The sequence below is a fragment of the Chitinophaga filiformis genome, assembly GCF_021646545.1.
Taxonomy (GTDB): Bacteria; Bacteroidota; Bacteroidia; order Chitinophagales; family Chitinophagaceae; genus Chitinophaga; species Chitinophaga filiformis_A.
This window is the reverse complement of sequence record NZ_JAKIRP010000003.1, coordinates 57,672-115,342: the sequence shown is the minus strand read 5'-3', so window position 1 is coordinate 115,342 and position 57,671 is coordinate 57,672. Positions and strand designations below refer to the sequence as shown.

Here is a 57,671-nt window from a genome sequence, read left to right as displayed (position 1 = left end):
CGGCAAACCGGTAGAATCCTGTTCGGCCTGTTCCTGGGCTGATGCTGTCAGGGTCATGCCGACACATACAATAAATGCGGTAAGGTAATTTCCGATGTTCATGTGTTAGTTTTTTTGGGATACTCCCGGGTTCACCTGATAATGCGGGGAATATAGGGCCCGGTTATCTTTGCAGTAACTTCTATGAGTATACATAGGTAGACTGTGGGAAAGGGGCATGGTTTAAAAGGAGGGGGCGAGCAGACCGGAGAAATAATAAATTCAGCTTTGTTTTTATGTGGAGATTATTGATTATTAATTGTTTGAATATGTTTATCAACCATTGCTAATACAGATGATGAAATTACCACTTTGTTGTATATATGTAATATTTTGACGTTAATCCCTAATGTTTTTAGGTTTTAATTGAAATTTTTTCCTAATTTGGTGCCGTCATTCTGGTTTGATAATTACAAAAAACCGGCGTATGATATACCTTAGACCACAACTGAATATACTGTTAAACCGCCTTTATTCTTATCACCTATTGTTTAGTTACAACCCGTAGCTACATGTTTAAACCGCAACTAGCATACTGTTAGCGTTACGAAGTCTGGTCGTATGCCAGTGTTCGTAATTGATTGAAATATTATTAAACACTGCTTGTTTGCGGGGGACTTTATCGCTTACCGTCATCGATTCACTGCAAAAATTTAGTGTTCAATATATAAATTTGGATCTGAAAACGTTTTCAGAACAATAATCTTATACTTTCGCATAAAGTAGAAAGATTATACAACAGCTTAAGATATATCAGAATGAGCAAATTGTTACGTGCAAAGGAAGCCTCATTGGCCAGAGTTTACACTACCAAGGAAAAAGGGATCTACCCTTATTTTAGACCGATCTCTTCTTCTCAGGACACTGAAGTTGATATTGACGGTAAGAAAGTGTTAATGTTCGGATCAAACTCCTACCTGGGACTGACGAATCATCCCAAGGTAAAAGAGGCGGCCAAACGTGCCATTGACAAATATGGTACAGGTTGTGCAGGATCCAGGTTCCTGAATGGTACCCTTGATCTTCACCTCGAGTTGGAGCGTCGTCTGGCGGAGTATGTAGGCAAAGAAGCCGCCCTGTGTTTTAGTACGGGGTTCCTGGCTAACCAGGGTGCATTATCGAGCCTGACCGGCCGTAATGATTATATCATTCTGGACGAACTGGATCATGCTTCCATTATTGATGGCAGCCGTCTGTCCTTTTCGAAAGTTATCAAGTACCGCCACAACAACATGGAGGACCTGGAGGCGAAATTGTCAGCCCTGCCACAGTCTTCTGTACGTCTGATCGTTGTGGATGGCGTATTCAGCATGGAGGGTGACATTGCCCGCCTGCCGGAAATAGTGGCCCTGGCAGATACCTATGGCGCCAATATTATGGTAGACGATGCTCACGGACTCGGTGTAGTAGGACTGAATGGCGCAGGTACAGCGTCTCATTTTGGCCTGACTGACAAAGTAGACGTTATCATGGGTACTTTCAGTAAATCTTTTGCGTCTTTGGGTGGCTTCATTGCCGGTGACAAAGACGTGATTGAATACCTGAAGCATGCTGCCCGCTCCCTGATCTTCAGCGCGAGCATGACGCCTGCAGCCGCAGCCAGCGTAATTGCCACCCTGGACATCATCATGTCTGAGCCTGAGCATATTCAACGCCTGTGGGATAATACCAACTACGCACGCAACTTATTAAAGGAAGCAGGTTTCGATACCGGAAATGTATCAGAAACACCTGTTATACCCATCTATATCAGGAACGAAGAAAGTGTATTCCGCATCACCCGTATGCTGCAGGATGAAGGCATATTCGTGAACCCGGTAGTACCTCCGGCAGTTCAGCCAGACGCTACGCTGATAAGGTTTTCCCTGATGTCGACACACACGTTCTCTCAGATCGAGACAGCGATAGACAAATTAACGGAGACATTTACACGTGCGGGTATACCTTTAAAGCAAAAAATATAAATGGAAACATTGCAGACATCTCAGCAAACGGTACATGCTCCGCGACAAACCAACGGTTTGCCAAAGGTGACCATTCAGGCGGTTACCAGCAAGAAACAGTTGGCGCAGTTCATCGATTTCCCGCACGATCTGTACAAGGACGATGAAAATTATGTACCTGAGTTGTTTATTGCTCAACGTGACCTTCTGACTCCGGGAAAACATCCTTTCCATGAACATTCACAGCTGCAGGGATTCCTTGCATTCCGTGGATCAGAACTAGTGGGAAGAATAGCTGCTATCGATAATAAGAACCACAATATTTTCAATAAAACGAACGATGGTTTCTTTGGTTTTTTCGATTGTATCAACGACAGCGAAGTAAGCCAGGCCTTGTTCAATGCAGCCACTAAATGGCTGAAAGACCGTAAGCTGAGCACGCTGGTCGGCCCGGTTAACTTTTCTACCAACGAAACCTGCGGGTTACTGATAGAAGGGTTTGATGGTCCGCCGGTAGTGATGATGACTTACAACTATCCCTACTACATCAAACTCATTGAGGAAGCAGGGCTGGGAACCAAGATCACCATGTATGCCTGGAAGATCATTCCTGAGTACATGGAGGACAGACCATACCGTGTGATGGAGGTGCTGAAGGAAAGACTCACCAGGCGTAATATCACCTTCCGTAAGGTGAACCTGAAAAAGTTTGATGAGGAAGTAAAGAACATCCATGCGATCTATAACAGTGCCTGGGACAAGAACCTTGGTTTTGTGCCGATGACAGAGAAGGAATTCGAGTACCTGGCGAAAGATCTCAAAATGATCCTGGATCCTGATTTTGGTATTGTAGCAGAAGAGAATGGGAAAATGATAGGGTTTGCCCTGGCCATTCCGGATCTTAACCAGATCCTGAGAAAGATAAAAAGAGGTCGCTTATTTCCGACCGGTATTCTGAAACTGTTACTGGGCAAAAAGAAAATAAATGGCGTGAGAGTGTTGGCATTGGGTGTACTGGAATCTCACCGTAAACTGGGAATTGATGCCTGTTTTTACGGGGAGTTAATGAAAGTGGGCAGGGCAAAAGGCGTTGCTTACGGCGAAGGATCCTGGATCCTGGAAACTAATGAAATGATGAATGCCGCTATGCGGGGTATAAACGCAGATCCGTACAGGACCTACAGGATATACGAAAAAGAGATATGAAACCCCGGATACTGATAACAGGCGCCAGCGGTTTTGTAGGATATCATCTGGTGGAGACAGCGCTGGATGCAGGAATGGAGGTTTACGCCGCCGTACGTGCATCAAGTAATGTCTCCCACCTGAAACATTTGCCGGTAAATTTTGTTTATCCTGATTTCAGCAGCAAGGATGATCTGAAAGATCTGATTGTGAAGTATGGATTTGATTACATCATTCATGGAGCAGGCATAACAAAGGCAAAGTCTTTGGACGAATATAACAGGGTCAATGCAGGGTATACCCTCAACCTGGCAGTAGCAGCCGGAGAATCGAGGGTACCGATCAAGAAGTTTGTATTTATTAGTAGTCTGGCGGCCGTAGGCCCCATCGCATATAATGCCAGCTGGCCTGTACCGGATGTGGAGAAGCCCCAGCCGGTAACCAGTTACGGAAAAAGTAAACTACTGGCTGAAGAATACCTGGGAGTTATATCAGATGTCCCCTGGGTAATATTAAGGCCCACCGCAGTGTATGGGCCAAGAGAACGGGACCTTTTCGTATTGTTCAAGACATACAGACGGGGTTTGGAACCTTATATGGGCAAAGGCGCCCAGTGGTTGAGTTTTGTCTACGTCAAGGATCTCGCACAAGCAGCATTGCTGGCACTGACAGCTCCTGTTTCAGGAACTGTGTATAACATTTCAGATGGTAACAGGTACGACCGTTATGCACTGGCCGATGTTATAAAGCAATATCTGAAGCTGCACACTTTTCGTGTTCACCTACCTCTGCCTGTTATCAGAACTGTTGCCACTATTATGGAAATGGTGAGTCGTGGGGCTCCCTTGCTTAATAGAGACAAACTGAATGAATTGACGGCTGAGAACTGGGATTGTAACATTGAGAAGATACGGCAGGACCTGGGCTACCGCCCTGTATACAACCTTGAAAAAGGTATGCGGGAAACGTTAGACTGGTACACCACCAACAAATGGTTTTGATTAAAACAGTTAAATAAAAGTCTCACATTTTTATGAAACATCAAATTAAAGAAGCAAAAGGGAAATTGGGTGTCCTGATGCCGGGCCTTGGCGCGGTAGCTACGACATTCATTGCCGGAGTAGAATCAATTAAGAAAGGGCTGTCAAAGCCTATTGGCTCTGTCGCACAGATGGGCCATATCCGACTGGGAAAAAGAACTGAAAACAGGAATCCGCTGATTAAGGACTTCGTTCCCTTAGCAAATCTGAATGACCTGGTATTTGGTGGTTGGGATGTGTATGAAGATAATGTGTATACCGCCGCAGTCAAAGCGGAAGTACTTGACAGGTTTATGCTGGAAGCTATCAGACCAGAACTGGAATCTATCGTTCCAATGAAGGCAGCTTTCGATAAAAACTTTGTTAAAAATCTGGACGGTACACACGTAAAGGACTACAAGACCCGTTATGACCTGGCACAGGCCGTAATCGAGGATATTAAAAATTTCCAGAAAGAGAAAGGTTGTGACCGTGTTGTAATGGTATGGTGCGGTTCTACCGAAATATATCACGAAGCTGCAGATGTTCACCAGTCACTGGCTGCATTTGAACAGGGGCTGAAAGATAATGATCCGCGTATTGCTCCGAGCATGATCTATGCATATGCGGCACTGACGCTGGGCGTTCCTTTTGCGAACGGTGCGCCTAACCTGACCTGTGACATCCCCGCTCTCGTAGAATTGTCCAAAAAGACTAAAACCCCGATCGCCGGTAAAGACTTCAAAACCGGTCAGACATTGATGAAGACTATTCTGGCCCCAGGTTTGCAGGCACGTGCGCTGGGTATGGAGGGCTGGTTCTCCACCAATATCCTGGGTAACCGCGATGGATGGGTACTGGACGATCCTGATAACTTTAAAACAAAAGAAGTATCCAAACTTGGTGTACTGGAAGATATCTTAATGCCGGACGAAAATTCTGAACTTTATGGTGACATGTACCATAAGATCAGGATCAACTATTATCCTCCGCGTAAGGACAATAAGGAAAGTTGGGATAACATCGACATATTTGGCTGGATGGGCTACAAAATGCAGATCAAGGTGAATTTCCTTTGCCGCGACTCTATCCTGGCTGCGCCAATCGTACTTGACCTCGCTCTGTTCATCGACTTTGCGAAACGCGCCGGTATGAGCGGTATCCAGGAATGGCTGTCCTTCTATCTGAAATCGCCACAAACAGCACCAGGCCTGCGCCCTGAGCATGACATCTTCAAACAGCTGATCAAGTTGCAGAACACCTTGCGTTACCTGATGGGCGAAGATCTGATCACGCACCTGGGTCTGGATTATTACGAAGGAATTTTAAACGAAGGATGATCCGAATTCATAAAATAATCGCTACCAGCCTGGGCATAGGCTACATCGGTAAGGGCGGAGGCACGGTTGCTGCCGCCGTGACAGCTCTCTGCTGGTACCTTGCGCAGGCTGGTAGTAATCTCTCTGCGATGTGGCCGCTGGCCTTTACCATCGGAGTTACATTGTTAGGCGTTTGGTCCGGTACGGAAGTTGAACCGCATTGGGGAAAGGATGATAAGAAAGTGGTGATAGATGAAGTGTCAGGTATGTGCTTCAGCCTGTTGTTCCTCCCGGTAACCCCGGGTTATGTGCTGGCCGGACTTGTATTGTTCAGATTCTTTGATATCCGCAAGCCATTACTGATCCGCCGTACCGAGCAGTTGCCGGGAGGATTTGGAGTAATGATGGATGACGTGGTAGCAGGAGTATACACCAACTTGTTACTGCAGATTGTTTATCACAGTAACGTTTTTGGAAGATGATAAAATTTTTGAAGGCTCAGGCCTCATCACTGATAGCAACAGGTCTGGATTTCCTTGTGGTGATCCTGCTGTCAACCCAGGCGGGAGCCTGGTATGTCGGTGCTAATATGGCCGGTACCTTTACAGGTGGGGCGGCCAACTTTATGATTAACCGGCAGTGGGTCTTTAATAAGGAGAAAGGCGCGATAGGAGGACAGGCACTGCGCTATGGTATCACCTGGGTGGGGAATATGCTGCTGAATGCAGCAGGAGTGTGGCTTATACTACATTTTACAGGATGGTACAGTCTTATTGATAGAGTAGCCATGGTTAAAATGACAGTATCATTGTTGATTGGTTTTACGTATAGTTATATAATGCAGAAGCGGTTCGTTTTTAAAGATGTTAGATAGAATGAATGGTAGTAAAAATATTAGTTTAGGTCTTTTGTTATTGCTTACGCTCGGCTTTAGTTCAGTATTTGCACAAACAACGAAAGTGAAGGGTGTGGTCACAGACAAATCAGGTGCTCCTCTGCCCTTTGTGAGTGTGTTTGTGCCTGGTACGTCTTTCGGCATCTCTACAGATGCTGCAGGGCGGTACGAATTACAGTTTGATAGCCCAAAAGATAGTGTACGCTTTTCCCTGCTGGGATATAAAGCTGTTACAATACGCATACAGAGAGGTAACGAACAGGTCAGGAATGTGAGCCTGGAAAGTGGCGCAAAAACCCTGGGAGAGGTAGTCATCAAGCGTAAGAAGGAAAGATACCGTAACAAGGATAACCCAGCTGTAGAGTTGATCCGACTGGTCATTGACAATAAGTCAAAGAACAGAATGGAGCACTATGACTATGCCAACTATAACCAGTACGAGAAACTGGAGTTTGCGTTGAGTAATGTCTCTGAAAAGATCAGCAACAACCGGTTCACCCGGAAGTATAAATTCGTGTTCGACAACCAGGATACCACCAAGATGGCAGGACGTTCTCTGCTGCCGATGTACCTGGAAGAGAAACTGGCCGATGTATACTACCGCCGGGATCCCGAAAAAAAGAAAACAATTATCACAGCTGATAAGAAGGTCAGCTTTGAGAACTATATAGATAACCGCGGTCTGAGCGCTTATCTGAACCACATCTACCAGGACGTGGATATCTACGACAACAATATGATGTTGTTTACGAACCAGTTCCTGAGTCCCATTGCAGATGCAGGTCCGACTTTTTACAAGTACTACATTGCTGATACCATCAAAACAGCAGACAGCACAAAACTGATTGTTCTGGAATTCTATCCCAGGAACAAAGCTGACCGTTTACTGGAAGGTAAAATGTACATCACGCTGGATGGGAAATACGCTATACAGAAGGCGGATATGACGGCCAATAAGGAGATCAACCTGAACTTTATCCGTGATTTCCACCTCTATATGGACTTCGAAAAGACACCGGATGGCCGTTATTTCATGAACAAGAACACCCTGATGGCCGACTTCGGTCTCTTCAAGGGTAAGAGCGGTCTTTACGGAGAGCGTACCGTGTCCCTGAAGAACATGGTGATCAACAAGCCAATGCCGGACAAGTTCTATGAAGGAAGCTCTTTCGTTGAGAACGAACAGGAAGTGGTGAAGCCGGAAAGCTTCTGGGAACAGAACAGGCATGATACCCTGACCGCCGCAGAGTCGAAGGTATACGCCAATATTGACAGCCTGCAGCGTATGAGATCTTTCAGACGCACCATGGATATCGCTACCCTGTTGCTGGCCGGGTGGAAAAGCGTAGGGCCTAAGTTTGAAATAGGTCCGGTAAACACCTTCTATAATTTCAACCCGGTGGAAGGTTTCCGCCTGAGGTTGGGAGGAAGGACCACGCCCAAGTTCAATAAGAGCATCTACCTCGAAGGATACGGCGCTTACGGCTTCAAGGACGAGAAATGGAAATATTACTTCGGAGGCTCTTATGCCTTCAACCATAAGTCAATTTACGATTGGCCGGTACGTGCCATTAAGGCCAGCTACCAGCATGATACGAAGATCCCGGGCCAGGAGCTGCAGTTTGTACAGGAGGATAACTTCCTGCTGTCCTTCAAGCGTGGTAACAACGATAAATGGCTCTACAATGACATCTACAGGTTGTATTACCTGCATGAGCTGTATAATCACTCCTCTTTCCAGGTAGGCTTCAAACACTGGCAGCAGACACCCGCCGGCACCCTGTCTTACTATAAAGGCACGAGCCAGGCCGACAGCGTAAAGAAGATCACTACTTCTGAATTATCGCTGGAACTGCGTTGGGCGCCTCACGAGCAATTCTACCAGGGAAAGAACTTCAGGATCCCCATCCCCAACAAATATCCTATCTTCACACTCAGAGCAATCGCGGGAGTGAAGGGGCTGTTCGGTAGCGGATACAATTACCAGAACATCACCCTGAATATTTATAAGATGGTATACCTTTCACAGCTTGGGTATAGTGAGGTTGTAGTAGAGGGTGGTTACATCTTCGGACACATACCTTATCCGTTGTTGACCATCCACAGAGCGAACCAGACATATGCTTACCAGTTACAGTCTTATAACCTGATGAACTTCCTGGAATTTGTGAGTGACCGCTATGCTGGTATAAATATTGACCATAGCTTTAACGGATTTATCTTCAATAAGATACCTTTGCTGAAAAAATTGAAACTCCGTGAGGTAGCAACAGTGAAGGTGCTGTACGGAGGATTGAGCAAAGGCAACGATCCAAGGCTGGATCCGTCAAAGATACAGTTCTCAAATTATGCGGATGGAGTACCCATCACCTATACACTTGGCAGTACGCCATATGTGGAAGGAAGCGTGGGTATCGCCAATATATTTAAACTGCTCAGGTTAGATCTCGTGAAGAGGTTTACTTACCTGGATAATCCATTGATTGCCAATTGGGGTATCAGGGGCAGGGTTAGATTTGATTTTTAATGTTTTTCAATCGTAAGCCATGAAAAAACGATTCAGAGATAAGCTGCAGCAAGCAATTTACGTGGTGATCAACCCTTTGGTAAAGGGTTTGATCAAGCTGGGGCTGACGCCTAACGCTGTCACCCTGATCGGATTCCTGCTGAACATAGGTGTAGTAGTGATATTTGTGACGGGAGTCGAGGAAGGTAACAGGGGAGACCTGTCCTACGTAGGATGGGCCGGTGCCCTGATCCTTTTTGCAGGATTATTTGATATGCTGGACGGGCAGGTAGCCCGCCTGGGAAATATGGGGTCGCGTTTCGGCGCCCTCTTCGATTCGGTACTCGATCGCTATAGTGAAATGGTATTGTTCCTCGGCATCTGTTATTACCTGATCGGACATCACTATTTCCTGAGCTCCATATTCGCCTTTATTGCGCTGATCGGCTCTATGATGGTAAGTTATACCAGGGCGCGTGCAGAAGGTCTTGGTATTGAGTGTAAAGGAGGACTGATGCAACGCCCCGAGAGGATCGTGATCATTTCCGTATCTGCTATTGCCTGTGGCATCACCTCACACTTCATTGGCGGGGATTACAAGCTATACATACCAGGCATTCCTTTCCATGTATTTGAGACCATCTCGATCTTCACCTTCCCGCTGTTCATTATGGCGATCATGACCAATATAACAGCGGTAGGCCGGCTGAGGGATGCAAAGAAAGCAATTGATCAGCAGGACCAGGTAACCCGTGTGATCAGAAGCGCTACCACCACTCCAGTGATCGCACTGCTCATCATGGTACTGCCTGTTATGACAATGGCAAATGCACAGACCGTGAGAACAGAACCTGTATTCCCGGTTCCGCAGAATATTCCGCATATGCTGTTCTATATGCAGCGTACGCCGAATGCCAACACGATTGTCTACGACCTGAACCTGCAGAAAGATGGCTCACTTGATGAAGATGAGCCGGTGAATATTTACTGGATCAGGTACACCGAAAATGGTGAAAAGAAGGGATTAAATTACATACAACGTAAATTTGCGTACGGACTGAAGGTAAAGCAACTGTCGAAAGACAAGTATGAATTGCGTTCTGTAGCTTATGATAAGAAAAAGATGTACCTGATGAAGTCTGCCCAGGGCGATTACCATATCTACACACAGATAGGTACTGTCATGGCGCAGCTGAACAGGATTTACCTGCAGATCGAAGGAGGCACCTTCTGGTTCCCGAATGTGGTATACATAGAAATGAAAGGAGTAGACCCTGCTACCGGTAAAGAAATAAAGGAGCAGTTCAAGCCCTAAAAGGTTGATTGTTAAATTCACAACGAATGAGTAATAGACAGTACGTTTCCAACTCGCAAGAGTCTGTGCCTATGTTCAAGAACGGACTACTGGAAAAATTATCTAAGGTGCATTTCAGCGTTCCGCTGTTCTTATATATTCCTGTTATCGCCTATTGCTGCTGGACAGCACTGGTAACTGTGAATGCAGGTGTACTGATATGGCTGCTCAGCGTATTGGCCGGTATCTTTATCTGGTCGCTGACAGAATATATCATGCATCGTTTTGTATTCCATTTTGAACCGGAGTCTTCCTGGGGTAAAAAGCTGCATTTCATCTTCCATGGTGTGCATCATGACTATCCTAACGACAGATTGCGCCTGGTACTGCCACCATCTGTGAGCATACCGCTGGCGTTGGGATTCTGGTTCCTATATAGAAGTTTTATACCTGAAGTATATTTTTACGGATTTTATGCAGGCTTCATCGGCGGATATCTTTTCTACGATATCTCCCACTATGCCCTGCACCATTTCAATTTTAAGGCAAAGTTCTGGAAGAAGTTAAAGAAACACCACATGATGCATCACTATGCCGATGCTTCCAAAGGATATGGTGTGAGTTCTTCATTCTGGGACAAGATCTTCGGATCAGATTTTCAAAAGTGAGATAAGATGGATGCACCGGTTCCTGCCAGGCCTACAACTGCTTTTTTTGATAGGCGAAATATGCTGATCGTTACTGCGATCAGCATAGCTTATCTGTTGCTTTCAGGCTGGCTGGTTGGCTTTAAGACTGATCAGATATGGCTGATCGCTATTTTTAACGTCTGTTATTACGTATCGAGACCGACCCGGCGTTTTATACTGGGTTTTTCGATCTTCATTTTTTACTGGATCGTGTTCGACTATATGAAGGCATTCCCCAATTACCTGACGGGGCCTGTACATATCAAAGACATTTATGAGACAGAAAAAGCATGGTTTGGCGTGATGATGGATGGAGTGAAAGTGACCCCGAACGAGTACTGGCTGCATCATACCAGCGTATGGCTGGACGTGTTGACAGGATCATTCTACTTATGCTGGGTGCCGGTACCACTGGCATTCGCTACGTACCTGTTCTATAAGGACAGGCTGGCATTCCTGCATTTCGCCTTCACCTTTATACTGGTTAACTGGGTAGGATATATCATCTACTATACGTATCCTGCCGCGCCACCATGGTATGTACAGTTACACGGGTTTGACTTTATAGCCAGCACACCGGGTAATACAGCCGGACTGGCGAGGTTTGACACCGCGCTGAACGTTAATATCTTCGGCTCTTTATATGCAAAAGGATCAAACGTATTTGCGGCGATGCCCTCATTGCATTCTGCTTATCCGTTGATCGTGTTCTTCTATGCAAGGAAGACCACCAATCTTTTCTTCACGACTATTTTTGGCATCATATCCATCGGTATCTGGTTTGCCGCTGTTTATACCAGCCATCACTACGTACTGGATGTATTGGCGGGTATTGCCTGCGCCAGCGTAGGTATTGCCTTATACCGGCTCGTATTGATGAGAAGTGTGGCTTATAACGAACGGATCAACAAGTATTATTTAGCCGTTACGAAGTAGTAGCTTTTTGTTTGTCCAGGCGGCGTAACAATTCTTCCACTTCATTGCCATAATTACGTTTAAAGTGAAATCGTTGCGCCTTCAGGAGCATTTCCCTGGCAGTGTCTTCGTCTTGTTCTTTCAGGGCGAGCAATGCCAGGTTCCTATAGGCATAGGCATTGCCTTTATTGAACTGCAGTGATTTAAGTATAAGCTCCCTGGCTGCCACAGGGAATCCAAGGTGCATCAGCACATAACCTTTATTATTGTAGGCATAGGCGCATTCTTCATCATACGCAATGGCCTGATCAAAATAAGAGATCGCTTCCACATACAATTCCAGCTTGATACATTCAAACCCGAGACTATTCAGCAGTTCCGAAGATCCCGGATTCATTGATAATGCGTGTTCGTAAAGGCGTTGTGCCCACGCATGATTACCCAGCTCACTGTAACAATGTGCTACTTCCGCCAGTACTCCTGTATGTTGCGGATGTTTCTTGTGTACCTTTTCATAGAAGGGAAGGGCCTTTTGGAAGTTCCTTTCCACTCTCCATGTTACCCCCGACAGCCACAATGCATTCACATGATCGGGCTGCATCTGTAACACCAGGTGGCAGAGCGCCCGGCACCTGTGGATATCGTTATACTGCAGGAGGGCCTGGGCTTCCCTGAAATATCTTTCTACAGCCATCTTCTTCTGCTGAGGACCGTAAAACAGCCGGATCAGCGGGTGGAAGAAACTGATATGGGAGGTTTTGATGCGGGGACTACGGAAAGGGACCTCGGTCTGAATATTCCTAAGTGCCCGGATCTGTTCCAGGTAGCTGTCGAAGATGATACCAAGCGACTGGAATTTGTACTGACAGCGGTTCTCTATACTGAGCAGGGAGAGGATGATGTGCTGGGGATGGAGCTGTTCATCTCCCAGTTTTTTCTGGTAATACGCAGCATTTTCCAACATCCTTTCCGCCTCCGTCATAATAGGCACTTTGGGCCTGTTTCCCGTGGGGATAGGAGTGCCGGGACGTTGTTCCCAGTTAAGGGCGTGCAGCCACTGGACGAGCTTCTCCCGGTCAGCCGCATCAATGGCGATATCACTGGCGTAAGAGTCCAGAATACCCAGGAGAATCATCTGGCTGTCTATGTAAAAAAGTTTCCTCTCCAGGCTAAAAGTCCTGGCATAGGCAAATGCTGTCTTCAGTTCATAGGAGGAAGTCAAAAGCATCAGCAATGGTTAAGTACAGTATCAAATTTATATCATTTATGGGTATCTGCCAGCGGTCAAATTACCAGAATTCAATGCGCCGATACCTCATTCCGGGGCCGTTCCGGCGAATCATCACAAATGCAGATCCTCCGTTAAAACGAGTATACCATTTTTCACTGCAATTGGATTGTGATTGAGGGTGTTATCCAGTAAAATAAAAGAAACATATAGTCAAGTCTGCATATCCGCCGGTATTACCTCAAATCCGGGTTGGTGCGGAAAATCCAGTTGATGGTTCTGTCAATATTACTTCTCGAAGTAACATTCGGGTCATCGGCATTGCCTAATCCCACGGATGCTCCAAAAATCTTTACAGCCCAATCGCTGGTTTCAGGCAAATGATCATCTTCTAAGCGATGTAGGGTGTTATAACAGGTATTGAGTTCATGCGTCCAGGCGCTCTCGCCATATTTCAGTCTGCACAGTCTGGCAAACCAACCGTAAATGCCTGCATGAGCCTCTGCATTGGCCAGCCAGGGTTTCAACATATCCAGGGCTTTGGTCGTATCGCCCAACCGCGTGCAGGCAAAAGAAGCCAGGATGGCATTGTTAACGCCAATTTCCAGAAGGCTGTTGGCGTCTGCACAAAACTCTCCACTATGCTGCTGGTGGTTTATTGTATCCACATAGGCAACAATCGTTTTGAAATAAGTACTGGCACTATCTGAATTGCCCTGTTTTTCGAAGTCAAGTGCAATTTCTGTCATGCGCGTCGATGGACCGGCGAAAGCCACCGGATAATCATAACGCAGGTAATAAAAAATCCCGGTATGGACGATGGTAGTATCATATTTGCGGTTAATGATCCATGTAGTATCATTATGGGATATAACAGTATCACATGACGTATAATAGAGATCAAACAGGGAGTCTTCCTGTGCCTGCGTCATACGGGCCCAATACTTATCAAAATCGCTTAAATTAAACGCCTTAGGAGGATTTCTGGAATCATTACAGGCAAACAGCCCAAACGTCAGTAAAAGTGTAATTAAGGATGATATTTTATTCATGGCCAGGGATGTGGATGTCTCCGATTATAATGGACGCAATTTAAATGTTTGATATTCATATTTACGAATTTTTCAATAATCCCTACCTTCATCTTATGGAAGAATCAGAAAAATTAAAAAGGGTGGTCGAAGCCCGTATGAAGCTAAAAGCCCGTTTTGAGGACAAGATCAGGCAGACGCCTTCCGTTGCCGACGACAGGCCTATGGGTTCCGGTAAACCTAATCGTCATGGCATGCCGGTAGTACCAGTTGGGCAGATCATCACGCATAAGTGGCCTGTGCTCGACCTGGGTATTGAACCGGAGGTTCCCCTGGATGAATGGCGACTGGTGATAGATGGCGCAGTGGAACACCCGGTAGAACTTACCTGGGACGATTTTATGGCTTTACCGCAGACAGAAGATACTTCCGACTTCCACTGTGTTACCACCTGGTCTAAACTGGACATGAACTGGAAAGGAGTACGCCTGCTGGATCTGGCGGCGCTCGTGCAGCCCCATGACAATGCCACACATATCCTGTGTTACGGATATGATGATTATACGACCAATGTTTCGCTGGAAGAAGCATTGAAACCTGACGTGCTGCTGGTACACACCGTTGAGGGAGCACCTTTGCCGATAGAGCATGGCGGTCCGGTAAGAATGATCACGCCTCAGTTATATGCCTGGAAAGGATCAAAATGGATCCGGAGGATAGAATTCCTGACAGAAAACAAATTAGGCTTCTGGGAGGAACGCGGCTATTCCAATACGGCCTATCCCTGGAGGAACGACCGGTATAGCTGATTTTCATTCGCCGTATGGCGGATAGTACATCCCCCGATGCCAGGGCTCATTCCTGGGGTGCGCACCCGGGTTACAAATATGCAGTATGACCTTTCTCACATATGGGGGATAAACATGTCCCCCAATTAGTCTGCTCCGGTTCCTCATCATATGCCGGTTACAAACACCCGGTTCACTCAGACAGCCATAACTCATATTTCCGGTCTAATTGTTTGATTTTTATCATTTTTACTTTGTTATGTGTAATTCTGTTGATATAACAGATTGTAGCTTTGTGATCTCAAAAAGTGAGTACTCCCGGTGAAAATGTTGTTAGATCACTAGAATAGGGGATGGATATGACCAGGTTTGGTAATTTTCAATGAGCACAGATATTTTGAGCTTTGCATACTCAATCAGAGTAATCATTAAAAAACTCAAAATGAAGTTCAGAAAAACCTTAGCTGCAATGTCACTCTTTGTTTTGGCAGCAACATGTATTGTAAGTTGTGATGATGACGATGACGTTCAGAACCCTGCTGTGAATGCAGATGTAAGACTGCAAACTAACGAGAAACTGGGAAAAATATTAACTGACAACCAGGGACGTACCCTCTACTCCTTTGCATTGGATGTGAATGGACAGGCTGCCTGCAGCGGCGACTGTATTGCGAAATGGCCAGTATTTTACAAAGCCAACCCAAGCCTTGAAACAGGTCTTGACGCTGCAGATTTTGGTGTGATCACCCGCGCAGATGGCGCAAAACAGTCTACTTACAAAGGCTGGCCACTGTACTATTTCCAGGGCGATACCAAAGCCGGCGATATCAAAGGCGATAGTGCAGGTGGAACCTGGTTTACTGCAAAACCTGATTATTCTGTAGCATTAGGGAAAGCACAACTGGTGGGCAAAGATGGTGTTAAATACACCGGCAAATATGTTCCCGGTGATGAACTGACAGAATTCATCACAGACGATTACGGCAGAACGTTGTATCAGTTCTCAAAAGATTCGTTCAACATTAACAAGTATACACTACCTGATTTCAGTAATGATGCTGTATGGCCTGTTTACCAGGAAACAGTAGTACAAAATATTCCCACTATCCTGAAAAAGGCTGACTTTGGAGTGATAGATGTACATGGTAAGAAACAGCTGGCCTACAGAGGCTGGGCGCTGTATTACTATGGCGGAGACGAAAATAAAAGGGGTAACACCAAAGGTGTGAGCGTTCCGACACCAGGCATCTGGCCTATCAATAACAACGGAACGTTAACAGCGCCTAAAAAATAGGAGCTGCTAACACCCCGCTGTCATGACAACTGTGGCAGAAACTTATGTTACATGAACAGTGTAAACAGTTGTAGGTTTAGCAATGGCTGGAGTATTCCTACTTTAGCCTTTTTTTTATTCTTCCGGCGTCAGCCACACCAGCCTGGATTTTCTTTCCTTGCTGTTTATCTCCAGCTTAAGCGTTACATATGTGTTAGTGGACCTGTTATAGTCTGAAAGATTGAATACCGCCAGGGCGTGCTTCTCTTCCTTTTTCAGCGGACCAAAAAACAGGCGTCTTTCCGGTGCGGGACTTCCTGTTACATACGAGAATGCCTGGGCGCTGGTCAGTGAACGCATTGGCACTACATTCCCATTCTCCGGATGTGTGTTCTGCTCCGCATCATTCAGGAGAACGTATAACTTCCGCTTTGTATGCAGATAAGAAAATGAACGGTACTGGTCCGCCTGTATCAAATGCTGGGTGGATAATTTCCTTTGTGCGATATAGAAAGAAGGGTAGTCGGTGTTTTTCAGATACTGTTTTTTCGGAATGAAGCTGGCAGACTGCATTTTGCCGCTGACGTCAAATGAGGCAACTGCTAGGTTGTCCAGCATATAGTAAGTGTAGGGTGTAGCATCCCGTGGTGTATGTTTTTCGCTGATCAGTTCTTCGTAAATAACAGAAAAGCTGCCATCATCGTTGATGACGATATCCTGAGGCATTCCTGTAAATGTTTCATTTGGCCCATATAGCTTCTTTTTCTGCACATCGGCTTCGGCAGGATATAGATTGATCTCCTGCTCGACTTTGGCCTTAAAAGGGTCTATAATGAGCAGGAAACCTGCATATGGCTGCGGGTTGGCATCCTCGATATGAGCAGCGCCCAGCAGCATCAGTTTCTTTGTGACAGGATTGAACCGCACAATAGCACTGTCGGCAATGCGATTATCAGACAGGTCGAGCAATTCAGAGGTCATACGCCTTCCGTTTTTGGTGAGCGTCATCATCACCAGTTGTCCTTCCCGGTCGTTGGAGGTGATCTCATTGTATGCAAACCCCAGTATGCATACCCTGTCATCTCCTAATACAGCCATGTCAAGGTAGTTCAGAGAAGCATATTTGAAAGCCGGCTGGTAAAAGGCCCGGCTAATCTCCTGGTGATCGCCGTTATATACAACCACCTCCATCTGGTTTTTATCTGCGAGATCACTTTTATCGCGATGGATGAATAATGCGTAGTGATCGCTGGCCGGATCTTTACTGACTGAGAAAGAGTTTACAGGATCAAATTCAGGTATCCAGCGTACGTCTTTAAACAGGTATTTTTCTGCTTCCGCGATCTTTTCTTCCCTCTCCAGGTTGCCGGTGGCGCCGTCAAACAGTAATCTGTAGAGCACAGGTGTTCTTTCATGGACCTCACTGATCAGGAGTGCGATAGTGTTATTAGTTTCGAAAATAGCATTGACACGAGCTCCTTTCAGTTTTCCAAAAGAAGGATCGTGATGTTTGTAACCCGCCAGTTTATGCTCGGGATTGTAAATAGTGAGATCTATTCCGTTTCTGGCGCTCAGGTGTACGACGATGGTATTGCCGTTTTTGAGCTGGAGCAGCTTCGCATGACCGGTTTCAGGTTCCTCAAATAAGGGAGTTTCAGCTACGGTTTTGAATTGCCCATAGGCAAGTGCCTGCAACAGTACCACCAGGCACATCAGGGTGATTCTTTTCATAGGTTCAGGTTGTTAGGATAGAGTTATGACAATTGGCAATAAAGGTATCAAAATTTCCGACCTAGTTATCCATAAATTCCCAGGCGCTCTGGTAGGCGTTTTGCTGCTCTGCGTAAGAGATAAACCCTGCATAGAAGGGCAATTGGGAAAGTGTGGCGCTGTCGCCTATGATTACCAGCTTCTTACGGGCCCTTGTCATGGCCACATTCATGCGGCGGATGTCGGACAGGAAGCCGATCTTGTTATCGTTATTGCTCCTCGTCATACTGATATATACAATATCCCTTTCCTGCCCCTGGAAACTGTCGATCGTATTTACAGAGATCTTATCCCCGTAGGATTGCAGTGCTGGAGAGTCCTGCAGCTGTTCCTTCAGGAGATGGATCTGCTGCTTGTAGGGCGAAATAATAGCAATAGAGGGAAAATCTTCCTGCTGGTAATGTGTGTTGAGCCCTGTTACAAACTGTGTCAGGTGTTTGAAAAGGAAGGCAGCTTCCTCCGGATTGGTCGTGCTGGTGCCTTCGGATTTTTCGTCAAATCCGCAGCCGGCGGTATCCACAAAAGAAAGGGGCATATCCTGCGGAAAGAGGGTATGTCCGGCCACAGAAGCGTGCGCCTTCAGTCTGTCTTCGTAGAAGATGGAAGAAGAATAACCCATGATCAGCTGGTGCATGCGGTACTGTTCTTCCAGCAGCACCACCGATTCAGGATGGCGGGCGATGCATTTTTCCAGCAGGGTGGTACTCAGCCCGTTCCTGGCGGCTTCGTCCGACTTTACAGTAGGGGACAGCTGGCAATGGTCGCCGGCCAGCACTACCTTCTGTGCTTTCAGGATCGGAATCCAGCAGGCTGGTTCCAGTGCCTGTCCGGCTTCGTCAATGACGATGGTATGGTATTTCAGCTGGCGTACGGTGTAGTGATTGGCGCCCACCAGGGTAGCAGTGATCACCTGTGCCTTTGTCAGCAGGTCGTCCATGATGTATTGTTCGGTATTTTCGACGGATTTCATGATACTGCGGGCCTCGTCAAACAGCGCCTTGCGTTGTTCCCGTTCTGCCTTTCCGAAATTCCGCTTGTACTTATGTGCCATGTCCCGGAATTCATTCGCCTGTTTTTTCAGGCGTTTGATCTCCTTCATGCTGTTGTGTTCCGCCATCCGGCTATCCAGCGTCAGGGCTGACAGCCGTTCGGAAACACGGGCCGGGTTACCCACGCGTAATACGTTCAGTCCTTCGTCGGCCAGTTTTTCACTGAGCAGGTCCACAGCGGTATTGCTGGGTGCAACCACCAGTATCTGTTTGTTATCCTGTTTTATCAGCGCTTTGATAGCCTGTACCAGGGTAGTGGTTTTTCCTGTGCCGGGAGGGCCGTGTACAATAGCCAGGTCATTCGCCGCCAGTATGCGGTTCACAGCGGCCTGCTGGGAATCATTCAGGCGGGGGATGGTAACCGGTGGCACATCATCCCGGAAGGTAGGCGATTTTTCGCCGGTCAGGATGCTGATGAGACGATCATTCTCTTCCTTGTTGATACGGGTATCGGCCTGTTTAAGGGCATTTTGCATCTCATCATAGCTGTTGTCGTCAAACAGCAGATCAATGCCTAATTTGCCATTATTGGCCCATTCGGGCAGCTCATCCGTACGGAGTGTGATTTTCAGGCGGTTACCCCCCTGGTAGGAGATAGTGCCTTCTACCCGGTCTGTTTTAGGATCATGATTCGAAAACAGAACTGCTGATACGCCAAAACGGAGCTGGTGAACGATATCCTGGTGAGTAGTACGCTCCACTTCCACGGTGAGATAGTCTCCGCGGCTCATTTCCGAACCTCTGATGGCAATAGGGTACCAGGTAAGCCCATTAGCCCTGCGCTCGGCTACGGACGTTGATGCTGTCATTTCCAGATATGCGTTCCTGTCTACTTCCCGCTCAGTTTTCAGTAATTCAAGCAGCTTTTTGAAATAATCCATCCTGCAAAGGTAAGACGAATAGAAGATATTAGCTGAGAACTGGCGAACAGCCGGGCTAAGACTCCTTGCCCGGCTGTTCCAGCTGCTATTTCTTCAGTCGCTGGATGATATTCGTTGTGTAACTCACATCCTTTGTGATATTTCCGTTCTGGTCCTTGCTGTTGTAACTGCATCCAAAGATGAATTCCATCATACCGCTGCCGGGAGCGGAGGTCCTCAGTGTATCTGCTATTTTCAGCTGCTCACCCGGTAACGTAGCCTGTCCGGCATTGATGGCGCAACCTGCGCCCACGCCGATCAACACATTCTGGCGGTTGCCGATGCCATCTCCGTATGATTTTACCCATTTCATTACATCTGTGGCTTTGTTCCAGTACGACATGGTCATTACGTAGTCAATGTATTGTTTGGACCTTTTGATCTGCTCCAGGTTGTAGTTGTTATAGTCCACTACCGACAAGATTCTGCCCGTTTTTGACAAGGGGCCAACGTATTTGCTGAGGGCAATAATACCCGAGTCAATATTCGCGGTTCTGACATTGCCGTATTCCAGGTCAAGGTCTATCCCGTCAAATTTCCATTTGTCCAGGGAATCTTTTACGACTTTCGCCATGGAGTCGGCCGCAGCAGCGGATAGTTTTACCAGTCCGCCGGCAAAGGATGTTGCCACTATCCTGATGCCTCTTTGCTGGAGGGCGTGCGCTTTAGTCAACACATCGCTCCATTCATTCTGACCTGACACGCCTCTGTGTTCAAATTCCCAGCCTCCTGTAGCTGTTCTGCCTATGCCCAGCGTGAAAATGTTAACAACGTCCACGCCGTCGGGCATAGCATCCAAAGGCCCTACGGTTGATCTGTCGTAGCAACAGCCTCCCCAGTAATCGACCATAATGGGTCTCTTCGTGAGAGGTTTACCATAGAATGGAGAAGTGTCTTCGTGGTGTGTAGTGTCGGGGCCTGGCGGATTGTTACCATTGTCTTTTTTACAGGAATGGGATAAAGTCAGCATTGTACTCAAACATAACAGCAGGGCGGAAGTTTTTACGATAAAGTAGAATTTGGGTTTCATGTGTAACCGGATAATTTTTTAACGTTAAATGAATCTTTAAAATAGGCATCAGCAAATGTCGTCACGGGCAATTGCCACCCGGTAAGCAGGTGTATAAGTTTAAAATAATAAACACGGGTGATGGTAATGTTATGAAGGCAGTCGCTGACAGCAGTAATAAACGCATGAAATGAGATATTCGTATAACGTAAGATTTCTATCCTCTGGTCAGTTGCAGATGGCTCCTATTGTAACAACACCATGATAAGCAGGTAGGCAAATATTGAATACCTGGAATCGCAAATAAGATCCAATTAAATTTCTCTTCGCCAGTTTTTCTACAGATTTGACCGCTAAGTTTGTTTCGTCAAACAGAAATTATATTATAATAATTTAAAATATTATTCTATTTTTAATAGCAAGCCAGGTGAAAACACCTGGCAGATAAAGGGAGGGATTACACCGCAACAATGTGAATAATCTACCTGACATCTGAATCGTCGATTTACTTATTCCTACAACTGTTATACACTATGTGTAAGAAATTCTTATGCCTTTGCCTGCTCATAGCGGGGCTGCTACCTCATGTCTCATCAGCACAGCAGCAGGATAGTATTATTAATACGGCTGCGCCGAAGTTCCAACCGGATTCGTTTTATCAGCATCGCCCGGAGAATATTAAAAGGCGTTACAAGGGACTATTATTGGTACCTGCCACATTTATTGTTTATGGAGCGGCTTCTCTGAGCGTAAATAGTTTAAAAGGCGTAAATAATCACTTTAAAGAAGAAATATACCTGGAGGGAAACCGTAGGGTCTATGATTTCGATAATTACCTGCAGTATGCTCCTGCTTTCCTGGTATATGGCCTGAACGCGGCCGGTATCAAAGGGAAGAATAATTTCTTAGACCGTACTGCTATTTATGCGATGGCTAATATCATCATGGGAAGTACGGTTATGGCTACCAAACATCTTACGCACGAGAAACGGCCGGATGGATCTAATTATCTATCCTTTCCTTCAGGGCATACAGCTACAGCATTTGCTGCTGCTGAATTTATGATGCGGGAATATAAGGATGTATCTATCTGGTATGGCGTAGCGGGTTATGCAATGGCTGCAGCAACAGGATATCTGCGTATGTCGAATAACAGGCACTGGTTGGGAGACATAGTAGCGGGAGCGGGTGTGGGTATACTTTCAACCGAGCTGGCTTATTATTTATATCCCTCGGTGAAAAGGATATTCAGGAATAAGAAAACGGATATAGCCAATGTGATATTACCAACCTATCAGCAGGGAACTTTTGGGCTCAGTGTGGTGCATACTTTTAATTAGGTATTCGTCATTGATAAAAGCGCACATATATCTCCTCGAAAAAGGGGATGCCATATCCCCGGATTTGGGGATATGGCTTGCACCTGTTATTTATTCACGACTGGCATCAATCCGTTGAATTCTCCGGACACTTTGGCATCGCCATAATCCAGTATATATGTTATGCGGTATGCTTCAGTTGGAGGATCTTTCTGAATGGTGATCCTGCCATCCTGCAGGTCTGTCAGCTGTTTGCCAGTACCGGGCGTAATGACATTGTTAGCGAAACTGGCGCCCAATACAACATCAGCAGCACTGAAATTCACACGCTTGTCGAATCCGGCGGCACCCGCTTCTTTGAACGTATATGTCTGCCCGTTCACAAATGTATCTACCTGAAAGGAAACACCATCAATCTTGCCACTAAAAGAGGCTTCATTGATATTCACGTTGGACATCAGCATTCTTCCACCTTCTTCCACACTCCATTGTACACGGAAACCGAAAGGCGTTTCGGTAGTCTGTTTGTCTTGTCCCTCAATAGTAAAGGCGCTCTCAGGAGTCTGATTGTTGTTGTCGTCATCTTTATTGCAGGCAGTAAGCAACGCTACAGCGGCAGCGACGCTGAAAAGTAGTCTTCTCATGGTTTTGTTGTTGTTGTTTTAAATGAAATTCAGGTTTTTAATAAATGGTTGCATATTTCATCGGAGAGGAAATGTTGTGTCTTAATATTGTCCCACTAGTGAAAATATATTTTTGCGCAGATTCCTATTGACAAGAATAATGCCAGATCAGGAAGGCATTTGCGGCGTATTCATAAAAAAGGGCTGACCAATTTGGCAGCCCAGTATAGTTTATTTTATTTGTTGAACCCAGTCCTTCATCACTTGCAGGATAGTCAGTAACTCTTGCTCACTGATGATATATGGAGGCATCAGGTATAACACATTGCCGATAGGACGGAGCCATACTCCATGTTGCTGGGAGAACTCCTTAAAGCCTGAGAGGCAGGCTGCGTCTTTCATTTCAAGGGCGCCGAGTGCTCCTATTGATCTTTTGGCTATAATAGCAGGAGAAGTGAAAGTATCAAACTCACGGCGTATGATAGACTGAATGTTTTCTATTTTCTGCAGATAATGTTCCTCTTCAATAATGGCGATGCTTTGCAATGCCACGGCACAGGCAAGTGGATTGGCCATAAAGGTAGGCCCATGCATCAATGCCTTTTCATAATCATCTCCGAGGAAGCTGTCGAATACTGGCGATGTGGCGAGCGTAGCAGCATGTCCCATATAACCTGCCGTCAGTGCTTTACCCAGTATCATGATATCGGGTGTAACACCGGCATGTTCAGCAGCAAACATTTTACCCGTACGGCCAAAACCTGTGGCTACTTCATCGAACACGAAAAGTACATTATACCTGGTACAGAGCTCACGGGCCGTTTTCATGTAAAGCGGCGAATAAATGTTAAAACCGCCTGCGCATTGCACAATAGGCTCAACTATAAAAGCGGCAATGTTCTGATGTTCACTTTGCAAGAGTGCTTCCAGTTTGTCAGTAGCCGTTTTCACTACGGCTGCATCGGCGTTAAATCCTCCTTCAGGAATATCCAGTATAAATCCTCTTCTGAGTACATCCGAAAATGCACGGGTGAAATCAGAATCGTCGCTGACTTCCATGGCTTTGAAAGTATCGCCATGATACCCATTTCTCAGTGATATGATCTTGCTTTTGCCATGATAACCGATATTCTTCCAATACTGGATACTCATTTTCAGCGCTACTTCAACGCCAATAGAACCACTGTCAGAAAAAAAGACATGATTGAGGCCCTGAGGTGTGATGCTGACAAGTTTCGCAGCCAGATCAATGGCCGGATTATGTGTCATGCCGCCCAACATAACATGGGCGAATTTGTTTGCCTGCGTAAGTAAGGCGGCGTTGAGCGCCGGATGATTATATCCATGTATGACTGACCACCAGGAAGAGATCCCGTCAATCAGCGAGCGGCCATCTTCCAGGTGCATGATCACACCTTCTCCGGATACCATCTTTGGCAACTCGCTTATTTTTCTCATTTGCGTATACGGATACCACAGCATAGTCTTCAAAAAATTCCCGCAAAGATATTAAATCTTAATTTTCTTCTGTCTGTAATACAGAGATGATATTTCCTGCGGGATCTTCAAACCAGGCGATCAATGGTCCGCCATTTCGCCGGCAGATGCCTTTCTCATCTGTTTTGATCGGCTCATTATATTGCAGAAAACGCACACCTCTTGCCGTGAGACCATCTACAGCCTCTTCTATATTGTCTACCGGGAAATTGAGGATCGTAAAAGTGGCGGGTGTATGGTTGTCTTTTTGATAGATCATGATGCCACCTCCTCCATGGATGTTCAGTTGTAAAACGTTACCACCCATTATTTCCTCTACATCAAGCCCAAGTGTTTTACTGTAAAATTCCTTTGCCCTGTTGATGTCATTTACCGAAAATCCGCTGAATGCTTTCGTGTTTTTAAACATAATGGTAAGGTTTGGTGAGTGATACTAAAGTTAGCATCAATAAATGGACCGGACAGGGGGCAAATGCGGCAATTGAGTAGGAAGATTAGCCCAATTATTTGACAGATAAAATAAAATGCATATATTTGCGGCCCTTATCTATATACCTGGCCTCTATAGATGGAATAAAACAACATTTGTAACCCAACAAAAACTTCACATTCGAAAGTACAACAATGGAAAGGAAATTGGTATCCCCGGTTGTTATAGACGACATACAACCTATTGCCGGGGCTGATCTGATAGAAGTAGCCACCGTTAAAGGGTGGAAATTAGTGGTCAAGAAAAATGAATTCCACATCGGCGATCATGCGGTGTATTGTGAAATAGATTCATTCCTGCCTGTCAGGGAAGAATTTGAATTTCTCAGGAAAAGCTCTTACCGGAAAATGGGAGAGCAGGAAGGTTTCAGGCTCAAAACAATGAAGCTGAGAGGGCAGATCTCCCAGGGATTATTGCTGCCTGTCAGTCTGCTGGAAGGATACACTTACCAGATCGGAGAAGATGTATCTGCACGTTTGGGCATCATCAAATATGAACCTCCTATACCTGCTGCTTTAGGCGGCATTGCAAAGGGCTTATTCCCTTCTTTCATGCCTAAGACAGACGAAGAAAGGCTCCAGAACCTGAGCGGCCAATACGAATCCTTCAGGCAACATACTTTTTACGTTACCGAAAAGCTGGATGGTTCTTCTGTTACTTTTTACCTGAATGAAGGCGTGTTTGGTGTATGCTCACGTAATCTCGACCTGGAGGAAACAGCAGATAATACCTTCTGGAAAATCGCAAGAGCTGAAAACATAGAGGAGAAGCTGGCTGCCCTGGGCAAGAATATCGCTATACAGGGAGAGTTGATCGGAGAGGGTGTACAGGGTAATGCTTACGGCCTCAGAGGACAAACAGTACGATTCTTCAATGCCTTTGATATAGATCGCTATGAATACCTGGCATTGGATGAATTTAAAGCGCTGATTGCATCGCTTGGACTGCATACAGTGCCTATCCTGGATCTGCAGTACACCTTGCCTGCATCATTGGATGAATTGCTGACGATTGCAGATGGTGTGTCGGTCTTAAGTCCGCAGGGCAAAGCGGTGGAAAGGGAAGGGTTAGTGATCCGTTCAACAGATAGGAAGATTTCGTTTAAAGTGATCTCAAATAAGTTCCTGCTGAACGAAAGATAAAAAAGGTGCTCGCCGGTAGGCAGAGCACCTTTTTCCATTAACTGAATTTTTTGAGGAAGTAACCTACGCTTATGCCTAAATAGCCGTTGTAGCTTCTGACAACAGTATAGCTGGTATTATTAGTTCCCAGGCTATAAATAACATTAAAGAACAAGCCATTCTTCAGTTCATAACCTCCGAGCAAGTTGATTCCTACATCGTAAGGTTTCATATAATCTACACCCAGCTCACTGTGATCGCTATTGAACGGCGGGTACTTTTTATATTTTATGATGTTATAATCAAGCGAAGAATGCCGCCCATCCTGATAACCCTCCACTCTTTCTCTGCCACTTACACCGCGGCCGATATAGGGACCTGCTCCCAGAAATAACCTACCATTACCGATCTTTGGTTTATACAACAGGTGTGCTTGTAATTCAAGATAGAGAAGACGCCTTTTGTATTCGTAATGAGTATCATATATATCGGCAATGGTTGAATAATTATAGCTCTTTTGGTTAAAGATCACTTGTGGCTGCAGATAGAAATTCTTCCATAAATGCTGATCTGCTACCAATCCGGCGCGCCATCCGGTTCCGTAGGATACTTTATAGTTCCAGGGCTCCCAGTTGACGTCAGGATATACGAAGGATAAATTATATCCGCCGATAACACCTATGGATGTTTGAGCATAGGCGGGCGCTATACCAGTGGCTAGTAAAATAAATAGTATAATCTTTTTCATGAATCTGGATTGTTCTGAACAGTGAGATGAATTGCATGTAGCGCTATATGTTGCGTTCTTATATACGCTGTGATAACATATTGCTGCTTAGCTGAATCTTTTTAGGAAGTAACCTGCTGTCAGGCCGAAATAAGTGTTTTTACTTTCAAATCCCCTGGTATATCCACGATTGTTTAATTCCCTGCCATAGGTGACATTGAAAAACAGGCCGTTCTTTAGTTCGTAACCTGCAAGGAAGTTAAATCCTACATCATAAGGTTTTACGTGGACCACATTACCATAGCTGTAATCAGGTTTTTTGTTCCTGTAAACTATGGCAGAGTAGTTAGTGGAGCTTTGCAGCACTCCGTTCTGATCGTAAGATTGTATATCCCATGTTTCCAGGCCACCGATGCCCCGGGCAATATAAGGACCTGCACCAACAAATAACTTACTTTTACCGATCTGTTGTTTAAACAGGAGGTTGGCCTGTAATTCGAGATAGAGAAGCCGTGTTTTGAATTCGCCAGTTGCATAAGCGGGTGCTACGTTAGTGGTGAAAGGTCTATTGTAGCCCTTCTCGTTCAATAACAATTGTGGCTGAAGGTAGAATTTCTTCCATAAACGTTTGTCTGCTACCAATCCCGCACGCCATCCTGACCGGGAAGATACCTTGTATCCCAGCACTTCATGATTGGATTTAGGATAAATTGAGTTTAAATTATATCCTCCAATAATGCCTACGGATGTCTGCCCAAAAGATGGCGTTATGCCGATGGCCAGCAAGGCTAACAGGATGATTTTTTTCATGATTTTTAAATTAGTGGATAAGAATAAAGGTTGATTGTATGCGAATTGGAAAGGATGTTGCCAATTAACTGAATTTTTTAAAGAAATAACCTACGCTCAGACCGAAATAAGTGTTTTTGTCTATATTGCCGGAGGAATGGCCGTGGAAGATGTGGTTTAACCCCAGACTATAAACTGCATTAAAGAATAGGCCATTTTTAAGCTCATAACCTGCCTGGAAGTTAACGCCTATATCATAGGGCTTCAGGTAAGTAACACCATCCGCCTCAGCACCAATCGGCTCTTTATCACGGTATTTTATCGGATAGTAATTGGAAATTCTGCGGCCATTCCATTCCTCATCGTACCTATCTTTACCAGAGATGCCTCTGCCAATATATGGTCCTGCGCCGGCAAAAATCTTTCCTGCTCCGGTCTGCTGTTTAAACAGCAGACTGGTTTGCAGTTCGAGATATGTGAACCGCCTTCTCGCATATACAAAGCTGTATTGGACTGCATCGGAGCTAGTAACGTCGATGTTATGACCTTTGGTATTTAAGAGCAATTGTGGCTGAAGATGGAATTTGCCGAATAAATGATGATCTGTGATGATGCCAGCTCTCCAACCAGCGTAAGGGTTGACATCAAGACCACTTGCTTTTGTGTTATTCCGGGAACGTAGTGAAGCATGATTATATCCACCAATAATGCCTATGGATGTCTGCGCAAAAGCAGGTGCTGTACAGATGGCCAGCAAAGCTAACAGTATGAAGTTTTTCATGAAATGTCGGATTAATTAAAACAAGGGAAAGACCGGATGAAATGTTGACTAGTTCCAGTTACTACTGAAGCAAGGTCATATGAGTTAGCTTAATTTTTTTAAGAAATAGCCTACGCCCAATCCGAAATAGGTGTTTTTAGATTTGAGCTCTTTGCTATAGTTATAGTTAGTTAACCCCAGACTATACACTGCGTTAAAGAACAAGCCATTTTTACATTCGTAACCTGTCTGAAAGTTAAGTCCGGCATCATAAGGCTTCTGATAAGAAACGGTGGCGTCATTGCCGCTTTCCTTCCTGAACTTTATAGGGAATTTCTGATCGTAAGATGTTGTTCCGTCGCTATAAACCTGAAACCCCCTGGCTCTTAATTTGCCGCCGATGCCCCGGCTTAGGTATGGACCGGCTCCTATCAATAATTTGCCGCTACCCAAAGGTTCCTTAAATAATAAATTAGCTTGTAATTCCAGATAAAGCATCCGGAGAATGCGTTCACTAGAAAAGGCAAAGGGGCCATTATAATAATAACGGGATTTATAACCTTTGCTATTCAACAATAATTGTGGTTGGAGATGGAATTTCTTCCATAGTCGATGGTCCGCTATCAGGCCGGCACGCCATCCTTGTTTGAAATCATAATCCCAGCTGCCATACATTTGTTTTTGTTTCGGATGTAGCGACGCCAGATTATATCCTCCAATAACGCCTACGGATGTCTGAGAATAAACGGGTAACATGCTGATGGCCAGCAAGGCTAACAGTAAAATTTTTTTCATGAACGTTTGGGTTTTGTTTGCATCGAAAGTAAATCAATCGCTCTAAAAGAAAAGTTAAACTGAACAGTTTGAATGACCGTTCACGCTATTTTAACTTTTTGTTTTCGTTTACGCCGTGAAGTACTTTATATAACATAAAAGCCTCACCATTTTGTTGATACATATACAGCTTGCCGATTCGTTATTAAATGAGCGTACCCGCGTAATAGTGATTTGTCGATGTATAAGAATACAGAAGGTGCAATAGTAAAAAAATGCTTTAACAGAAAGGCGTATAAAAAAATCAGGAGAAGGATATGCTCCTTCTCCTGCGATGAAACAATGTAGCTTGCGATTACATGGAAATAATGATTGTTTTTTCAATCACAAATGTCTCACCAGTTACATATCGTACAGTCATCGTTACATTATATGCACCTGCATAATAGAAAGAGTGATTGACGCCAATTTTGTTCAATACAGGGGGCGTACCATCACCGAAATCCCAGTCAACAGATGCTACGTTGTCACGCTCGGTTGGACCAGGTACAGACAGGATGAATGTAGCGACCCATTCACCGGGATTTACCGAGCCGTAAGGACGAACAAAGTGAAAAAAGTCCGGCGTTGGTACGGTGTCTGTGGCTGATTGTGAGATTTTTGTGTTGTTAGTAGATTGAATGGTAGTATTTGCGTACATGCCAATGCTTGCAAATACGAGGAGAACGGCTAACAATGATCTTTTCATAGTAGAAGGGATTTTGGGTAAACAAAAAATAAAAATATTTTCACAGTGAAAATAGACAGTAACTAATGATGTAAAATGTTAAAATACTGCAGTTGAGTATATGTACTCAGCCGGAATAAAGGCTGTCCACCATAGGAAAACAGCCCTTATTTATATGGATATTAGCCCATTAGTACGCGTCTGTCTCTATTGTCAGGAATGTATGATAGTCAACGCCTGTTGTACCGCCGGAATAATCCGATACTGTGACTCCTACACTTAAATTACCCGTTGCGTTCGCGGTGAATGGAATCACATGACAAACCATGCGCATCCCGGTGCCATAAAGCTTGTGGAACTGTGCGCTACTGCCTGGCGCATTGGGAATGGTCACACTTACACCAGACGTGGCGAGTTGAAGTACCTGTCCTGCAACAGAAGGATTAAATGCACCTACAAGGGTGATCCTTCCTTTCATACCATTGTACACAGGAATGGAAGCAGTACTAACGGACAACAGATTGCTGCTGCTGTAGGTATTTACAGGAACGTTTGCAAAAGCTTTCTGAGTTGATAAACCATTGCCCCGCAGATTTGATACAGTAATACTGTTGTTAGACGGATTATTAATGATAGCGCCACTTCCCGCGTGTAGAACACCTTCGATATTGGTGAATGAAACATTCGCCCCTTTTATGTTCACCGCGTTTATGACATTCTGATTGCTTGTCAGCTTGGAGATATTGAATACGGTGGAGTCGCTGTCCAACTCTACAATGGCGCCGTTAATGCTGGTTGGGGAAACCTTTTCCACATACACACCTGTGATGTTAAGATGCGCTATTCGTGGCCCGATCTGAATAGCGTTGTCGTTTATGCCGTTAAAGACGTTGTCAGATATTTCAGTCAGCAGGCTCCATATACCAGGGGTCAGATTGCTGATCTTAATAGCTCCCTGATGGATATTGTTACTAGCGATAGTGTTGGTGCGTGCATTGGCAGGTGTTGCTAGTGCATTATCTCTTTCCAGGAGAATTGAATAAGCCCTGTAGCCGCCGATGTACAAGCCACCTTCGTCATTAAAAGGCAACTGAATACCGATATAGTTGCCGATGATCTTCCAGAAAGCGGCGTTTCTCATGTAAATGCCATACTGGGCATTATCAATTGTACATCCTTCAATAACGAGTCCTTCGTTGGTGAAATCGCCACCCGAGTAAGTTGACTCGGATTTGATACCGTAGGAACCTGCATTATTGGATCCTGCACAATAAATAACCGTATCCCTTACTATACTTTCAGCGTGTTTATTCTGAAAGTAGATGCCGTTCAAGTTGCCTGACAGCCAGCAATTATCTACCAGTATATTACGGCAGATATTAAACTTAATCGCAGTGTCAAAATCGACAATATTACATTGAATGACGCGGATAAATTTGTAGAACGCAAGGTCTTCGAGAATGATGGGAGGATTTTTTTTTGCGTAACCGCTAAAACTAAGGCAGGTGGTGCCGGAAGTTTTTCCTTTCCCCTGGAAGTTTACCTCTACGAACTCAATTCCTTCGGCGTTTACTTGTGCCGGCTGATTCAGTGTGAAAGTGAAAAGTGTACCGCCGGTAAAATCAGCTGTGATGAGACACCTGTTGCCTACAAATCGCACACTCGAATATCCTACAAAGGACAAACCAGCCGTTAATCGGTAATTACCACGTCCCAGCAGAATCTCTGATCCGGAACCTGCTGTTTGAATACATTTGGTAAATGCTGTATCATCTGCTGTAATACCATCTCCTTTTGCTCCAAACCAGCGAATATTCAGTGAAGATGTGTAAATACGTTTCCATCTTCCGGTTGTTACCGGCGTGCCTCCGACGGTCACTGAGAAGATCGTACCTAAGTTGTCTGCTTCGGTTGAATCTGCATCCCAGTAAAACTCACCACCTCCCTTATCATCGGGCGCATAATATCCCAGCAGGGTGCTGATTTCATTAGAGGAGGGGATTGCAGAGAGGGTCTTTAACTCACTGACGTTGTTAAATGTCATGTTCCAAATCTTTGAGGTTAATTGCAAAAATGCTACTCAAAGATCGCTTGTCACTACGCATGGAAAATACGTAGTCAAACATAAAAAACCACTACCTATCTTCTGCTTTCAACCGTATAAATAAAGCTGTCAGACTTGTAATAACCCAGGTTTAATTCTACAGGTTTATCTGACTGATCATATACAAAACGTTTACGGAACAGTATAGGACTACCGGTGTCTATCTCCAGCTTACCCGCAATGAAATTGTCTGCTGCTTTAGCACTGATCTCTTCTTTTGAAAGCGTTGCAATAACATTGTAATCCTGTTCCAGTATCTCGTATAGCGGACGCTTAAAGTCTTCTTCACCACTAAGGCCGATAACGGGATGAAAGTAAGACACGAAATATACAAACGGTCCTTCCGGACGTCCTCTCAGTCTTTCCAGCTTCAGGACCTTCTCTTCCGGTTTGATGCCAAAGAAATGAATGATCTCCTCATTCGGTTTCACCCAGCTGATATGTAGTTCGAAGTTCCTGATAGGAATGCCCCTGGCTGCCATCTCCTGTGAGAAACTTTTCCAGTTCATCGATTTCGAGCTAACCGTCTTTTCCGATACCCGGGTACCAATCCCTTTCTTGCGGATCAGTAATCCTTCGTATACCAATTTGTTCAGGGCCTGCCTGAGCGTGGTGCGGGATATTTCCAGCTGTTGGGATAACTCTACCTCGTTGGGCAGGAACTTGCCATTCCTGAACTGAGGATCCTCAATCATTTTCCGCAATAATTCCTCTGCCTGAATATGCAGGGGAACGGCGCTGTTATGGTCTATAGAAAAGTTCATATACAAAGAAATGTCAAAAGTAATGGACTATGTCCAGAAAGACAGCAAAAAATATTTGCTTTCTATGATCATTGTCCATATGTTTGTACATATAAAAATCAATGAAAAGTCCGAATTTACGAATGTTTCTATGGAAATAAGACTAAATAAGACGAGATGAACGAATATAATGTATGTACATATAGCTTAAAATAAACTGCTGAACCGGAACATGACAAAATACTATCTGCTTTTACTGGTATGGTGCGGGATCTGTACCACCACAAAAGCACAGCACAAAGAGCAGGTGTTCACGTCAATAGAACTGAAACCTACCGTCGCTTATCTGAAGTATGAAGGACGGGCCGCCAGGATGGTGCGCCTCCTGTTCCATGGCGGAAAGAACTATACTGCCGCCACGGCTTTCATTAGTTTCAACGGCCTGAAAGACAGTATCAGGATCAATCCAGGCGAAAAGGGACTGGAAGTGTTTGAACTGCCCCTGCCAGGTAGTCCCGTACAGCATCAAACACAGCTATATGTGAGGCTGGCCGCGGGCGGAAGGGAATACACCGCCCGCTGTATGGTAGCGCCTGCACCTGAGTGGAAGGTATACCTGCTGCCACATTCTCATGTAGACATTGGATATACTAATGTGCAGGAGAAAGTGATGCGCCTGCATATGAACAATATTGACGAAGCTATTAAGATTGCGCAGCGTACACAGAACTATCCCGCAGACGCGCGTTATAAGTGGAATACAGAGGCTTTCTGGGTGGTTGACCACTATCTCGCGGCAGCAGATGAAGCGAAGAAAAAGGCATTCTGGGACGCTGTTAAAAAGGGATGGATCAATATTGATGGTGCATATGCAAATATCAATACCAGCGTGACCGATTCCCGGCAGCTCATGCAGATGTTCCATACTGCTGTCAAAACCGCGGGAGAACACGGACTTACTATCAGTACCATGTTCCAGGGAGACATACCTGGCGCCTCCTGGGGACTGTCCAGCCAATCGGCTATTACCGGTATCCGGTATTTCTGGGGTGCTCCTAATGCAGGCGACCGTATCGGGAACTCACCCAAATGGCGCGACCGGCCTTTCTACTGGCAATCGCCCGCCGGCGAGAAAATGCTCTACTGGCAAAGTGAGCCCTATTCCATTGGCTACACACTGAAAGGAAGTAAGATACCGAACTTTTTTACCGTGGAAGATCCCGTGCCTTATTATACCGGCAAGCCATCAGAGAACTTCCTCAATCCATACCTGTTCGACTATCTCGCAGAACTTGACCGGAAGAAGTTCCCTTACAATATGACCATCATGACATGGGCCATGAGTGACAATGCACCGATAGATCCGGAATTGCCCGACGCCGTCAAAGCATGGAATGAAAGATTTGCCTCGCCCCGCCTCGTCATCACATCGGTAAAACAGTTCTTCGGAGATTTTGAAGCTGCTTATAAGGATAAGATCCCGGTTGTTTCCGGCGACTATACAGAATTCTGGACGGACGGTATCGCTTCCGCTGCCTGTGAAACAGGATATAACAGGAATGCTTCCGAGACACTGCAACAAGCAGATGCCATCTGGGCACTGCGTAATAAACAAGGCTATCCCGCTAAAGACTTCGATACTGCCTGGAATAATATCCTCTTGTTTAACGAACATACCTGGGGCGCTTACAACAGCATTTCCCATCCTGAAGATCCTAAAGCCATTTCCCAATGGGGATATAAACGCTCCTTTGCTTTAAAAGGAAAAGAACAATCCGCCAATCTGCTGGCAAAGGCAGCGGCAGGAGAGGCTGCTCCCAATGCAGTGGATGTATACAACACTATTGGTAATATACGTACAGAAGTTGTGATCCTGTCGGCAGCACAAAGTGCAGCCGGTGATCTCGTGAAAGAAGTTAACGGAAAAAGTGTGCCTTCCCAGCGATTGAGCACAGGCGAACTGGCTGTATTGATCCAGCACATCGCACCTTTCTCCAAACAACGTTTCACCATTCATGCCGGTAAGGCCTTCGTCAATACAAAGGCAAGTGTTACTGCCTCTACACTACAGAACGGCCTATACAAAATAGTACTGGATGAAAAGACAGGCAATATCATCCGTCTGGAAAGAACAGGCATTGACCGTAACCTCGCTGATTCAGGAGGTCTGAACAGGTATTCTTATCTACCGGGCGACTCTATCGAAAAGATACAATATGCGGGACCGGCAAAGATCAGCATGAAGGAAAAAGGCCCCTTAGTAGTTAGCTTGCTGGTGGAATCAACCGCTCCGGGTGCGAACGCATTAAGCAGAGAAATACGCCTGGCAGCAGGTACGGACCGCATTGAGATTATCAACACTATTGATAAGAAAGCGGTCAGTGCGAAAGAAGGCGTACACTTTGCTTTCCCTTTTAATGTGGCAAATGCACAGGTGAGATACAGCATTCCCTGGGGAAGTATAAATGTGGAAGCAGACCAGCTACAATACGCCAACAGGAACTGGTATACCGTACAACGTTGGGTGGATGTATCCAATAAAGAATACGGTGTTACCTGGTCAACACCCGACGCCCCGCTGTTTGAAGTGGGCAGGCAAACAACAGCCAACCTGCTGGGAGGATTGTATGATTCTCCGAAATGGATCAACTTCACGGAACAACATCCGGCATTGTATTCCTGGGTAATGAATAATTTGTGGCATACCAACTTCCGCCATGCGCAGGAAGGTATAACCACCTTCCGCTATTATCTGCAGGTACATCATGCTTATGATGCCTTTGCCGTCAATCAGACAGGACTGGCTCATCACCGGCCACTGATAGCAGCTCCTGCAGCAGGCAACGCCAATGAATCTCTTTTCTTTAATATCGATACTAAAGAGGTCTACGTAGAAAGTATCAAACCTGCCGGTGATGGCAAAGGCGTAATACTGTGGCTGGTGAATGCATCAGCTACTGAATCATCTGTTGCACTTACAGCAAAGGACAAAACAGCTGGTCTGAATGTATGGGAAAGCAACATGCTCGAAGAATATAAACAACAATTAAATAACAAAGTAACACTGCCTGCGAAAGGCATTATGATGTTACGTGTTGAGAAGAAATAACAATAATAAGATTGGACATGTCGGACAATGCAATAATAAACCCGGGTATCAGCAGGGTAGAAGAGGGAACTGATAATTGGCGTACCAGCGGTCAGCACCTGCTGCCTTTGCAGCAGACGGCCGCGCCGGAAGGATATAACATCTTTCCAACACATGCCCTGGGGAATGGTAAGATCAGCGTAGGTTACGAAACACTGGCGGACTGGATCATTACACAAGGACAGGTGCAGATAGATGGTTACACGGGTGTACTATGGACTGAGATACACAATTCTCTGGATAAGATCTTCAACAAACGGTCCTTAAAAGTGAAATGGCATTTCACAGAAGATGCGTTGAAAGAGGAGGATATCATCGCCCAAATGGTCCGTCCTTTTATTGGCGATCCAGGAACAGTCTGGGGTACACGCACCTCCTTACAGCTGGCGGATTTCTTTTATGAAGAAAAACTGGCGGCTATGCAACCGGAAGCCGGATATGACCTGCATATCGTGATCGGTACAGGCGCTGCATTGGTACGGGAAAATAGTTCCCTGGTGTACCTGGATATGCCTAAAAATGAACTGCAATACCGTATGCGTGCAGGCGCTGTTACGAACCTGGGCAGCAGTAAACTGGATACCGCGGCAGAGATGTATAAACGTGCCTATTTCGTGGATTGGGTAGTGCTGAACAATTACAAGCAATCGCTGGCAGACAGGATCTCTGTATTTGCAGATACACAATGGGGACATACGCTGACATGGATAAAAGCAAAAGATCTGCAGGCCGGTATTGAACAGATATGCCGGGACACTTTCCGCGTTCGTCCCTGGTTTGAACCTGGTGCATGGGGTGGGCAGTGGATGAAAAAACACATCCCGCAGCTGCCACAGGAAGAGGTAAACCTCGCCTGGTCGTTTGAGATGATCGTACCGGAAAACGGTGTACTCTTTGAAAGTGATAGTTATCTTTTTGAAATTCCCTTTGAATGGCTGATGTTCCTGCAACATACCGCCGTGCTGGGAAAACATGCCGACATCTTCCGATATGAGTTTCCTGTCCGTTTTGATTTCCTGGATACCTTTGACGGTGGTAACCTGTCGATCCAGTGCCATCCCTCACTTCCTTATATCAGAGAGCAGTTTGGCGAGACTATTACACAGGATGAAACATATTATATCCTGGATTGTAAGGAAGGGGCGAGTGTGTATCTTGGTTTTGCAGCGCATATTGATCCGGTTCAGTTCAGAGCCGCACTGGAGAACAGTCAGCTGGAGAACAGACCCGTGCAGATCACGGATTATGTACAGCAGCATAAAGCTAATAAGCATGACCTCTTCCTGATACCCAATTGTACTGTGCACAGCGCCGGGGCTAATAATCTCGTACTGGAGATCAGCGCGACGCCTTACATCTTTACATTTAAGATGTATGACTGGCTGCGTCTGGGACTGGATGGAAAGCCAAGGCCGATCAACATCGATCATGCATTTAAGAATCTGGACTTCAGCAGACAAGGTGCCGTAGTGAAGAAAGAACTGATCTCTGCACCAAAGCTCATAGAAGAAGGCGCCGGCTGGCAGTTATGGCACCTGCCTACACATGCGCAACATTTTTATGATGTTCACCGCCTGGAGATTGTACATGAAGTTACCTTTGATACCGATGGATTTTGCCTGGTAATGATGTTGGTGGAAGGAACGGCTGTCGCAGTAAGAACCGCCAATGGAAAGGAAATTGTGTATCATTATGCAGAGACATTCGTGATCCCTGCAGCAGCAGAAAGTTATACCCTTGTTAATAAAGGACCGGGAACGGCAAAGGTCATAAAAGCCTTTATCAAAGCAGAACACCCGGTTTTCAGTACCATCAGTTATGAAAGCACAATCTGATTTTCTCCTCGTTATGACCACAGTGGTCGCCTCATTGGGAGGCTTCCTCTTTGGCTTTGATATGGCGGTCGTATCCGGCATACTGCCTTTTGTGCGGCAACAGTTCGCATTGTCTGCCCTGCAGGAAGGATGGTTCGTCTCATCTGCACTGGCAGGTTGTATTGCAGGCGTTATCGTTGCCGGTAACCTGAGCGATCGCCTGGGCAGAAAGAAACTGCTCTATATGGCTGCTTTGCTTTTCCTGCTGGCAGCATTGGGATGCGCCTTCTTTCATGCCCTTTCCTGGATCATTGCAGCCCGTATTTTGGGTGGGGTGGCAGTTGGTATTGCTTCGAGTATTGTGCCGCTATATCTGTCTGAAATTGCTCCGGATGATAAAAGAGGACGGCTGGTTACCTATTACCAGCTGGCTGTTACTATTGGCATCCTGGTAGCCTATTGCAGCAATGCACAGTTGCTGTCTTACGCTGAAGCCCATCAGCATGATACCGGCAGAGGACTGCTCCACTTCCTCTTTGTACAGGAGGTATGGCGTGGTATGTTCGGTATTGGTATGCTACCTGCGGCATTATTCCTTCTGGGTCTGCTGTGGGTGCCTGAAAGTCCGCGCTGGCTAATGCAGCGGGGAAAAACGACCGCCAAAGAAGGATACGGCCCCCTATTCGATCCGGCCATGCGCAGGGCTTTGCTGATAGGGATACTATTGCCATTATTCTCACAGTTTAGTGGTATTAATGCGATCATCTATTACGGGCCGACTATTCTCAACAACGCTGGTATTACCCTGAGCAACTCATTCCTCAGTCAGATCATTTTTGGAGCAGCCAATGTGTTCTTTACCATCTTCGCGATCTGGAAGGTGGATAGTCTCGGCAGACGGCCGCTGTACCTATGGGGCACCGCCGGCGCTACTATCAGTCTGATTATGACCGGTATCTGTTTTTATACCGGTGCTACAACAGGTATCGCCCTCCTATGTTGTGTACTGGCTTTTCTTGCTTTCTTTGCATTCTCGATCGGACCACTGAAATTTGTGATCGCAGCGGAGATCTTTCCCGACAATATCCGGGCAAGGGCATTATCTTTAAGCATCATGGTGATGTGGGTGTCTGACACCATCGTCGGACAATTAACACCTGTGCTGCTGCGCAGCCTGGGCACAGCGCAGACCTTCTGGTTCTTCGCTGCATTTTGTCTTGCTGCGTTCATCGCAGTTTACAGGCTGTTACCAGAAACGAAAGGACAATCATTTGAACAGATAGAGCAATATTGGAAAAATACAACGAAACAAACGGCATGAAGGATACACAGGTCTTAAGTGTGGATATAGGTGGCTCTCACATTACAACTGCGTTGGTAGATATGCAGCGCAGAACATTTCTGCCTGATTCTATCTATCGCGAACATATTGATTCACATGCCGGCGCGGCAGAGATCATCAGCAGATGGAGCTATGTAATGAAGAAAAGCATGCTGGCCGGTAACGGTGTTCATCTTATAGGCATTGCCATGCCGGGACCTTTTGATTACGAAGAGGGGATCAGTCTCATTAAAGGACTACATAAATATGAATCCCTCTATGGCCTGAATGTGAAAGATCTGTTAGAAGAACAGCTGGGCATAGAGAAAAAGAATATCAGGATCATGAACGATGCCTCTTGTTTCCTGCAGGGAGAGCTGTTTAACGGTGCTGTGAAAGGCGAGAAGGAGGTATTGGGGCTGACACTGGGTACCGGCTTCGGATCATCCGTAGCAGACAATGGCATAGCCCGGGAGGGCACTTTCTGGAAAACACCTTTCCTGGATGCTACCGCAGAAGAGTACTTCTCTACCCGCTGGTTCCTTCGCCGTTATGAAGAACTGAGCGGCGAAAGAATAAAAAGCGTGAAAGAGCTGGCCGCAATAGCGCGGCAATCATCCTATGCCTTTACAGTGTTTCAGGAGTTTGGCTATAATCTCGCTATGTTCCTGCTGGAACAGCAGCCTATTCCCTCACTGGTGGTACTGGGAGGAAATATCACACAGGCGTTTGACCTGTTCCGCTCCAACCTGGAATATCATATGAAGGACACCCGTTTCCTTGTCTCTGAACTGGGAGAAGAAGCGATCCTGCTGGGAGCTGCCGGTTTCTGGGAAATAGACGGATAGTCTTTATTGCAGCTGCGGTTTATAGTACAGGATCACCACACCTGAACGGAAGGTCCTGGCTTTCATGAATTGCAGATGGATGTTTTCTTCCATATCCCTGAACAGGGGAACGCCATGCTGTATAAAGACGGGATGCACCCATATCTGGAATTCATCTATCAGGCCCTCCTGTATAAATGATCTTACAATACTGCCACTGCCGTAGATGATCATATCTTTCCCGGGCGACTGCTTCATTTTCAATACCTCTTCTTCAATATTCTCTCTTACCAGCCTGGTATTGCTCCAGGTAGCACTTTCCAGGGTCTGGGAAAAAACGACCTTGTTATGATTGTTCATCATATCTGCATATTCCAGTTCTATTCCGGTGAATGTCTTATTAGGCCAGTAGCGGGCCATTCTCTCATAGCTCACACGGCCCAGCAGAATAGTGTCTGTTTTACCCAACTGATCACAGAAATAGATTGACATTTCGTCGTTCCACAAAGGGAAATGCCAGTCCAGCTCTCCATTGGTCCCGGCCATGAAACCATCAAGCGTAACATTCATAGATACGATTATCTTTCTCATTCAGTTAGAGTTTCTCACTTTCAAAGATACTATGACAAGACAGGTTGGAGGGGGCGTGATCCGGACTTGTAGCGGGGTTGTTTCTGACATCTAATTTTCCTTATTTTTGCCATGCAACCTGTTTATTAAACTGCTGATCCCAGATGAAACACATTTCAATCCTCGTGCCGGATGAGGCTGTATTAGGCACCATCTCTGATACACGTTACATGTTCACCACCCTGAACGAGTTCCTTGAATCGGATGGTAAGCCGGCAATGTTTAAAGTACAACTGGTCGGGCTGACCCGCGAAGTACCTTTGAATCAGGGGCTTTTCTCTGTGCATCCCGATGTGCTGATCCAGGATGTGAAGAAAACAGACCTGATTGTCATTCCCGCATTAAGTGGTAACCTGAAAGCAACCCTGGAAAGGAACAAGGCTTTCATTCCCTGGATCGTTGATCATTACAATAAGGGGGCTGAGGTAGCCAGTCTGTGTATCGGTTCATTTATGCTGGCCGCTACAGGATTGCTGGACGGGAAAGAATGCTCCAGCCACTGGGCTTCTGCGGCAGAATTCAGGGCTATGTTCCCCGATGTGGACCTGATAGATGGCCGGATCATTACAGAGGAACAGGGCTTATATTCAAGTGGTGGCGCCTCTTCCTACTGGAACCTGCTGTTGCATATCGTTGAAAAATATACGGACCGCTCACTGGCTATCAAAATAGCCAAGCTGTTTGCGCTGGAAATAGACAGGAAAACACAGTCCCCTTTTGTCATGTTCAACGGTCAGAAGAAACATGAAGATGAACCTATTAAAAAGGCACAGGAGTTTATAGAAAGTAACCTGACAGAAAGGATCTCTGTGGACGACCTGGCTTCTAAATTTGCTATCGGCAGAAGGCATTTTGACCGCCGTTTCAAAAAGGCGACCAACAATACACCCGCTGAATATATTCAACGGGTGAAGATTGAGGCCGCAAAGAAATGGCTGGAAAACAGCCATAAAAATGTGAATGAGGTCATGTATGAAGTAGGCTATAACGATACCAAGTCTTTCAGAACCGTGTTCAAAAAGATTACAGGTTTATCGCCTATCGATTACAGGAACAAATACAATAAGGAAGCGGTGGTAGCCTGACCTAATCCAGGAAATTGGAGGTCAGGGTATCCCATACTTCTTTTCCGTTGCCGTTAAATACCTGTTTCAACGCATACATACCGAACCCTTTTGCCTGAGAGAACTCTATCTTAGGCGGCATTACCAGTACAGACGGATTCACGACGGCATCTATCAGTACAGGCCCTTCGTGCGCAAATGCCTTTTCCAGGGCAGCGCCTACATTGGCAGGATCTTCCAGGCGGATACCTTTAATACCTATTGCTTCAGCCATACGGGCGAAGTCGGGATTCTTCAGATCAGTACCATAAGGTGGCAGTCCGGCTACCTTCATTTCCATCGCCACAAAACCTAAAGAGCTGTTATTAAACACGATGATCTTCACCGGCAGATTATACTGTGCAATAGTTAGGATATCGCCCATCATCATCGCAAAACCGCCATCTCCTGAAAGAGAGATCACCTGTCTGCCGGGATAGGTCAGCTGTGCTCCGATAGCCTGTGGCATAGCGCTGGCCATAGAGCCATGATTGAATGATCCCAGCAGGCGTTGTCCTTTCTTCATCTGCAGATAACGGGCTGCCCATACCGTTGGTTCTCCCACATCGGTGGTAAAAACTGCATCATCTGCCGCCAGTTGATTGACCATATGCGCCAGGTATTCCGGATGTATAGGCGTTTTATCTGCTTTGCCGGTAGCATGGCTTTCAAGTGATGCACGGCTATTCCTATAGTGCTCCACACACTTATCCAGGTAAGAACGGTCGGTCTTCCGTTTTACCAGTGGCAGCAGGCAATGAAGCGTTTCTTTCACATCTCCCACCAATCCCAGGGCAATATTGCAACGTCTGCCAAGCCGCTCCGCACGAATGTCGATCTGTGCGATCTGTGCACGGGATGGGAACCAGTCCTTGTAAGGAAAATCCGTTCCCAGCATGATCACCAGGTCGCTGTTTTCCATAGCATGGTAGCCGGAAGAGAATCCTATCAGGCCCGTCATGCCTACATCAAAGGGATTATCATATTCCACATGTTCTTTACCCCGTAATGCATGCACCATGGGAGAAAGCAGCTTTTCTCCAGCAGCTATCAGTTCATCATGTGCGCCAGCACAGCCGCTACCACAGAGCAAGGTGATCTTTTCTGACTGATTGATAAGCGCTGCCAGTTTATTTAACTCGGTATCGGAAGGACGTATGGTGGGGCGGCTGATCATCAGGCTGTGTTCCAGGCCGTTGCTTTCCACGGTCTGCATGGCAACATCTCCCGACAGGGCAATCACAGCTACGCCACCCTGCCCAACGGCGCTTTGCATCGCAATCTGTAATACGCGTGGCATCTGCCGGGCAGAGGCGATCGTTTCGCAATAATGGCTGCATTCCCGGAAAAGGGCTTCCGGCCGGGTCTCCTGGAAATAAGAGGTACCTATCTCCGTACTAGGGACCTGGGCCGCAATAGCCAGTACAGGGGCCATGCTGCGGTGGGCATCGTACAATCCGTTAATCAGATGCATATTGCCGGGACCACAGCTCCCTGCACAAACGGCCAGTTTGCCTGTCAGCTGCGCTTCCGCCCCGGCGGCAAAGGCCGCCGCTTCTTCATGGCGGTAATGGATCCATTCTATTTCGTCGTGCTGACGGATCTCGTCTGTAATACTGTTGAGGGAATCTCCCACCACGCCATGTACTCTTTTGACGCCGGCGGCTACCAGTTGTTCCACTATTTGTGCAGCTATCGTTTTGGGCATAAAACAAGGTATTATTTGCTTAAATTTACATTTAAAATCAATGTGTTACAGCTTAGTAAGGATTCTGCCAACAGGAACCGTAACCTGTACAAAAAAACTGAAGCAGTCACCATTTTTGTGCCGGCAGATTGTCTTATACTTGCTCTTTAAAACGTAGACGTCATGATCACAGCGGTATCAACTCCGGCCGGGAATAGTGCCATCTTAAAAGCCATTACAAAGGAAGAGGCAGCGCAGATCAAAATCCCCAAAAAATATATCAGCCGCAAAGAAGAGATCTACCAGGATTTTCTCCGGCTGCTGGACGAGCATCTGGCTGATATAGTAGCAGAGCGGACAGACAAAATGAAGGAGCTCAGGGATTTTGCCGAAGCACTGTTCATTCACCCTACACATCTCAGCAATGTTATCAAAGAACATACCGGCTATCACCCTTGTTTCTTTTATGAAGGAAAACTGCTGAAGCTCGCAAAGGAATTGTTACTGAATAATAAACGCTCAGTAGCTGATGTTGCCTATTTACTTACTTACGACCCTTCTAACTTTACCAAGTGGTTCAAGTCATTTGAAGGTGTAACACCTTCACAATTCAGGCGCTTACACCAGCAGGGTTAAAAAATACTGAAGTAGGTACCATTTATACTGAAGAAGGTACCATAATTCCGGAGCCGCGATGTGCCAACTTTGTACTGTAATCAAACACAGTACAAAATGAAAACGACGAAGAAAATAGCACTCGTAACGGGCGGCAGCCGCGGATTAGGTAAGAATATGGTGATAGAACTGGCAAAGGACGGACATCATATTGTGTTCACTTATAACAGTAAAAAAGACGAAGCACAGAAAGTTATTGCTGAGGTGGAGAAATTTAACGTAGAAGCGATAGCCCTGCAGTTAAATGTAGGCGATAGTAAATCATTCCCCGCCTTTAAAGTCAGCCTGCTGCAGGCACTGAAAGAAAAATGGGATACTGCCAATATTGATTTCCTGGTGAACAATGCCGGTATTGACCGTGCCTCACTGATCTCCGATACAATGGAAGAAGACTTTGATGCTTTGATGAACACTCACTTCAAAGGCACTTATTTCCTTACACAAACATTATTGAATGTGATTGCTGACGGTGGAAGGATCGTAAATATTTCAACCGGTCTGGCAAGATTTGTAACTCCTGGTTATGCTGCTTATTCTTCTATGAAAGCAGCCGTATATAACTTCACAAAATACCTGGCAAAAGAATTAGGCCCAAGAAAGATCAACGCCAATGTGGTAGCACCCGGCATTATTGAAACTGATTTTACCCGTGATGCGCTTGAAAACCACCCAGGTGCAAAAGAGTATCTGTCAACTCAGATAGCACTGGGACGTGTTGGTGTACCCGATGATATTGGCGGTGTTGTGGCATTCCTTTGTAGCGAAAGAGCAAGGTGGATCACTGCGCAGTGTATAGAAGCATCAGGCGGAATGTTTCTGTAAAATGCATGAAACGGTGAATACCGGAAGGCTGTCTGTCATAAACAGACAGCCTTCGCTGCTATTAACAGGGCGCGTTGTAATCATCTCAATAAGCTGGGACGCTGCTGGCAGTGTCCCATATTCAGGCAAACAAATACATTGCGTCAAAGTCTCCGGTATCGATATATCCCTAATGTTTCTATGTTGTATCGTATTTGGGTACACATCTGGAGAATTACAGGTTCATGCCGCCAGATGCCTCAATGCGCTGTGCGGTTACCCAGCGGGCATCCTCAGTGCACAGGAACGCAACTACGCCGCCGATGTCGTCCGGCTCACCAACCCGACCAAGGGCTGTTACCGCCTTTACATTGGCGTTGTACTGTGCATTGTCGCGAATAACACCGCCAGCGAAGTCGGTGGCAATTGCACCAGGAGCAACAGCGTTTACTCTTATGCCGCGTGCCCCCAGTTCTTTTGCCTGGTAACGGGTAAGCGTTTCGATAGCACCCTTCATAGATGCATATGCAGAGTAGCCCGGAGAACTAAAACGAGCCAGGCCACTCGAAACATTTACAACGCCACCATGATCGTTGAGGAAGCCAAGTGCTTTCTGAGTCAGGAAATAGACACCCTTGAACTGAATGTTCATCAGCAGGTCGAATTGTTCTTCGGTGGTGTCTTTGAAAGGAACATTCATGCCAATGCCGGCATTGTTTACAAGGTAGTCAAAACGGTTTACACCAAAGGTGTCTTGAAGAATTCTGGCGAGCTCGGTGAAGAATGATGAGAAAGAATTTACATCGCCAGCATTCAGTTGTAAAGCAGCAGCTTTGCGGCCGGTTTTTTGAATCGCAGCAACGACTTCCTGTGCTTCTTCTTTTTTGCTGTGGTAAGTGATAATAACATCCAAACCCTTTTCAGCAATTTTTAGTGCCATGTTCTTTCCTAATCCACGGCTGGCGCCGGTGATGAGTGCAATCTTGTTTTTTGTTTCCATTTTTATTGGTTTATGTTATTACCTCAAAAATATCTGCGTGAGGTCAGGCGGATAAGCTGCCTTCGTTCAGATACGGTCTTTGCGCGTCAGAAGGTGAATGTGAAACGTTAACGTTAGAAGTCTGTTATCGTCGTTTTGTTCGGTTGTTAAAGCGGAAATGCTCTGGTAGCTGGCCAACCAGACCCGATGGAAACCAGTGCCATTATATGACGTTGATGCGATTAATAAAGTTCCTGCGATACGTGTCGGCTATCGGCACAAAGCGGCCTTCTATAACAAGGCCCCCGTCCTGCAGGCAGTCTATTTTATCAAGGGCCACTATAAACGATCGGTGCACACGAATAAAATTGGTTGCCGGCAGCCGCTCGGCTGCAGTCTTAAATTTAACATGTATCAAATAGTGCCGTTGGCGCATATGTATTTTTACGTAATCGCCCATTGCTTCGGCAAACAGAATATCGTCCAGCTTTAGCTTGCGTATTGTGGTAGAATCACGGATGAAAATAAATTCATCAGTCATGGCCTGAATGCCATGCTCCCGGGTTTGAAGCATTGACCTGGCTCTGTCGATGGCCTGTATAAAACGATTCGGTGGTACCGGTTTTACCAGATAGTCCGCTACGTTGAGCTCAAATGCCTGCACCGCATAGTCATTTTTACAAGTGGTAAAAATGACCACTGGCTTTTTGTCCTGTAGATTCCTTATGAGTTCAAGACCTGACATTTCTGGCATTTCTATGTCCAGCAAGAGCAGATCTACCTTTTGCTCCAACAGGAAATTATATGCCTCAATTGCATTGCTGCATTCGGCACTGATCACGAGGTCGTTAACCATGGTGGCCAGCTGCGCCAGCGTTGCTCTGGCGATCGGATTGTCGTCAATAATTACACAAGTCATCGGTTGCTATGCTTTAATTCGTCATCTTCATTAGCCAATCTGTGTGCCACTCAATAATGTTTTTAGAATCAAAATTTTAAGAGTTGTTCTTTTTAAAATATGTCGACATTTAGATAGTGTTGCCAGCTGGAGCTGTCGATATTTCGGCAGATCGTTTTACTTTTAACGGAAGTCTTGTAATTTGCTGGCTATAAGCGTTTCGGAAAATACCGCTTCATCACAGCATGGACATATGTTTGGGGAAAATTAAGCATGCGGTATCTGTCCATCGCCTGCAGCGGCTTCTGATAGCCGTCGTTGTATCATTGTCGGGAATGTGTTTGAGTATTCGGAATGCGCAGGCGCAGTATACTATAAAACCACCAGTTGTGGCTGCGAGCCAGGTACCGGAACTGATGGCTGAACTTCATGCTCATCCATCTGCGGATGCCCGGCTGAAATTACTGTTGAAGCTAGCGTCTTTTTACACTTATAAGTCTGCCAAATATCCGGCTGATGTGCAAAAAGCAGGTATGTTTCTGCGATCGGCTGATTCGCTTGCCACCATTCTGCATGAGCAATCTGTCCGCAATCAGGTACTGTTGGTAAAGGCTGCCTGGCTTGGATTTCAGGAGCAATATAATGCAGCAGAGCAGCTGGCTGCAAGTGCCGACGACACTACCCATGCGAACATTCTTATAGGTCTCATCTATCGTTACCTCAATCGTCCCGATCAGGGGACACTTCAAAAAAAGATAGAACAATTGTTCGCGCAAGCTGCTTCAATTACTGACTCTGTCCATCATCCGGATTCCTATCTGCTGTTTCGCCGTAATTGGGCTGAACTCCTGATGTGCCGTCATGAGTACGACAATGCGGAGCGGCTTCTGAACGACCTGCTGGCTTTTGGTCGCCGGCGGGGATCAAAACAGTTGCAGGGAGTATACCTTTCTCTATCTCATATAAACTGGGTACTGGGACGTTACGACGTTGCACTGTTCGATGCCCTGAAAGCGGTTGATTATGTAAAAGCCAATGGCGACTCTGCCAGTGCAGGTGCTGTTTACCAGATGTTGGCTATGCTTTTTAGCAGAACAGGGCATCGCGACAAGGCGAAGGAAAACTATGATCGTGCACTGTACTATCTGGTGGAATTTGGTGGAGATACCGGTAGTATCTGGACTAGTCTTGAAAGTGAAGCGTCAGACCTGTTCAAAGAACATAAGTACCAGGAAGCACTGAACTATATCCTGGCACAGGCAAAGGTGCATCCACCTGCCACTTTCCAGGATCAACAGGCTATTCTGGCGCGCATCGGAGATTGCTACCTGAAACTGAAGCAGTATAGCAAGGCCGAAGGATATTTCTTACGGGAATTTGTCAACGCTCAGCAGCGGCAGCCAGGCTCGGAAGAGCCTTTTCACAGGATAGCATTTTTTTACGTTGAAAGCGGTCAATTTAAAAGAGCGCAGCGCTATCTGGACAGTGCCGAGCTGTATTTACCGGGTATGAGCCTGCAGCGCAAAGCACATTTGTATTATATGCGCTTTCTCGCTGATTCTGCAATGGGCAACTACCTCAAAGCTATCCATTATCTCCAGCTGAATCGTACCTCTAATGATACTGTGTTTGAGGATAACAAGGTCAGGGAGATACAGCACTATACAGTGGCTTATGAAACAGAAAAGAAGACCCGGGAAATAAAGCTTCTACAACGAAGTAACGAACTGCATGTCGCAACGCGGCGTCATGCAGAATGGATTCGCAATATCAGTGTCGGGGCCGTAGTCCTTATTCTTGTAGCAATTATACTTTTTTATCGGCAGAACCGCAGTAAGCTCAGGATGGCTGCAACCATCAGCCAAAAAAACTTACAACTGGAACTATTGCTGCGAGAGAAGGAGTGGCTGCTGAAAGAGGTGCATCACCGGGTTAAAAACAATCTCCAGGCAGTGGTAAATCTGCTGGAAATACAGGCTGAGTTTCTGGAAGACGACGCATTGAAAGCAATAGAGAACAGCCAGCACAGGGTATATGCTATGTCACTCATCCATCAGAAACTTTATGCAGATGATGCTATAGCTACTATTAACCTCGCTGATTATATCAGTGAGCTGACTTCCTATCTCAAAGAAAGTTTTGGGCAGGAAGTACCCATGAATATTATATTAGACGTGGAGCCGGTAGAAGTTGGCCTTGATATAGCCGTTCCGCTGGGCCTGATTGTCAATGAATCCGTATCCAATGCTTATAAATATGCGTTCCCGCGTAAAACAGACGACATGGCTATCCTGATCCGCTTAATATTTGCCGGAGATAACTTTGAGGTTGACATCGTGGACAATGGCATCGGCTTGGCAAAAGACCGGCCTGAACGTCCGGGATCCCTGGGATTGAAGCTGATACATGGGCTCAGCCGGGAAATGGGTGCGACCGCAGAACTGTTCAACGACCCGGGGCTACATATCCGCTTACGTATCCCCAAAAAGTAGAAGCCCTGCCAGTAAGCATCATCAAGTTTTGTCTGAGTTTTCTCTGAGCGTCCGGCCGCGAATGACCGAGCCCTTAAAAAAGGAGTCCTGCTCTACTGTCATTCAGACAGAAAACGCAAATGGGAACTCCAACTATCGAAATATCGATAGTTTTTATTTTTGTGTAACGGCATGTAACTTGCCCGGTGTTATGGTTACTGTTCTACACCTGTTTTCTTATTTTTTTGAATCGCGTCACTAACACCATAAAGTAACATTCATTTGAAAACTAAGATTCTGATTGTAGAAGATATGTTTGTAGAGGCACATGCTCTGGAGCGGACGCTTCTCGGCGCCGGTTACGAAGTGTATCCAGTTGCTACTACAGTGAAGGAAGCATTAGCTATCCTGGATCATAATCCTGTCGATATGGTGTTGTTGGATATTTTTTTAAAGGGAGACCTTACCGGCATTGATCTGGCTCACCAGCTCAATCAGCGGGGAGTTGCTTTCATTTACCTTTCTGCCAGCTCTAACAAGGCAGTCCTTGAGCAGGCAAAAGCTACCCATCCATATGGCTTTCTGGTAAAACCCTTTCGGAAAACAGATGTATTGGTAACCATGGATGTTGCCTGGTACTTGCATCTTCATAAAAGACATACGCCAAAGCCGGATATCAACCGCTCTGTCAGTACCGGTGTCAATCTAAAGGAAGCTCACATTCGTCCCTGCCGTATTGTAGGTGACAGTGAAAAAACGAAGGAGCTTATTGAACAGATACGTATCGCAGCCAGTTCGGGCATATCTGTTCTTATCCTTGGAGAAACCGGCACTGGTAAAGAATTGGTGGCGCGTGAAATCCATGAACAATCATCCCGGCGTGACAAACCATTCATAACAGTGAATTGCGGCGGCATTCCCGCTTCGCTTGTAGAGGCAGAACTATTCGGACATGAACGGGGTGCGTTTACCGGTGCACAAACCCGCCGTATTGGAAAGTTTGAACAGGCTGACGGTGGTACAATTTTTCTGGATGAAATTGGTGAGTTACCCATTGATCTACAGTCAAAGTTTCTGCGCGTACTACAGGAAAAAGAAATTGAGCCTATCGGCGGTAAACTTAAAAAGATCAACGTGCGTGTGCTGGCTGCCACCAACCGCCACCTTGAAGATGAAATTTCAAAAGGAAGATTTCGTATCGATCTGTATTATCGACTGAGCGTATTTCCGTTACTGGTGCCGCCGTTACGTGAACGCAATGGCGACATCCCCCTCCTCGCGGAACACTTTATTAAACGCTACGCACAGGAGCTGGATAAGCCTATGACCGGTATTACCGACGGTGCTATGGAACAACTGCTGAAGTATGACTGGCCAGGTAACATCCGTGAACTTGAAAATGTAATCTTCCGCAGCGTTCTTATCAGCCCCGGTGCGATGGTTGACCGCCTGCCTATGCTCAACACAAAGGCCGCTGAGACGGAAGCCGAAAATCTTTCTATGTCTGCGCATGACCGTAACCATATTTTAAAAGTTTTGGGCAAATGCAACTGGAAGGTGGCCGGAAAAAATGGGGCTGCGGCTATGTTAGATCTGAAAGTATCAACACTCACTTCCCGTATGAAAAAACTGGGCATAGTACGACCCAGGTAATTTCCACATAGACATTTTTAGAAATAGCCTGTATCAAAACGTGCGATACAGGCTATTTTTATTTATATACCTGATGGCGTCAGGAGCGCTTTTATATGCTTGTACACAGGCTTGTTGTTTTGCCATATTCTGTTTTCCTGTGCCTTTAACCCCAACTCAACGTGTCTGAAGGCCAGTTCAACGAGCCGCATTTACGTACGTTCTTCCACAGCCATAATTTCACATCAGCAACAAAACAATAAACAATGAAACTCAAAAAAATTGCTATGACAATGTTGGTAGGAATTGCTATGAAGGCTAATGCGCAAAAAAATGATCCAGGCGTGGATCCGCGTATTGATCCCCAGATCCGGGTTTTTCTCAAAGGGCTCAATGATGCCGGTAAAGGCCAGCCTCCGATTTATAAGCTGCCGGGCACGGGTCCTGCTGACGCTTTAACTGCGCTGCAAAATCAGACACAAGTAGATCTTTCAGGCATTGAGGTGACGGAAAGAGTAATTACGCAAGATGGTATCAGCGTACCGGTACATATTGTCAGACCGGCGGGCGTTACGGGAACATTGCCTGTAATAGTTTTCTACCATGGAGGTGTATGGCTGGTAGGTAATTTTGAAAACCATAAGCGCCTGGTGCGCGATCTGGTAGTAGGTACAAATGCTGTAATCGTATTTCCTGACTACACACTTATTCCCCAGGCAAAGTATCCTACCCAGATCAACGAAGCCTATGCCACCCTGCAGTGGGTAGCGGCACATGGCGCCGAGATGAATGTTGATCCTGCCCGCCTTGCTATTGCTGGTAACAGTGTTGGCGGTAACATGTCAGCCGCCATTGCACTGATGGCAAAGGACAAAAACGGTCCTGCTATCAAAATGCAGGTACTCTTGTATCCCGCCGTGGGCGCAGACTTTAATACTGAATCTTATAAGGAGTTCGCTGATGGTCGTTTCCTGACGCGTGACTTCATGGAATTTGGTTGGAACCTATATGCTCCTAACGCTGCAACCCGCAAAGAGCGCTATGCCGTACCAATGGTAGCTACCAAAGAACAGTTGACGGGACTACCCCGCACCCTGATACAAACCGCTGAGAATGATCCTTTACGTGATGAAGGTGAAGCATACGGTAAAAAATTGCGTGAAGCTGGTGTTAACTGTGTTGTAACCCGTTACGTCGGTGTGATTCATGACTTTGGCATACTCAACGGCATCAACAAAGTTCCCGCCGTACAGGAATCTGTAAAAGAGGTGGTTCGCCAGCTGAACGAAGCGCTGAAGTAATATCAGTGCAATGCTTACAAACCCATATTATATAGGTGTTCATAACTTATCCGTAAAAATTATTACAATGACATCGTTAACAAATAAAGTCGCCCTGGTAACTGGTTCAGCACGAGGCCTCGGAAGGGCTATCGCAGAACGTTATGCATTATTGGGCGCTAATATTGTACTTAATTATTCGCGCGACAAAAGCTCTGCAGATGAAGCAGTAGCCAGTATTGAAAAAACTGGTGTAAAGGTGATTGCAGTAAAAGCGGATCTGACAAAGGTGGAAGAGATCAGCTACCTGTTCCAGGAAGCATTGAAACAATTTGGCAAGATTGACATCGTAGTTGCCAACGCCGGTATTGAAATGGTCGAAACGCCTGTGGTAGACTTTACTGAAGAGCAATTTGATCGCGTTTTTGCAATCAACACGAAGGGCAGTTATTTTACCTTGCAACAGGCCGCAAAATACGTGGCAGACAAAGGCCGTATCATTTACATCGCCTCTTCCACCACTGCATTCCCCGTTCCGGGGATGGCCGTTTACGGCGGCAGTAAGACTACACCTCGCTATCTGGTGGATGTGTTGTCGAAAGAAATTGGCCACAAGGGTATCACAGTAAACTCCATCATTCCGTTTGCCGTAGATCATTCGGGTATCTTCGTTGATCCCACTGCTTATCCGCGGTTAAGAAAACAGTTGCTTGATAGCTGTCCAATGGGCAGGCTGGCAGAAGTGGAAGATGTGGCAAATGTTGCAGAATTCTTTGCCAGTGAGCTCTCTTCATTCGTAAATGGCCAGCACCTATTGGTAAATGGGGGCGCTACCAATTAAATACTGCTTTATACTTTAATTTACGTAAAGGGTGGCACAATTGCCGCTCTTTACGTTACCGGACAGGCAATGTTCCAAAAGTGAACATATGAGTATATGAATAATGTATATTTGTTTTTATAATAGCTATCTATAGATTGGCACTGGCTTGGCTTTGCAACTGCTGAATAGTCAAAACACTCCCACCGATGCTTAAAAACTACATCAAAATTGCCTGGCGCAATCTTATGAAGGACCGCCAGTTTACCTTGCTTAATCTGGTTGGTCTGTCTACCGGATTAACCTGTGCAATACTGATCTATCTGTGGATCAATGATGAAGTACACGTTGATAAATTTCACGCGAAAGATAGTCAGCTGTACCAGGTAATGACCAACGTGGAGAATTCGGAAGGGGTACAAACGATGGCTGCCACGCCGGGGATCCTGGCAAGAACGTTGAAAGAGGATATGCCGGAAGTGGAATACGCTTCTGCCGTTATTTATCCTTACTGGGCAGGAGAGACCACATTGTCGGTAAAAGAAGACAACCTGAACGCGGTGGGCTATTATGCCGAAAAAGACTATTTCAATATCTTTTATTACCCGCTTTTACAGGGAAACAAAGACCAGGTCTTGTCAGATAAAAACAGCATTGTCATATCAAAGCAGCTGGCGATGAAGCTGTTTCATACTACAGAGAACGTAGTGGGCCGCACTATTGAGTGGCAGCATGAAAAGCAGTACCAGGTATCAGGCGTGTTTGATGATATGCCCGCTAACTCGTCTGTAAAACATGACTACATCCTGCCTTTTGATGTGTACCTCGAGCAATATTCCTTTTTGAAGTCATGGGGAAGCATTGATCCGTCAACTTACCTGGTCCTGAAGAAGGGCACGGATATAGCGCAGTTCAATAAGAAAATATTAAACTTCACCAGGACTAAAGATAAAAATGCCGGCTACAAGCTGTTTGCCCGTCAATATTCTTCCGGGTACTTATACAACCGGTATGTAAATGGCATGCAGGTAGGAGGAAGGATAGAATATGTACGTATGTTTTCTATCATTGCCCTTTTCATCCTCATCATTGCCAGCATCAATTTCATGAACCTGTCTACCGCGAAGGCGTCTAAAAGATTGAAGGAAGTGGGTATCCGCAAGGTGGTAGGTGCAAACAGAAAGCTGCTTATTTTTCAGTACCTGGGAGAATCGATCCTGATCACCTTTTTAGCATTGGTAGTCACGCTGGTAATTTTACCATTTCTATTGCCTGCGTTTAACCATATTACCGGCAAACAGATATCACTATATGTTGAACCTGTATTATGGCTGTCTGTTTTAGGCATTACCCTTTTTACGGGTATTCTGGCCGGATTTTATCCCGCGTTTTATCTCTCTGGTTTCAATCCAATAGCTATCCTGAAAGGCAAATTACGGGCTTCATTAGGGGAGATCTGGGTAAGGAAAGGACTGGTCATGTTCCAGTTCATTATCTCAGCGGTATTCATAATAGCTGTACTGGTGGTGTATAAACAGATCAGGTATATACAAACAAAGGACCCGGGTTATAATGTAGACAACATTATCAGCTTTCAGCTGGGATCAGAAGTGATCACAAAAACACCTGTGTTTGTGAATGCCATCAGGAGCCTGCCCGGGGTGGTGGCGGCATCCAGTATTGATCATGCCAGTATAGTGGCCGACTATGGCAGCACCTCAGATATCCACTGGGAGGGTAAACAACCGGATGATAAAACCAGTTTCGCTAACATTGGTGTATACTATGGCGCTATTGAAACCCTGGGCATGACCATGAAAGAAGGTAGGAGTTTCAATAACAATGTAAGCTCTGACAGTACAGAGATCATCTTTAATGAAGCTGCTGTTAAAAGCATGGGACTTACTAACCCGGTTGGTAAAGTAGTAAAGATGTGGGGCGTGAACAGGAAAATAGCCGGTGTGGTAAAGGATTTTAATTTTGAATCAATACATCAGCATGTGAAACCCTTTGCCATGCGACTGGAGCCTGCGGCTACTTATAGGATAATGGTCAGGATCAAAGCCGGTAAGAACCGTGAAACGATCGATCTGCTGCGTAAGGCTTATGAGAAATTTGATCCGGGTTTTCCCTTCGTTTATAAATTCGTTGATAGTGAATACCAGGCGCAATATACTGCTGAGAACCGCCTGGCTGCTTTGTCCGCCTATGCCGCCGGACTGGCAATAGTGATTTCCTGTCTGGGTTTGTTTGGTCTGGCCGCTTTCACCGCACAGAGAAGAAATAAAGAGATAGGCATCCGCAAGGTATTGGGTGCATCAGAAAGAAGTGTAGTGGTCTTGTTGTCGGCTGATTTTCTGAAGCTGGTGCTGATCGCTGTTTTTATCGCATTCCCCCTGGCGGGGTGGCTCATGAACCAATGGCTGGCAGGTTTTGCTTATCGCACTGCTATCGGGGTTGATGTGTTTTTAATTGCCGGTGTTGCAACTATTCTTATTACGTTGGTAGTTGTTAGTTATCAGGGTATAAAGGCATCATTGACAGATCCGGTAAGGAGTTTGAAAGCGGAGTAGGGAATGAGCGCCGTAATAGCATTATCTTTTTTGTTGCATCATTTGCGGCAGAACTGAATATACATACTGAGATTGAGGAAGAATGAGCTGGATAAGAATACCCAGCTTTCATATCTCACGTTATGAAGAGACACGCTTATCGCATGTCTATCAGGCCCGCAAGATAGCCACCCACTTTGGATTGTCTTCTTAATGAGATGTTAAATACTCACATTTATTGAGATTTCTTGCAGTAAACTGATCAAGTGGAAGGGGCATCCCATGAAGCGGAACAGCAATCATTTCCATTGCTCCAAATATTTCACCCGATAATAATCGCCTGTATAACATGAATGATGAAAAGGAGCACATCGCTAATTGTTAATGTAACATGCAGCATGTTAAATTGATATCCACGCAAAGCAGGTATGGTCAAGATAATGGTGGTAGCTTATAAATAGCCGGACTGGTGATGATAGCGCCCATGCCTACAAGAATAATAGCTGTGTGTGCTAGTCGCAAGACGGCGTTACACAGTTGCCCCGATAGATAAGCAGACCGCTCCGTATTATGACGACAAGTTGAAGTGTTAAAATTTTCTCCTTGATGGAACAGGAACAGATTTTGCAAGTATTTGATTGAAGAACCGACTAACCCCTGAAATAGAGGCCTGGGAAAGGGAATATCTTTGATGGTTCCTGATAATAGTTAACAACGGACTGATGCCAGAAATACAATAGTAGTTGCCCCCGCCTTTGTGGGGTAGGAAGAGAAGTTATGAGAATGTTTACCGGCCGACAAGGAGTGAGATTAATTCATCCATAAATACAATATATCATGAACTTCCAATCAGTTTTTGCTAAAGGGTTTGCTGCTGCAGCAATCACAGTATTCCTGGCTTTAAATGCACAGGCACAGGAACCAATTAAGAAGGACACTTCTGAACTTTACCGCGAGACGGATAAGAAGCAAAAAATGGATAAGCTGAATAAGAAAATGGAAAAGGTTGACAATAAAAAAGATAAGGCGGAGAAGAAAATAAATAAAAAAATGGAAAAGGTGGACAAGAAAATGGATAAGATGAAAAAGGATACTATGGATACTATGTAAAAATATAGGCCGTTTGGCCTTTTGGAGCGGCAGGGCAAGGGAGCATGCCCTGCTTTTTTTTTGACAAAAATGTACTTGCTGTATATAAAAGTTTATATATTGGGATAATTTGTATATTTATAGCCATAAAATCCTGTGAATAAACAAAGTAGAAGTTTAAAAGATAAATGCTAGCAACACGAATTACAAAAATTGAGGAACGGCTCTCACTACATGGTATCGACAATTATCAGATCAGTTATCCGGAGTACCTGAATTTTGATCAGGAACATTTTGCCACGCCGAGGGAAGTGGGATGCAGAGTGATGATCCTCACTGCCATTGCCTACACAATACAGGATGATACAAAGAAATACGGTATCGTTAACTGGCTCAAGAACGAGAATATCTGGTCGCATGTCAGCGAAAAGGAGGCAGCGTACCTGAATAGCCGGACAACAAAGGAAGACGAGATATTAGACCTGTCCTGGAAAATAGAAGCAGCTTATATACTGGCCTGGGCCTTAGGATTGGTGGACGATAAACCAATGCCCGGAGAGGAAGCTACTGAAGCGCAGATCAACAACATGATCCAGCAGCTGCCTGCGCTGGGCGATAAGCTGGAATCGTTCCTAAGCAACCTGACTTTCAGGGATACGGCAGAGATCTATGATGAGAATATCTTTTATGAACTGACCACCACTCATTTCAGGGATACTTTGTTCAGTGGCGGTAAAAGCAGGGCGGACGTACACGTGCCGGCTTCTTTTGAACGGCATCTGGCGCTGAACTGGCTAAGACGCTTTATGAATGTTCAGGACTGGGACGATACAGATACTTCCACCTGATATTATCCTTTCTTTATTTTTCGCCTGGTATCAGGTACGCGATACTCCTTTTCAGGGGTAAGTGACCATTCTGTCCCTAATGCTGGCCGTACTTTGGCTATATCAGTTCCTGCCAGCTCCAGCAGTATTGTTTGGGGAAAGAGACTGTCGTCTATAATACGCAGCTGACAATTGTGTATGATTTCCTGCGCCTGTTGTGCATCAGGCGTCCCATCTCCGATATATTGCAGAATATAGTTGCCCATAGCTATCGTTTACTCCCCCAGGAGCATACCTTTCCCTTCAAAGATAGGCTTAAATCCCAGGGATTTGATCCTGGCCGACAAATATTTCAGCATCTCATCAGCCCTTGCCTGGGTACGTGGCATGGCCAGTATTTCAGGGGCGGCAGACAATAAACGGGCTGCCATTCCGGTAGCTGCCGGACATGCCATACTGGTGCCATCCATGATGGCGTAACGGTCGTTAGGGAAAGTGGAAATAATGCCTACGCCTGGTGCTGTCAGGTCTGTTTCCGGGCCGATGTTGGAGAAGTCCGCAATGAAATTGG

At 45.7% G+C, this 57,671-nt stretch carries 50 protein-coding genes (2 of these 50 cut by a window edge); 28 read left to right on the top strand and 22 right to left on the bottom strand.

The annotated features are described in order from the left end of the window. Nucleotides 1-102 carry the 5' end (the start) of a hypothetical protein gene (locus tag L3C95_RS10305; RefSeq protein ID WP_236386497.1) on the bottom strand. It extends 906 nt beyond the left edge of the window, so 102 of the gene's 1,008 nt are visible here — the first part of the coding sequence; the start codon lies at nt 100-102; its stop codon lies off the left edge, out of view. A 695-nt stretch (nt 103-797) separates the two neighbouring features. On the opposite strand from L3C95_RS10305, the gene spt reads away from it, so the two are divergent. The 10 genes from spt to L3C95_RS10255 are packed head-to-tail and all read left to right on the top strand — an operon-like array spanning nt 798 to nt 11,825. Beyond that, on the top strand, nt 798-2,003 hold the full coding sequence (spt, locus tag L3C95_RS10300; protein WP_236386499.1) for a serine palmitoyltransferase: 1,206 nt from the start codon (nt 798-800) through the stop codon (nt 2,001-2,003). After that, the gene (locus L3C95_RS10295; protein WP_236386500.1) at nt 2,004-3,188 is read left to right on the top strand and encodes a hypothetical protein; all 1,185 of its coding nucleotides are present in this window, start codon (nt 2,004-2,006) and stop codon (nt 3,186-3,188) included. Then, entirely contained in the window at nt 3,185-4,168 is a 984-nt protein-coding gene (locus L3C95_RS10290; RefSeq protein WP_236386502.1) for an NAD-dependent epimerase/dehydratase family protein, read from the top strand. Before L3C95_RS10295 ends, L3C95_RS10290 begins: the two co-directional genes overlap by 4 nt. A gap of 32 nt (nt 4,169-4,200) precedes the next feature. Continuing rightward, nucleotides 4,201-5,526, top strand: coding sequence for an inositol-3-phosphate synthase (locus tag L3C95_RS10285; RefSeq protein ID WP_236386504.1), 1,326 nt, complete (start codon nt 4,201-4,203; stop codon nt 5,524-5,526). Further along, entirely contained in the window at nt 5,523-5,987 is a 465-nt protein-coding gene (locus L3C95_RS10280) for a phosphatidylglycerophosphatase A (protein WP_236386506.1), read from the top strand. The genes L3C95_RS10285 and L3C95_RS10280 overlap by 4 nt, the downstream gene beginning before the upstream one ends. Next, the gene (locus L3C95_RS10275) at nt 5,984-6,379 is read left to right on the top strand and encodes a GtrA family protein (protein WP_236386508.1); all 396 of its coding nucleotides are present in this window, start codon (nt 5,984-5,986) and stop codon (nt 6,377-6,379) included. Before L3C95_RS10280 ends, L3C95_RS10275 begins: the two co-directional genes overlap by 4 nt. A 1-nt stretch (nt 6,380) precedes the next feature. Next, nucleotides 6,381-8,927, top strand: coding sequence for a DUF5686 and carboxypeptidase-like regulatory domain-containing protein (locus L3C95_RS10270; protein ID WP_236386510.1), 2,547 nt, complete (start codon nt 6,381-6,383; stop codon nt 8,925-8,927). 19 nt (nt 8,928-8,946) lie between these two features. Next, nucleotides 8,947-10,221 (top strand): DUF4833 domain-containing protein, encoded by a 1,275-nt coding sequence (locus tag L3C95_RS10265; RefSeq protein ID WP_236386512.1) that lies wholly within the window; start codon nt 8,947-8,949, stop codon nt 10,219-10,221. 26 nt (nt 10,222-10,247) lie between these two features. Further along, the gene (locus L3C95_RS10260) at nt 10,248-10,868 is read left to right on the top strand and encodes a sterol desaturase family protein (RefSeq protein ID WP_236386513.1); all 621 of its coding nucleotides are present in this window, start codon (nt 10,248-10,250) and stop codon (nt 10,866-10,868) included. A gap of 6 nt (nt 10,869-10,874) precedes the next feature. Then, complete coding sequence (locus L3C95_RS10255; RefSeq protein WP_236386515.1) at nt 10,875-11,825, top strand: phosphatase PAP2 family protein; 951 nt, start codon at nt 10,875-10,877, stop codon at nt 11,823-11,825. On the opposite strand, the gene L3C95_RS10250 is transcribed toward L3C95_RS10255, so the two are convergent. Next, on the bottom strand, nt 11,815-13,032 hold the full coding sequence (locus tag L3C95_RS10250; protein ID WP_236386518.1) for a tetratricopeptide repeat protein: 1,218 nt from the start codon (nt 13,030-13,032) through the stop codon (nt 11,815-11,817). The genes L3C95_RS10255 and L3C95_RS10250 overlap by 11 nt on opposite strands. A gap of 236 nt (nt 13,033-13,268) precedes the next feature. After that, nucleotides 13,269-14,084 (bottom strand): hypothetical protein, encoded by an 816-nt coding sequence (locus tag L3C95_RS10245; RefSeq protein ID WP_236386520.1) that lies wholly within the window; start codon nt 14,082-14,084, stop codon nt 13,269-13,271. A 95-nt stretch (nt 14,085-14,179) separates the two neighbouring features. Between L3C95_RS10245 and L3C95_RS10240 the strand changes: the two genes are divergently transcribed. Beyond that, complete coding sequence (locus L3C95_RS10240) at nt 14,180-14,872, top strand: sulfite oxidase-like oxidoreductase (protein WP_236386522.1); 693 nt, start codon at nt 14,180-14,182, stop codon at nt 14,870-14,872. Nucleotides 14,873-15,320: 448 nt separating this feature from the next. Then, on the top strand, nt 15,321-16,145 hold the full coding sequence (locus L3C95_RS10235) for a hypothetical protein (RefSeq protein WP_236386523.1): 825 nt from the start codon (nt 15,321-15,323) through the stop codon (nt 16,143-16,145). 114 nt (nt 16,146-16,259) lie between these two features. Here L3C95_RS10235 and L3C95_RS10230 read toward each other — a convergent pair whose 3' ends face one another. The 3 genes from L3C95_RS10230 to L3C95_RS10220 form a co-directional block, all read right to left on the bottom strand. Next, on the bottom strand, nt 16,260-17,855 hold the full coding sequence (locus L3C95_RS10230) for a hypothetical protein (protein ID WP_236386524.1): 1,596 nt from the start codon (nt 17,853-17,855) through the stop codon (nt 16,260-16,262). Between the two features lie 61 nt (nt 17,856-17,916). Continuing rightward, nucleotides 17,917-19,824 carry an AAA domain-containing protein gene (locus L3C95_RS10225; RefSeq protein ID WP_236386525.1) on the bottom strand — a complete coding sequence of 636 codons (1,908 nt, stop codon included), beginning with the start codon at nt 19,822-19,824 and terminating at the stop codon, nt 17,917-17,919. A gap of 85 nt (nt 19,825-19,909) precedes the next feature. Beyond that, a complete protein-coding gene (locus L3C95_RS10220; RefSeq protein ID WP_236386526.1) occupies nt 19,910-20,893 on the bottom strand; it encodes a glycosyl hydrolase family 18 protein in 984 nt (327 codons plus the stop codon). Nucleotides 20,894-21,405: 512 nt separating this feature from the next. Here L3C95_RS10220 and L3C95_RS10215 point away from each other — a divergent pair. Beyond that, complete coding sequence (locus L3C95_RS10215; RefSeq protein ID WP_236386527.1) at nt 21,406-22,212, top strand: phosphatase PAP2 family protein; 807 nt, start codon at nt 21,406-21,408, stop codon at nt 22,210-22,212. Nucleotides 22,213-22,298: 86 nt separating this feature from the next. Here L3C95_RS10215 and L3C95_RS10210 read toward each other — a convergent pair whose 3' ends face one another. From L3C95_RS10210 to L3C95_RS10200, 3 genes are all read right to left on the bottom strand, one after another. Then, nucleotides 22,299-22,835, bottom strand: a complete 537-nt coding sequence (locus L3C95_RS10210; RefSeq protein WP_236386528.1) for a hypothetical protein — start codon at nt 22,833-22,835, stop codon at nt 22,299-22,301. 210 nt (nt 22,836-23,045) lie between these two features. Then, nucleotides 23,046-24,296 (bottom strand): adenosylmethionine--8-amino-7-oxononanoate transaminase, encoded by a 1,251-nt coding sequence (gene bioA, locus L3C95_RS10205; protein WP_262915849.1) that lies wholly within the window; start codon nt 24,294-24,296, stop codon nt 23,046-23,048. 34 nt (nt 24,297-24,330) lie between these two features. After that, nucleotides 24,331-24,720 (bottom strand): VOC family protein, encoded by a 390-nt coding sequence (locus tag L3C95_RS10200; RefSeq protein WP_236386531.1) that lies wholly within the window; start codon nt 24,718-24,720, stop codon nt 24,331-24,333. Nucleotides 24,721-24,935: 215 nt separating this feature from the next. Here L3C95_RS10200 and L3C95_RS10195 point away from each other — a divergent pair, with 215 nt between their 5' ends. After that, on the top strand, nt 24,936-25,943 hold the full coding sequence (locus L3C95_RS10195; protein WP_236386533.1) for an RNA ligase (ATP): 1,008 nt from the start codon (nt 24,936-24,938) through the stop codon (nt 25,941-25,943). A gap of 37 nt (nt 25,944-25,980) precedes the next feature. Here L3C95_RS10195 and L3C95_RS10190 read toward each other — a convergent pair whose 3' ends face one another. From L3C95_RS10190 to L3C95_RS10160, 7 genes are all read right to left on the bottom strand, one after another. Beyond that, nucleotides 25,981-26,670: an outer membrane beta-barrel protein gene (locus tag L3C95_RS10190; RefSeq protein ID WP_236386536.1), complete on the bottom strand. Its 690-nt coding sequence runs from the start codon at nt 26,668-26,670 to the stop codon at nt 25,981-25,983. Between the two features lie 87 nt (nt 26,671-26,757). After that, the gene (locus L3C95_RS10185) at nt 26,758-27,459 is read right to left on the bottom strand and encodes an outer membrane beta-barrel protein (protein ID WP_236386538.1); all 702 of its coding nucleotides are present in this window, start codon (nt 27,457-27,459) and stop codon (nt 26,758-26,760) included. Between the two features lie 64 nt (nt 27,460-27,523). Next, nucleotides 27,524-28,219 carry an outer membrane beta-barrel protein gene (locus tag L3C95_RS10180; protein ID WP_236386541.1) on the bottom strand — a complete coding sequence of 232 codons (696 nt, stop codon included), beginning with the start codon at nt 28,217-28,219 and terminating at the stop codon, nt 27,524-27,526. Nucleotides 28,220-28,303: 84 nt separating this feature from the next. Continuing rightward, nucleotides 28,304-28,993, bottom strand: coding sequence for an outer membrane beta-barrel protein (locus L3C95_RS10175; protein ID WP_236386543.1), 690 nt, complete (start codon nt 28,991-28,993; stop codon nt 28,304-28,306). A gap of 334 nt (nt 28,994-29,327) precedes the next feature. Continuing rightward, nucleotides 29,328-29,720, bottom strand: a complete 393-nt coding sequence (locus L3C95_RS10170; RefSeq protein WP_236386545.1) for a PKD domain-containing protein — start codon at nt 29,718-29,720, stop codon at nt 29,328-29,330. A 169-nt stretch (nt 29,721-29,889) separates the two neighbouring features. Then, on the bottom strand, nt 29,890-31,743 hold the full coding sequence (locus L3C95_RS10165) for a glycosyl hydrolase family 28-related protein (RefSeq protein ID WP_236386548.1): 1,854 nt from the start codon (nt 31,741-31,743) through the stop codon (nt 29,890-29,892). 95 nt (nt 31,744-31,838) lie between these two features. After that, nucleotides 31,839-32,567: a GntR family transcriptional regulator gene (locus tag L3C95_RS10160; protein WP_236386551.1), complete on the bottom strand. Its 729-nt coding sequence runs from the start codon at nt 32,565-32,567 to the stop codon at nt 31,839-31,841. Between the two features lie 211 nt (nt 32,568-32,778). Between L3C95_RS10160 and L3C95_RS10155 the strand changes: the two genes are divergently transcribed. From L3C95_RS10155 to L3C95_RS10140, 4 genes are read left to right on the top strand one after another with little or no spacing between them, the layout of a single operon-like run. Then, on the top strand, nt 32,779-35,655 hold the full coding sequence (locus L3C95_RS10155; RefSeq protein ID WP_236386553.1) for a glycoside hydrolase family 38 C-terminal domain-containing protein: 2,877 nt from the start codon (nt 32,779-32,781) through the stop codon (nt 35,653-35,655). 17 nt (nt 35,656-35,672) lie between these two features. After that, the gene (locus L3C95_RS10150; protein ID WP_236386555.1) at nt 35,673-37,529 is read left to right on the top strand and encodes a class I mannose-6-phosphate isomerase; all 1,857 of its coding nucleotides are present in this window, start codon (nt 35,673-35,675) and stop codon (nt 37,527-37,529) included. Further along, on the top strand, nt 37,513-38,829 hold the full coding sequence (locus L3C95_RS10145) for an MFS transporter (protein ID WP_236386557.1): 1,317 nt from the start codon (nt 37,513-37,515) through the stop codon (nt 38,827-38,829). Before L3C95_RS10150 ends, L3C95_RS10145 begins: the two co-directional genes overlap by 17 nt. Next, nucleotides 38,826-39,677, top strand: a complete 852-nt coding sequence (locus tag L3C95_RS10140; RefSeq protein ID WP_236386559.1) for an ROK family protein — start codon at nt 38,826-38,828, stop codon at nt 39,675-39,677. The genes L3C95_RS10145 and L3C95_RS10140 overlap by 4 nt, the downstream gene beginning before the upstream one ends. Nucleotides 39,678-39,680: 3 nt before the next feature. On the opposite strand, the gene L3C95_RS10135 is transcribed toward L3C95_RS10140, so the two are convergent. Next, nucleotides 39,681-40,247, bottom strand: a complete 567-nt coding sequence (locus L3C95_RS10135) for a dihydrofolate reductase family protein (protein ID WP_236386560.1) — start codon at nt 40,245-40,247, stop codon at nt 39,681-39,683. 143 nt (nt 40,248-40,390) lie between these two features. Between L3C95_RS10135 and L3C95_RS10130 the strand changes: the two genes are divergently transcribed. Further along, on the top strand, nt 40,391-41,371 hold the full coding sequence (locus L3C95_RS10130; protein WP_236386562.1) for a GlxA family transcriptional regulator: 981 nt from the start codon (nt 40,391-40,393) through the stop codon (nt 41,369-41,371). 1 nt (nt 41,372) lies between these two features. Here L3C95_RS10130 and poxB read toward each other — a convergent pair whose 3' ends face one another. Further along, nucleotides 41,373-43,097 (bottom strand): ubiquinone-dependent pyruvate dehydrogenase, encoded by a 1,725-nt coding sequence (poxB, locus tag L3C95_RS10125; protein WP_236386563.1) that lies wholly within the window; start codon nt 43,095-43,097, stop codon nt 41,373-41,375. A 162-nt stretch (nt 43,098-43,259) separates the two neighbouring features. On the opposite strand from poxB, the gene L3C95_RS10120 reads away from it, so the two are divergent. Both L3C95_RS10120 and L3C95_RS10115 read left to right on the top strand, forming a co-directional pair. Then, a complete protein-coding gene (locus tag L3C95_RS10120; RefSeq protein WP_236386565.1) occupies nt 43,260-43,712 on the top strand; it encodes a helix-turn-helix domain-containing protein in 453 nt (150 codons plus the stop codon). A 96-nt stretch (nt 43,713-43,808) separates the two neighbouring features. Beyond that, nucleotides 43,809-44,573, top strand: a complete 765-nt coding sequence (locus L3C95_RS10115; RefSeq protein WP_236386569.1) for an SDR family NAD(P)-dependent oxidoreductase — start codon at nt 43,809-43,811, stop codon at nt 44,571-44,573. Between the two features lie 214 nt (nt 44,574-44,787). Here L3C95_RS10115 and L3C95_RS10110 read toward each other — a convergent pair whose 3' ends face one another. Both L3C95_RS10110 and L3C95_RS10105 read right to left on the bottom strand, forming a co-directional pair. Further along, nucleotides 44,788-45,552, bottom strand: coding sequence for an SDR family NAD(P)-dependent oxidoreductase (locus tag L3C95_RS10110; RefSeq protein ID WP_236386571.1), 765 nt, complete (start codon nt 45,550-45,552; stop codon nt 44,788-44,790). 202 nt (nt 45,553-45,754) lie between these two features. Continuing rightward, on the bottom strand, nt 45,755-46,450 hold the full coding sequence (locus L3C95_RS10105) for a LytR/AlgR family response regulator transcription factor (RefSeq protein ID WP_236386574.1): 696 nt from the start codon (nt 46,448-46,450) through the stop codon (nt 45,755-45,757). A 314-nt stretch (nt 46,451-46,764) separates the two neighbouring features. Between L3C95_RS10105 and L3C95_RS10100 the strand changes: the two genes are divergently transcribed. The 7 genes from L3C95_RS10100 (at nt 46,765) to L3C95_RS10070 (ending at nt 57,121) form a co-directional block, all read left to right on the top strand. Next, nucleotides 46,765-48,921, top strand: coding sequence for a sensor histidine kinase (locus L3C95_RS10100; RefSeq protein WP_236386576.1), 2,157 nt, complete (start codon nt 46,765-46,767; stop codon nt 48,919-48,921). Between the two features lie 261 nt (nt 48,922-49,182). After that, nucleotides 49,183-50,553: a sigma-54-dependent transcriptional regulator gene (locus tag L3C95_RS10095; RefSeq protein WP_236386578.1), complete on the top strand. Its 1,371-nt coding sequence runs from the start codon at nt 49,183-49,185 to the stop codon at nt 50,551-50,553. A 245-nt stretch (nt 50,554-50,798) separates the two neighbouring features. Continuing rightward, complete coding sequence (locus L3C95_RS10090; protein ID WP_236386580.1) at nt 50,799-51,833, top strand: alpha/beta hydrolase; 1,035 nt, start codon at nt 50,799-50,801, stop codon at nt 51,831-51,833. Between the two features lie 67 nt (nt 51,834-51,900). Continuing rightward, the gene (locus L3C95_RS10085; protein ID WP_236386582.1) at nt 51,901-52,653 is read left to right on the top strand and encodes an SDR family oxidoreductase; all 753 of its coding nucleotides are present in this window, start codon (nt 51,901-51,903) and stop codon (nt 52,651-52,653) included. A gap of 188 nt (nt 52,654-52,841) precedes the next feature. Then, nucleotides 52,842-55,205: an ABC transporter permease gene (locus tag L3C95_RS10080; RefSeq protein WP_236386584.1), complete on the top strand. Its 2,364-nt coding sequence runs from the start codon at nt 52,842-52,844 to the stop codon at nt 55,203-55,205. A gap of 816 nt (nt 55,206-56,021) precedes the next feature. After that, nucleotides 56,022-56,294, top strand: a complete 273-nt coding sequence (locus L3C95_RS10075; protein WP_236386586.1) for a hypothetical protein — start codon at nt 56,022-56,024, stop codon at nt 56,292-56,294. A gap of 167 nt (nt 56,295-56,461) precedes the next feature. Continuing rightward, complete coding sequence (locus L3C95_RS10070; protein ID WP_236386587.1) at nt 56,462-57,121, top strand: DUF4272 domain-containing protein; 660 nt, start codon at nt 56,462-56,464, stop codon at nt 57,119-57,121. Nucleotides 57,122-57,123: 2 nt separating this feature from the next. Here L3C95_RS10070 and L3C95_RS10065 read toward each other — a convergent pair whose 3' ends face one another. Together L3C95_RS10065 and L3C95_RS10060 are read right to left on the bottom strand one after the other, a co-directional pair. After that, a complete protein-coding gene (locus tag L3C95_RS10065) occupies nt 57,124-57,366 on the bottom strand; it encodes a hypothetical protein (RefSeq protein ID WP_236386589.1) in 243 nt (80 codons plus the stop codon). 9 nt (nt 57,367-57,375) lie between these two features. Beyond that, on the bottom strand, nt 57,376-57,671 hold the 3' portion of the coding sequence (locus tag L3C95_RS10060) for a S8 family serine peptidase (RefSeq protein WP_236386591.1). 1,180 nt of this gene lie beyond the right edge of the window; the window shows 296 of its 1,476 coding nt (coding positions 1,181-1,476); its start codon lies beyond the right edge, outside the window; the stop codon is at nt 57,376-57,378.

Bases quoted from the DNA above. Each gene is read 5' to 3' on its own strand.
- spt (WP_236386499.1), top strand. From the start codon at position 798: ATGAGCAAATTGTTACGTGCAAAGGAAGCCTCATTGGCCAGAGTTTAC.
- L3C95_RS10295 (WP_236386500.1), top strand. From the start codon at position 2,004: ATGGAAACATTGCAGACATCTCAGCAAACGGTACATGCTCCGCGACAA.
- L3C95_RS10290 (WP_236386502.1), top strand. From the start codon at position 3,185: ATGAAACCCCGGATACTGATAACAGGCGCCAGCGGTTTTGTAGGATAT.
- L3C95_RS10285 (WP_236386504.1), top strand. From the start codon at position 4,201: ATGAAACATCAAATTAAAGAAGCAAAAGGGAAATTGGGTGTCCTGATG.
- L3C95_RS10280 (WP_236386506.1), top strand. From the start codon at position 5,523: ATGATCCGAATTCATAAAATAATCGCTACCAGCCTGGGCATAGGCTAC.
- L3C95_RS10275 (WP_236386508.1), top strand. From the start codon at position 5,984: ATGATAAAATTTTTGAAGGCTCAGGCCTCATCACTGATAGCAACAGGT.
- L3C95_RS10270 (WP_236386510.1), top strand. From the start codon at position 6,381: ATGAATGGTAGTAAAAATATTAGTTTAGGTCTTTTGTTATTGCTTACG.
- L3C95_RS10265 (WP_236386512.1), top strand. From the start codon at position 8,947: ATGAAAAAACGATTCAGAGATAAGCTGCAGCAAGCAATTTACGTGGTG.
- L3C95_RS10260 (WP_236386513.1), top strand. From the start codon at position 10,248: ATGAGTAATAGACAGTACGTTTCCAACTCGCAAGAGTCTGTGCCTATG.
- L3C95_RS10255 (WP_236386515.1), top strand. From the start codon at position 10,875: ATGGATGCACCGGTTCCTGCCAGGCCTACAACTGCTTTTTTTGATAGG.
- L3C95_RS10250 (WP_236386518.1), bottom strand. From the start codon at position 13,032: ATGCTTTTGACTTCCTCCTATGAACTGAAGACAGCATTTGCCTATGCC.
- L3C95_RS10245 (WP_236386520.1), bottom strand. From the start codon at position 14,084: ATGAATAAAATATCATCCTTAATTACACTTTTACTGACGTTTGGGCTG.
- L3C95_RS10240 (WP_236386522.1), top strand. From the start codon at position 14,180: ATGGAAGAATCAGAAAAATTAAAAAGGGTGGTCGAAGCCCGTATGAAG.
- L3C95_RS10235 (WP_236386523.1), top strand. From the start codon at position 15,321: ATGTCACTCTTTGTTTTGGCAGCAACATGTATTGTAAGTTGTGATGAT.
- L3C95_RS10230 (WP_236386524.1), bottom strand. From the start codon at position 17,855: ATGAAAAGAATCACCCTGATGTGCCTGGTGGTACTGTTGCAGGCACTT.
- L3C95_RS10225 (WP_236386525.1), bottom strand. From the start codon at position 19,824: ATGGATTATTTCAAAAAGCTGCTTGAATTACTGAAAACTGAGCGGGAA.
- L3C95_RS10220 (WP_236386526.1), bottom strand. From the start codon at position 20,893: ATGAAACCCAAATTCTACTTTATCGTAAAAACTTCCGCCCTGCTGTTA.
- L3C95_RS10215 (WP_236386527.1), top strand. From the start codon at position 21,406: ATGTGTAAGAAATTCTTATGCCTTTGCCTGCTCATAGCGGGGCTGCTA.
- L3C95_RS10210 (WP_236386528.1), bottom strand. From the start codon at position 22,835: ATGAGAAGACTACTTTTCAGCGTCGCTGCCGCTGTAGCGTTGCTTACT.
- bioA (WP_262915849.1), bottom strand. From the start codon at position 24,296: ATGCTGTGGTATCCGTATACGCAAATGAGAAAAATAAGCGAGTTGCCA.
- L3C95_RS10200 (WP_236386531.1), bottom strand. From the start codon at position 24,720: ATGTTTAAAAACACGAAAGCATTCAGCGGATTTTCGGTAAATGACATC.
- L3C95_RS10195 (WP_236386533.1), top strand. From the start codon at position 24,936: ATGGAAAGGAAATTGGTATCCCCGGTTGTTATAGACGACATACAACCT.
- L3C95_RS10190 (WP_236386536.1), bottom strand. From the start codon at position 26,670: ATGAAAAAGATTATACTATTTATTTTACTAGCCACTGGTATAGCGCCC.
- L3C95_RS10185 (WP_236386538.1), bottom strand. From the start codon at position 27,459: ATGAAAAAAATCATCCTGTTAGCCTTGCTGGCCATCGGCATAACGCCA.
- L3C95_RS10180 (WP_236386541.1), bottom strand. From the start codon at position 28,219: ATGAAAAACTTCATACTGTTAGCTTTGCTGGCCATCTGTACAGCACCT.
- L3C95_RS10175 (WP_236386543.1), bottom strand. From the start codon at position 28,993: ATGAAAAAAATTTTACTGTTAGCCTTGCTGGCCATCAGCATGTTACCC.
- L3C95_RS10170 (WP_236386545.1), bottom strand. From the start codon at position 29,720: ATGAAAAGATCATTGTTAGCCGTTCTCCTCGTATTTGCAAGCATTGGC.
- L3C95_RS10165 (WP_236386548.1), bottom strand. From the start codon at position 31,743: ATGACATTTAACAACGTCAGTGAGTTAAAGACCCTCTCTGCAATCCCC.
- L3C95_RS10160 (WP_236386551.1), bottom strand. From the start codon at position 32,567: ATGAACTTTTCTATAGACCATAACAGCGCCGTTCCCCTGCATATTCAG.
- L3C95_RS10155 (WP_236386553.1), top strand. From the start codon at position 32,779: ATGACAAAATACTATCTGCTTTTACTGGTATGGTGCGGGATCTGTACC.
- L3C95_RS10150 (WP_236386555.1), top strand. From the start codon at position 35,673: ATGTCGGACAATGCAATAATAAACCCGGGTATCAGCAGGGTAGAAGAG.
- L3C95_RS10145 (WP_236386557.1), top strand. From the start codon at position 37,513: ATGAAAGCACAATCTGATTTTCTCCTCGTTATGACCACAGTGGTCGCC.
- L3C95_RS10140 (WP_236386559.1), top strand. From the start codon at position 38,826: ATGAAGGATACACAGGTCTTAAGTGTGGATATAGGTGGCTCTCACATT.
- L3C95_RS10135 (WP_236386560.1), bottom strand. From the start codon at position 40,247: ATGAGAAAGATAATCGTATCTATGAATGTTACGCTTGATGGTTTCATG.
- L3C95_RS10130 (WP_236386562.1), top strand. From the start codon at position 40,391: ATGAAACACATTTCAATCCTCGTGCCGGATGAGGCTGTATTAGGCACC.
- poxB (WP_236386563.1), bottom strand. From the start codon at position 43,097: ATGCCCAAAACGATAGCTGCACAAATAGTGGAACAACTGGTAGCCGCC.
- L3C95_RS10120 (WP_236386565.1), top strand. From the start codon at position 43,260: ATGATCACAGCGGTATCAACTCCGGCCGGGAATAGTGCCATCTTAAAA.
- L3C95_RS10115 (WP_236386569.1), top strand. From the start codon at position 43,809: ATGAAAACGACGAAGAAAATAGCACTCGTAACGGGCGGCAGCCGCGGA.
- L3C95_RS10110 (WP_236386571.1), bottom strand. From the start codon at position 45,552: ATGGAAACAAAAAACAAGATTGCACTCATCACCGGCGCCAGCCGTGGA.
- L3C95_RS10105 (WP_236386574.1), bottom strand. From the start codon at position 46,450: ATGACTTGTGTAATTATTGACGACAATCCGATCGCCAGAGCAACGCTG.
- L3C95_RS10100 (WP_236386576.1), top strand. From the start codon at position 46,765: ATGTGTTTGAGTATTCGGAATGCGCAGGCGCAGTATACTATAAAACCA.
- L3C95_RS10090 (WP_236386580.1), top strand. From the start codon at position 50,799: ATGAAACTCAAAAAAATTGCTATGACAATGTTGGTAGGAATTGCTATG.
- L3C95_RS10085 (WP_236386582.1), top strand. From the start codon at position 51,901: ATGACATCGTTAACAAATAAAGTCGCCCTGGTAACTGGTTCAGCACGA.
- L3C95_RS10080 (WP_236386584.1), top strand. From the start codon at position 52,842: ATGCTTAAAAACTACATCAAAATTGCCTGGCGCAATCTTATGAAGGAC.
- L3C95_RS10075 (WP_236386586.1), top strand. From the start codon at position 56,022: ATGAACTTCCAATCAGTTTTTGCTAAAGGGTTTGCTGCTGCAGCAATC.
- L3C95_RS10070 (WP_236386587.1), top strand. From the start codon at position 56,462: ATGCTAGCAACACGAATTACAAAAATTGAGGAACGGCTCTCACTACAT.
- L3C95_RS10065 (WP_236386589.1), bottom strand. From the start codon at position 57,366: ATGGGCAACTATATTCTGCAATATATCGGAGATGGGACGCCTGATGCA.